We start from the raw sequence: 57,671 nt of genomic DNA, 5'->3' as shown, positions 1-57,671 counted from the left end.
TAACTCGTTTTTTCAGTTTTACCGTTCGCATAGCCAACTGTAGCATCCTTTACCCCGTCGATTCTTTCCATATATGCCTCAAGACCCCAGAAACAGCCACCAGCAAGATAGATTTCCCTGATGTTTTCGTTTCCTGCCTGAATCATATTTTCTTTTTTTGGTTTATTTTCATTTCTGCTTTTACGATTTTTGTTTTTATTTGATAATACTACTGAAAATAAAGCTAAAGATAGTATTAAAAATAATAGTAGACTTCTAGATTTCATAAAACCGCCTCCCGATTTGTATTTAAATATTTTTTGTATCTACAAGAATAGTATAGTCCAAAAATTTATAAAAAAAAATGAAATATAGTAATATTTTTCTATAATTTTATAATATATAGTTAATTCAATTAAAAATTTTTGGGAAAAATATATAAAAAACCAAATATTGAAATAAAAACAGTCTAACTTTCCACTCTTGTTTTAAATTAAAAATGTTATATAATGGAATTTTTCTAATGATAAATAAAAGTAGATTTACTATTATAGTAAAACTTATTTAAAACTAAACTCAAAAGCTATGACTATTTTACTCAAACCATAAATTTATATAATTTTAGCAGTTTAATTTAAAATAGGTTTGAGTATATTATAAAAAAATTTGACTTAAATTTAAAAAAATTTTAAAATAAAAAAATAAAAAACAAAGATTTATATGTTATACTCCAAAGTTGCATATAATAAAAAAAGAAATACATTTATAGCAAGATTATTTGGGAGGATTGGACAATGTGGGACATTGCCGAATGTGTTGAAGAAAAAAGTGATATTAAGAAAAAAACATTAAATGGAGTAAAAATAAAAATTATAGGAATAGGTGAAACAGGAAATAATGTAATAAATAAAATGACGGCAAGACAGGATATAAGAGCTGATTTTATAACTGTAGATACTGAAAAGAGCAATCTAGATAATTCAAAAGCTGATACAAAAATATTTGTATCTTCAATGATTTCTTATGAAGCTGTAGAAGGATTAAAAAAGCAAATTAAAAAAGAAATGGAAAAAGCAGATATGGTATTTATTATAGCTGAAATGGCCGAAAGAACTGGTGCCTTTGCCTCAGCTGTTATTGCAGAAATTGCAAAAACAATGGGCATATTAACAGTCGCAGTTGTATCAAGTCCCTTTAAATCTGAAACCTCCAATAAAATAAAACTTGCTAAAAAAGGAAAGAAAAAATTAAAACATCTCACGGATACAATAATAGTCATTCCATATCAAAAATTAAAAGAGCTATATAAAGAAAATCCAGCAATAAATATTTATGAAAAAGCAGAAAAAGCTTTTGTGATAATTGTAAAAGGAATATTGGATTTGATAAAAAAACAGGGAATTGTAAATTTAGACTTTGCAGACATTAAGTCTATATTGCAAAATTCAGGCAAAACAGTATTAGGCTTTGGAAAAGCAGACGGAGAGGACAGAGCAAAAAAAGCGGTAGAACAGGCACTAAATACCCCACTTTTAGAACGTTCAATAAAAGGAGCAGGAAAAATACTAATGAATATAACCTCAGGAAATGACATACGCCTGGAAGAAATAAGCCAAATTGCCACAGCAGTAGCCAAAAGCACCGAAAATCCAGACTTATTTCTCGCATGGGGAACAGTCTTTGAAGAAACTAAATGTAGAAATTCTGAAGATTTTGAACAAAAAGGGAGCTGTGTAAAAGTATATTTGATTGCAACAGATTTTCGCAATTAATAAAAATAATTTAAAAATTTATAAATAAAAAAAGAAAAAATATTGACTAATTAATTAGATATAATATAATTACATTGAAAGAAAAAGTTTAAAAACAGGTGTTGCACTGCCTTAAAATGAAGCAACTTTAAATGCAACTGTAAAAAATTTAGAGAGCTTTTAATTTGAACAAAAAAATAGAAGCTGAACTCAAAATTTTAACCATTTTGAGACAGCCCCTTTAAATAAAGAACAATTTTCTAACCTTGTTCAATATAGGAAAAACTATGAAAATTATTATGGAAAAGAAGTGGAGAGATAAAAAGCTATAAGCGTTGCTTACATTTATTAAAAAGACTTGACACAATTCGTTTACAATGGTATACTTAATTTTGAGCATGTTCGTTTACATTTGTAGACAACTAGGGGAAAGGAGAATGAGCACAATAGAATTTAATACTCATATTACAGATGCAGAATGGGAAGTCATGCGTGTAGTTTGGGCAAATGATCGAGTAACTAGTAAAAAAATCATTTCCGTATTGAAAGAAAAAATGGATTGGACACAATCCACTATCAAAACGATCTTAGGTCGATTAGTTGAAAAAGGCGTACTAAATACAGAGCAAGAAGGTAGAAAGTTTATTTACACTGCCAATATTGAAGAGAAAGAAGCTGTAAGGGATTATGTAGAAGATATTTTTAACCGTATTTGCAATAAGAAAGTCGGAAATGTAATAGGAAGCATCATTGAAGATCATGTTTTAAGCTTCGATGATATAGATCGACTAGAAAAAATATTAGAGATGAAAAAATCTTTCGCATTAGAAGAAGTGGATTGCAATTGTCCAGAAGGACAATGTGAATGTCATTTACATCATCATTAAGTATAAGGAGGAATTTAAAATGAATAATGACAACAGATATTCGTCTCATAATCACCATGATTATGACGACATGGATAAGTTAAAACACGAGCATGGAATCACAGATGAACATGGAGACCATAAGGATAAAAATCAAGAACATCATGCTGGGCATGACCACAGCGGGCACAGTGGGCATGCCCACCATCATCACGGAAGCTTTAAGGAACTTTTCTTAAAGTCATTGCCACTAGGAATCATTATTATGCTCTTAGTCCCTTTGCATGGATTTGAATTACCATTCCAGTTTACTTTTCCATATTCTGATATTGTAGTAGCTATTTTATCTACTATATTAATTATTTATGGTGGACGTCCATTCTATCAAGGTGCAGTTGACGAATTTAAACAAAAAAAACCTGGAATGATGGCACTCGTTTCTTTAGGTTTAAGTGTTTCATATTTATACAGTATTTATGCTGTGATCATTACCTACGTAACGGGTGAACACGTGATGGACTTTTTCTTTGAATTTGCTTCATTACTATTAATCATGCTATTAGGTCACTGGATTGAGATGAAAGCTATTGGAGAAGCAGGAGACGCACAAGCAGAATTGGCTAAGTTAGTGCCGAAAGATGCTCACGTTGTATTAGAAGACGATTCAATTGAAACACGACCAGTTGCTGACTTAAAGGTAGGTGATTTAATTCGTGTTCAAGCCGGAGAAAATGTGCCAGCAGACGGGATTATCGAGCGTGGCGAATCACGTTTAAATGAAGCTCTTTTGACTGGAGAATCAAAAGCAGTTAAAAAAGGCCCTGGCGATGAAGTAATCGGGGGCTCAACAAATGGAGAAGGGGTACTTTATATTAAAGTGCTTGAGACAGGTGATCAATCCTTTATCTCTCAAGTACAGACTTTAATTAGCCAAGCTCAAAGTCAGCCTTCCAGGGCAGAAAGTATTGCGCAAAAGGTTGCAGGGTGGCTCTTCTATATTGCTGTTATTGTCGCGCTAATTGCTTTTGTAGTGTGGATGATTATTGGAGATATCCCAACGGCAGTTATATTTACTATTACTACATTAGTTATTGCTTGTCCGCACGCATTGGGTCTGGCTATTCCATTGGTAACCGCCCGTAGCACAAGCTTAGGAGCTAGCCGTGGCTTACTAGTAAAAGACCGCCAAGCCTTAGAAATAGCTCAAGATGCAGATGTGATGATTTTAGATAAAACGGGTACTTTAACAACTGGTGAATTTAAAGTATTAGATGTAAAACTTCTTAATGACAAATATACAAAAGAGGAAATCATTGCCTTATTGGCAGGTATTGAAGGAGGATCTAGCCACCCAATTGCTCAATCAATTATAAGTTTCGCCGAGCAGCAAAATATACGTCCAGCATCTTTTGATTCGATTGATGTGATTTCCGGTTCTGGAGTAGAGGGTAAAGCAGGTGGGCACCGTTACCAATTAATCAGTCAAAAAGCCTATGGACGTAATCTTGATATGGATACTCCAAAAGGAGCAACTCTTAGTGTCTTAGTAGAAAACGATGATGCCATTGGTGCTGTAGCTTTAGGGGACGAATTAAAACCAACGAGTAAAGAGTTAATTAAAGCTCTTAAAAAGAACAATATTCGACCAATTATGGCAACAGGTGATAATGAAAAAGCGGCTCAAGGCGCGGCAGTAGATTTAGGGATTGAATATAGATCAAATCAATCTCCACAAGACAAATATGAGTTAGTTAAAACACTTAAAGATGAAGGAAAGAAAGTTATCATGGTAGGTGATGGTGTAAATGATGCTCCTTCTCTTGCCTTAGCAGATGTTGGTATAGCTATAGGTGCTGGAACTCAAGTTGCGTTGGATTCAGCTGATGTCATATTGACTCAATCCGATCCAGGAGATATTGAATCATTCATTGAATTAGCACACAAAACAACTCGTAAAATGAAACAAAACCTATTTTGGGGAGCTGGTTATAACTTTATAGCTATCCCTCTAGCTGCAGGAATTTTGGCTCCTATTGGTATCACATTAAGCCCTGCATTAGGAGCAATCCTAATGTCTGTGTCAACAGTCATCGTCGCCATTAATGCTATGTTATTAAGTTTAGATCCAAAAAATAACGGTTAACAGATCAAATGATTGAAACTCCTTAAAGTATCAAGATACAATAGTTTTACAGGAGAAAAAAATGGACGGTGTTGGAATAAAAGTTGTCGGAATCGGTACAGTGGGAAATGATGTCTTGAATAAGATGATGAAAAAAGAGATTGCGGAAGTTGGACTTGTGGGAATTGATACAAATCAAGAGAATTTGGATAAACGGAATGTAGGAACAAAAATATTGGCTTCTGAAGATTTAAGTGAAAAAGTGCAGAGTGCATTAAAAAATACAGGTTTAGTATTTATTTTGACAGAAATGTCGGAAAAGAAAAATAACGAGATAGCCTGCATTGTTTCAGAAGTTGCAAAAACAATGGGAATATTGACAGTGGTTGTAGTTGCTACATCAATTAATTCAAATGGAGGAACTGAAGAAATCAAGAAATTAGAAGAAGTTTCTGATACTGTTATAGTTTTGCCTCTTAAAAAATTAATGGAAGCAGATTTAAGTGCAACTTTTGATAAATTATTTGAAAAAAGAGATGAAATTTTTATAAAAAATGTAGAATTTATAACAAATCTAATAAAAAAACAAGGAGTAGTGAATCTTGATTTTGATGATGTAAAAATAATGCTAGGAAATTCAGGAGAAGGTGTAATAGCATTTGGTAAAGGTGAAGGGCAGGATAAGGTAAAACTTGCTACAGAACAAATAATAAACAGCCCTTTTATAAAAAAACTTCCAAAAGCGGGAAAGATACTGTTAAGCATTACAGCAGGATCAGACATTGGATTAACGGATTTACAGGAAATAACTATGATTACAAATGAAAAATTTGGAGCAGACCAAACAAACATACTATGGGGATACATTATGGATGTTGAGCTTGAAGATAAAATTGAAGTGGAAATGCTGATAACGGATTTTTCTAAATAAATGTATATGAAATAATACTAAAATTGAAGTATATAATATTTATTAGGAAAAAAGCAAATATGAAAAATTAGAAGTTATAGAGGTAAAAGTGTGATAAGAGAGATTAATGTACTAGATGCGAAGGATATACAAGAAATTTGTAAAGATGAGTTAGGATATAATGTTGATATTAAGACTGTCAAGACGCAAATTGAAAAATTATCTATTGATTATGAACATCATATTATCGCAGTATATGAAGATAAAAAAACAAGTAAGGTTGTTGGTTTTGTTCATGCAGAGATGTATGAAAGTTTATACAGTGATATTGGATTAAATATATTAGGATTAGCAGTAAGTTCCAATTTTCAAGGCAAGGGTATAGGAAAAAAACTGATGGTTTTTGTTGAAGAGTATGCTTTAAACAATAATATTAATTTCATTAGATTAAATTCTGGTTCTCATCGTTTAGAAGCACATAAATTTTATGAAAATATTGGTTATACTTGTAATAAAACTCAAAAACGTTTTATAAAAATATTTCGATAAAAAGGTGCTAATAATAAAATTTTAAAATTTAAGAGAAGTAAAAGCAGTAAGCTTATGCTTCTTTTTCTTTTTTAATAAAAAAATTGTGAGAATATACTTAAAACTTTTTAAAATTAAATTGTTGAAATTTGAAAAAATAAAAGTTGAAAAAAAATAGAAAAATTTTCTTTTTTTGGAAAAAATGTGGTATAATTTGATGTATGCTCAAACCTTTTTAAAATTAAATAAACTTAGGGATTGAGTAAATTATGAATTAAAAACATTATAATTATAAATAGAATAGATGAATATATTGGAGAGAAAATTGGAAAAAAGTTTTAAAGATAATTTGCTGACTACTGATGAAATGAGAAATGAAATAGTGAGATTGCAGAAGGCTGGGAAAAAGGTAGTTTTTACTAATGGAGTTTTTGATATTTTACATATTGGGCATTTGACTTATCTGGAGGAAGCCAGAAATTTAGGTGATGTTTTGGTTGTCGGTGTAAATAGCGATGCTTCGGTTAAAGTGAACAAGGGAGATAAAAGACCTATAAATAGTGAAACAAATAGAGCATTTGTGCTTTTGGGTACAAAATTTGTAGATTATACAGTAATTTTTAATGAAAAAACACCAGAAAAACTGCTGGATATTTTAAAGCCAGATATTCACGTAAAAGGCGGAGATTACAAAAAAGAAGACTTGCCAGAAACAAAAGTTGTTGAAAAAAATGGCGGAGAAGTAAAGATTTTATCCTTCGTGGATAACATTTCCACAACTGAAATTATTAATAAAATTATTGAAGTGTATAAATAAAGGATATTTTTATTTTTAAGTTTTTCTTTTTTATGTAAAAGGAAACATTTACTATTAACTTTAAAATCATAACATTTTTTTAATAAAAATAATAAGCAAAATTTCGTTAAAGAAAAAATAACTGTTTGAGATTTTGGAATAAATTTTAGATTGTATCTTGTTATTTGCGTTTAAAATAAACTTAATTCAAAATCGAGTTTTATTTTTTCTTTATAAGAAAGTTTTGCGTAAAGCGGGGTTGTAAGGGCATGGCGTTTGATGCCCTTACGTTAAAAAGACAAATAAAAATTATAAAAAAATAATTTATAATATAAAAATCAAAAAATTTTAGTTAAACATAAAATAAAATTTAGAAATAGGAAAAATTATGAAAAATAAAATATTAACATTTGATAAGATAGATAAATTAGCCAAAAATTTAGCAGAAAAGTTAAAAAACGGAGGTTGTCTAGGACTTATTGGAGATTTGGGAGCGGGGAAGACTACATTTACTAAGAAAATTTGTGAATGTTACAATGTGACAGAAAATGTGAAAAGTCCGACTTTTACTTATGTTATTGAGTATAGCTCTGGAGATGTGCCTGTGTATCATTTTGATGTTTACAGGATTAATGATTCTGAGGAAATTTATGAGATTGGGTTTGAGGATTATATTGGGGAAGATGGAAGTGTTGTGATTATTGAGTGGGCGGACAAGATTTTGGATGAGATGCCTGAGGATGCGGTGTTTGTTGAGATAAATCATTATTCAGATGTGGCTCGTGAAGTATCAGTTTATACGATTGAAAATGGAGAAAAGGTAGATTTTGAAATTGAATAATTTAGTTTTTAATAGTTCAATTTTAAATGGATTCGAGTATAAAAGTAAAGAAAAATGAAAATGGAGAAAAATATGTTGATATTTGCGATAACGACTACAACTAGATTGGCTGGATTGTCACTTTATGAGAAAGACAAGCTGTTAGGGGAAATACATGTGGAAATGGCAAAAACGCATTCTACTACGATTTTGGAGCAGATTGATAGCCTTTTGAAATGGACTGGGAAAAAGCTAGATGAAATTGAAAATGTAATTGTTTCGATAGGACCTGGTTCGTTTACGGGTGTTAGAATAGCAATTTCAGTTGTAAAGGGGCTTTTTTTTGGACGGAATGTAAATTTTTATGAAGTGAATGAACTGGATGCACTTGGATTTCAGGGGTATTATAATTTGAAAACAAGTTTGGAAAATGATGAAGATGTGAAAATATATTCGATGATTGATTCACGAAAGGAAAAGATTTATTGTGCAGGTTATGGAACTTCAAGTGAAAATAAATTGAAATTAATAAAAAATTATGAAGTTACAAAACTTGACAGTGTTATTGAGGAAATAATAGAAAATAAGGGAAATAATAAAAAAGTTTATCTAATTGGGGATGCAGTTTTTAATTATAAGGCTAAGATATTGGATAAATTGGGAAATTGTGTAAAAATATTTGAAGATAAGAATTTGACAATTAATACAATGACATTTGTGCAAATGTTTTTTGATAAAAATTTGGAAAATACTGGTGTTGTGAGAAAAACTGATATTTTTAATCTGAAACCAGATTATCTGGAAAAATCACAGGCGGAAAGGGATAAAAAATAATGCTGAAAAATTTTTTTAAATTTGGAAAAAAGAAAAAAGATGAAGACCAGAAGGACACTTTGGAAAATCAGATAGAAAAAGAAATTGAGGAAAGCCAAAGTGAAATAGATAAAATTAAAGCTGAAACTGAAAAGGAAATAAAGGAAACAGCGGAAGAAATTTTAGGAAAAAATGCTAAAAAAACTGAAAATAATGAAAAAAACTTTGAAACTGAAAGAGAAAAAATTGAAAGCGTAGAAATAGAAGAAAAATCGAATGAGAAAACAAAAGGAAAGCCTAAATTAAAACCTTTAAAGGATAGGCTGGCAACTCCTAAAAAAGGTTTTTTTGGAAAACTGAAGGAAATGCTTTTGGGTAAAGCGATAGATGACGATTTGTACGAAGAATTGGAAGAATTGCTTATTCAGTCAGATATTGGAATGAATATGACAATGCAGCTAGTGGAGGAACTGGAAAAATCAGTTTCACAAAAAAAACTAAAAACATCGGAACAAATTTATGATGAATTAAAGGAATTGCTTAAAGCAAAACTTATTTACAATGATGAAAACAGTACAAAATTAAAATTACAGGATGGAAAACTAAATATTCTTTTGGTTGTTGGAGTAAATGGTGTTGGAAAGACAACTTCCATTGGTAAAATTGCAAAAAAATTGAAGGATAGCGGAAAAAAGGTTATTATTGGGGCTGGAGATACGTTTAGAGCCGCTGCGATTGAGCAAGTTGAGGAATGGGGAAAACGAACTGGTGTGGAGGTTATAAAACAGGCACATGGAAGCGATCCTGCGGCTGTAATTTTTGATACAGTAAAAACTGCTAAAAATCGTGGATTTGATGTGGCAATACTGGATACGGCTGGAAGACTGCACAATAAACGTGATTTGATGAAGGAGCTTGAAAAAATAAACAAAATTATACGGGAACAATCTGGAGAAACAGACTTTGAAACTTTGCTTGTGATTGACAGTACAACTGGTCAGAATGGATTGGAGCAGGCTAGAATATTTAATGAAATCGTAGATTTGACAGGAATTATCTTGACAAAATTTGACGGAACGGCAAAAGGAGGAATTATTTTTCCAATTACAGAAGAGCTGAAAAAACCAATTAAATTTATAGGTGTCGGAGAAGGAATTGAGGACTTGAGGGAATTTGACACAAAGGAATTTGTTGAAGCTATGTTTGATTAATAAATATAATTTAAGAAAGGAGAGAAATTATGAACACATTAGCGAATGAGTTAAAGGAAAAAGCTAAAAAGCTCCACAAGACAATTATCTTACCTGAAACAGAAGACGAGAGAGTCTTAAGGGCTACAGAAAAAATTATTAAGGAGGGAATCGCAAAAATTGCTCTAGTTGGAGACGAGAAAAAGCTAAAGGAAAAAGCAACTGAAATTGGAATTTCGTTAGAAGGTGCAATTTTTTATAATCCTGAGTCATGTGCAACAATTGACGAGATGGCAGAACTTTTGAGAAAAAAAAGAGAGAAAAAAGGAATGACGCTTGAAACTGCAAAAGCGACACTTATGTCAGATTCAAGATATTTTGCAGCAATGCTTGTACACCAAGGAAGAGTAGATGGAATGGTAGCAGGTTCATCTTCACCAACAGCCCATGTCCTAAGAGCTGCAATTCACATAATTGGGCCAAAGGAAGGACTAAAGACAGTATCAAGTTCTTTTATTATGATAACAAATACGCCTGAATTTGGAGATAATGGAACTCTTGTATATTCAGATGGTGGAGTAATACCTAGTCCAACAGCTATGCAGCTTGCTGATATTGCTATTTCTGCAGCAGAAAAAGCTAGATTTACTGCTGGGATAAAAGAGCCTAAAGTAGCATTTCTTTCGTTTTCTACAAAAGGGAGTGCAGATGGAGTATCTGTAAGCAAAGTTAGAGAGGCTATTGAAATTTTAAAAGATAGAAATGTTGATTTTGACTTTGATGGAGAATTACAGCTTGATGCTGCGATTGTACCAGAAGTAGCTGCTGCAAAAGCTCCTGGATCAAAAGTGGCAGGACAGGCAAATGTATTGATTTTTCCAGATTTAGATTCAGGAAATATTGGATATAAATTGACACAAAGACTGGCTAAAGCAAAAGCGTTAGGACCATTAATTCAAGGATTGGCACGTCCAGTTCACGATCTTTCAAGAGGATGCAGTATGGAAGATATAGTAGAAGTTGTTGCAATTACTGCCGTTGAATCAGAAATGTAAAACATAAATAAAAATACAAACAAAAAATTTGGAGGGAAATTTATGAAAATTTTGGTAATAAATTGTGGAAGTTCATCAGCGAAATTTGAACTTATTGACATGACAAATGAGCAATCACTAGCTAAAGGAAACTGTGAAAGAATAGGAATTGCAAATCCTATTTTCAGTTACAAAAATTTATTGACTGGAGAAAAAATTGACAAAATGGAAGTTCCGATGGAAAACCATACAGTTGCGGTAGAATTGATTCTAAAAACGCTTCAAGATGAAAAAATAGGGGTAATTTCAAGCGTAGATGAAATTGATTCAATAGGACATAGAATTGTCCACGGTGGAGAATACTATGAAAAATCTGTAATTGTAGATGACGAAGTTATAAAAAACCTTGAGGAAATAGCACCGCTTGCACCTTTACATAACCCAGCACATATAATGGGAATAAAAGTTGTCCAAAAATTGCTTCCCGGTAAAAAGAACGTGGTTGTGTTTGACACGGCTTTCCATCAAACAATGCCAGGAAAAGCGTATATGTATGCTTATCCTTATGAAGACTATACTGACTTGAAAGTTAGAAAATATGGATTTCATGGGACTTCTCACAGATATGTAAGTGAAGTGGCAAGAGAAATGTTAGGAAAAGAAGATTCTAAAATTATAGTTTGTCATCTTGGAAATGGAGCAAGTATTTCAGCAGTTCAAAATGGTAAAGTCGTAGATACATCAATGGGAATGACACCGCTTGCAGGAATTATGATGGGAACAAGAACAGGAGATGCAGATCCTGCCTCTGTTATTTATATAATGAGAAAAAGAGGACTTTCTTTGGATGAAATGAACAATAGAATGAATAAACAGTCTGGAATTTTAGGAATATTTGGAGAAAGTTCAGATTTTCGTGATTTAGATGCAGCAAGAAGAAGTGGGAATGAAAAGGCTCAATTAGCTTATGAAATGTTCTGCTATAGAATACAACTTTATATTGGAGCTTATGTTGCAGCAATGAACGGTGTTGATGCAATTGCCTTTACTGGTGGAATTGGAGAAAATTCAGTTGGAGTAAAAAAACATATATGTGAATCGCTTTCATATTTTGGAATCGAACTTGATGAAGAAAAAAATGCACAAAGATTACCAGGAAATATAGAATTATCAACAAAAAATTCAAAAGTTAAAATATATAAGATTGAAACAGCAGAAGAGCTTGTAATTGCAAGAGATACTTATAGATTAACAAAATAAAAATACAGATAGCCAAACTTTAGGGTTTGGCTTTACAATAATTTATGATCAAAGAAAGGAAAACTATGGCAACATTAAATATAATTTATTACACAGGTACTGGAAATACTGCAGATATGGCAAAATACATTGGTGAAGGAGCAGAAAATGCTGGAGCTGATGTAAAATTGATAAATGTAGAAGAAGCTGATGAAAGTGCAATAAATGCTGATTTTGTAGCATTTGGATCACCTGCTGTCGGAGCAGAAGAAATTGCACCAGAAATGGTTGAATTCTTTGAAGGGATAAAAGAACAGATTATAGGAAAAACAGTTGGACTTTTTGGCTCTTATGACTGGGGACAAGGCGGTTGGATGGAAACTTGGCGTGAAGAAATGATAAATGAAGGATTTTCTATTGTAAATGATGGTCTTATAATTCATCTAGCTGTTGACGATGATGAAAAAATTGAGAAATGCAAGGAATATGGAAAAGCAATAGTTGGTTAATTTTACCTTTAAAAAATGAATTAGTAAAATTGAGAAAAATCTATAGTTCGAATAAAAATTATAACTTTTGATGTCAATTTTAAATAAATTACTATAAAATTATTCATAGTTATAAATATGGAGGAAAAATTGGGAAATTTATTAATACAGCTGGTCATAATGGTCTTTGTAGGGACACTTATAGGATGGTTTACAAATTATTTGGCAATAAAGCTGCTGTTTAGGCCTTATAAGGAAGTAAACTTTCTATTTTTTAAAATACAGGGATTAGTTCCTAAAAATCGAGACAGAATATCAGAAAACCTTGCTGAAACAATTGAAAAGGAACTTATTTCAGTAGAGCATATTACAGCAAAACTAAAGGATAGTGATGTTATTAATGATGATGTTTTAGATAAACTGCTTGATAAAGTTATAGGAGAAAAGCTTAAAAATAGTGTGTTAGAAAAAAATCCACTATTAAAGATGTTTTTAAATGATTCGTTAATTGAAAAAATAAAATCATACTTTAAAAAGTCCATTTTGGAAAATAAAGAGGAAATAGTGGAAGAAATAATAAAAATCGCAGAAGATAAAATAAATTTTAAAGAAATTATGCTTGAAAAAATGAAAAATTTTTCATTAGAAGAAATGGAAAAAATTATTTTGTCTGTGTCTAAAAATGAATTGAAACATATTGAGATCATCGGTGGGATATTAGGAGGAATAATTGCATTATTTCAGTTTTTTATAATGTTATTATTAAAACAGATATAAAATTTTTAACGTAAGGGCATCAGTCGCCATGCCCTTACAACCCGGCTCGTCTAAGCATTTTCTGAAAATAAAAATTAAACTCGCTCCGCTCAAACAGTAATTTTTATTTCCAAAAAATCACGACACTTTATGTTTAATCATAACAATTATTTTGATAAAGATTCAATAGATAAATTTATTATTTTAATAATCATAAAAATTTTTGTTATAAGATTAAAGTTCGAGAAGCAGAGAGAATTCGTGGAACTTTTGTCATTAGTATTAGGGTATAACTAGTTAATCGTATTAAATTAATCATTATTGTCAAAAAAAGGATATATCCTTGTAATTTAGAAAAAGAAATAATATGTAAAATATAGAAAAAATATCTATTAACAAGAATTCTTTTTATAAAATTTAAATAAAAATAACTAAATTAGAGTATTTAAAGAATTAATTTATGAAATAGAGAAAGTTTAGATAAAGAAATAAAGAAGAAATATCGAGGAGAAAGAATGAATGAAGAGAGAATATTGGAACCTAAGGAATTAGGGGAGGACAATATTCAAAGAAGTTTACGGCCAAAAACTTTTAAGGAATATATTGGTCAGCAAGATTTGAAAGAAAAAATGAATATATTTATAAAAGCTGCTAAAATGAGAAATGAATCGCTTGATCATATTTTATTGTACGGACCTCCAGGATTGGGAAAAACTACGCTTGCAGGAGTTATTGCCACAGAAATGGGAGTGAACTTGAAGATAACGACAGGACCTGTACTGGAGAAAGCGGGAGATTTAGCGGCTATTTTGACTTCTTTGGAGGAAAATGATATTTTGTTTATTGATGAGATTCATAGATTGAATACATCGGTAGAGGAAATTTTGTATCCTGCGATGGAAGATGGGGAACTGGACATTCTTATCGGAAAAGGGCCGTCTGCAAGAAGTATTCGTGTAGAATTACCACAATTTACGCTAATCGGTGCGACAACAAGGGCGGGACAGTTAAGTACGCCGCTTCGTGACAGATTTGGAGTTACTCATAGGATGGAGTACTATCAATTAGAAGATTTGAAAGAAATTATACGAAGAGGAGCAAATATTCTTAATATTTCGTATGATGAAGAAGGGATTACAGAAATCGCTAAAAGAAGCAGAGGAACTCCTAGAATTGCAAACCGGCTTTTAAAAAGAGCAAGAGACTTTGCATTGGTGGAAGGTTCGGGTGTTTTGGAAAAAGAAAGTGTTGATGGGATTTTGAGGCTTTTGGGAGTAGACGATAACGGACTTGATGAATTAGATAGAAATATCCTGCTTTCAATTATAAATGTGTATAATGGAGGGCCTGTTGGAATTGAAACATTGTCACTTTTACTTGGGGAAGACAGACGAACGATAGAAGAAGTTTATGAGCCATATTTGGTAAAAATAGGGTTTATAAAAAGAACACCACGTGGTAGAGTTGTAACCGAATTTGGCTATAAGCATTTAGGAATTGAAAAAATATTTAGTGAAAAAGAATAAAATGTGATAATATTATTTTGAAACAAGACTTAAAATTTATGATTATTTTTGCCTGCTCAAATCTTTAAAATTTTTATGTAGATAGGGCTAAAATATGATAAAAAGTAAAAAAATGAGGTGAAAAACTGTTGTTGACAGTAATAGCGGAAAAAGAAAATATTGATGAAAATAATGAAAAGATTTTGATAAAAGATAAATCAGACTGCAATCATATTCAAAATGTTTATCGTCTAAATATAGGCGATGAATTACGGATAATTGATGGTGAATATGAATATTTTACAAAAATTATTGAAATCTCAAAAAAGGAAGTTGCTGTAAAAATATCGGAAAAAAAAGAAGACAGCTACTCTTTAAATGTAAATATTGATGTTGCAATGGGAATTTTGAAAAATGATAAAATGAATCTGGCAATACAGAAGCTTACGGAAATTGGTGTAAATAGCATAATTCCCTTAAAAACTGAACGAGTTGTTGTAAAAATTAATGAAAAAAAAGAAAAATGGGACGTAGTTGTAAGAGAAACATTAAAACAGTGCAGAGGAATAAAATTTACTGAAATTACACCTGTGAAAAAACTTGCAGAAATTGATTATTCTAAATATGATAAAATAATATTTGCTTATGAAAATAGCGATGAATCAAAATCTTTGCCAGAAATAATAAAAAAAGAAGATGAAAATATTTTATACATAATTGGTCCAGAAGGTGGGATTACCCAAGAGGAAGTTAATTTTTTAAAAGAAAATAAAGCAATAGAAATTAGTCTAGGAAAACGTATTTTAAGAGCAGAAACTGCGGCAATTGTGGTGTGTGGCATTATTGCCAATTTTTATATATAATTTTTTATTTTGCTAAAAATTGAGAAATAAATTGAAAATTAGTCAAATATATAATATAATATACCTTAGTAGTGGTATCGTAATAATTTTTTTGTAAAATTTTGATAAATAAAAAATTTTAAAATAAAAAATTGAAATAGATTTTATAAATAAAAAATAATATAAAAAGAAAGGGAATTTTTAGAATGAGTGAAATAAATAATAATTATGAAAAAGAAGTTCAAGAGATAGTTAATATTATGGAAGATAAGAAAGCACAGGATATAAAGATATATGATATGAGAGGAAAATCTCCATTTTTTGATTATTCAATTTTATGTACAGGTAGTTCTTCTAGAAATATTGAGGCAATAGCAACTGATATAAAGAAAAGTCTTGAGAATGTGAAAAGTGTGGAAGGGCTTGATGAGGCAAACTGGGTTTTAATTGATGCTGGAGATTTGATTATTAGTGTGTTTAGCAAGGATGCAAGAGAATACTACAGATTAGATGATTTTTATAATGGGGTAAATGAAAAAGATAGAGAAATTGGCAAAAACGATGGGGAATAGATACCTATTTTACTGAAATAATATGTTTTTGGAAGTTTAATTGAGGAAAAATGCAATAAAATATGAAGAGGAAAATTATGAGAGAATTAGATAAAAAAGAAAAAAATGTACGATTTATAGTTTTTCTTGTTCTTGTAGGAGCAGTTTTTTTACTGTTGGTAGCACGATTGTTTACATTACAGGTATTAGATGCATCTCAGTATGCGGAACAGGCGTTACAAAATAGAATTAGAACCAATGTAATAAAGGCTACACGTGGAGAAATTTACGATAGAGAAGGAAAATTACTTGCAAAAAATACAACAGGTTATCAAGTAATTCATTCTCATACGCAACCATTAAGCCCTAAAGATGTAGCATTATTAAAAGAAGTAAAGAATATGACGCAAGAACAGATAGATGCGAGACTTTCACAAGAACGAAAAGCGGTTGCAGAACGTATAAAGGAAACAATAGGAGATATAAACAAAATAAGTCAGATAACAGGTTATCAAGTTGATTATTTAATTGACAGATTTTTTAAGCAGCAAAGAATGGGAACAGATAAAAGAATTCTTGTTATTGAAGATTTAGAAAAACAAGTTGCATTAAGAGCAATTGAAAAAATTGATAATGATAGAATTGACATTGTAGAGTATAACAAGAGATATTATCCAGAAGACTCTCTAGCTTCGCATGTGATTGGGTATGTAAAACCAATCAGTGAAAAGGAATTTAAGGATTTGGAAAAAGAAGGTTACAGAAATAGTGACTTGATTGGAAAAAAAGGTGTGGAGCGTTCATATGATAAGGAAATGAAAGGTCAGGACGGAAAGGAAAATGTCGAAGTTGATGCCAAAGGAAATGTTATAAGACAAATGGAAACAACTGAAAGTGTCGCTGGAAAAAATGTCTATTTATCACTTGACTTGGAATTACAAAAATATATGACAGATGCCTTTACAGGAAAAAGTGGAGTATTTATTGCAATGGAAGCAAAAACTGGGAAAATTATTGCATTTGTAAGTAATCCTGAAATCAGTTTGAATTTATTGAGTTCAAGAATACCTGACAATCAGTGGAATGAACTAGTAAATTCAAAAGCTAAGCCACTTGTAAATAAAGGTATTGCTGGACTTTATCCTCCAGGATCTACTTTTAAAGCGATAATTGGAATGGGTATCTTAGAATCAGGTATTTCACCATATGCAACAGTAACTTCAACAGGACAATACCGATATGGGAAATTAATATTTAGAGATTCTCATAAATATGGACATGGAGTAACTAACTTTGCAAAATCTATTGAACAATCTGTAAATACATATTATTATGTTTTCTCTCAAAAAGCTGGAGTAGAGAAGATAGTAAAATATGCAAAAGAATTTGGAATAGGGTCTAAAACTGGAATTGATATTCCGGGAGAACTAGCTGGAACTTTACCAAGCCCTGAATGGAAGAAAAAAAGATTTAAGAAGAAACAGGATCAGCGATGGCTACCTGGAGATTTGATAAATATGTCGATAGGACAAGGTTATGTGCTTGCAACTCCTATTCAAATTGCTTCTGCCTATCAGGCTATCGCAAATAATGGAGTTCAGTTAAAACCTACAGTTGTGGACAGATTTGTAACTTATTCAGGAAAAGTTGAAAATAATGCACCAAAAGTTGTTAGAAAACTAAATGTAAGTTCAAAAAACTTAAAATTAATGCAAAATGCCTTAAGATTGCCTGTAAGCGGTTATGGAGGGACTGCAAAACTGTTAAGAATTGGAGGCTATCCAGTTTCTGTAAAAACAGGAACTGCACAAAATACAGGATTTGTAGATAATCACTCATGGATTGCAGGATATTTTCCATCAGATAATCCTCAAATTGTATTTGTGTCCGTTGTAGAAGGTGGAGGATATGGAGGAGTAGCTTCTGGAAATATGGCTCTTAAATTCATACTAAAATATAGAGATAAATATGTTATAAAAAAAGCTCAAGCAGAAATGCAGAAAAAAAGAAAGGAAGAAGAAAAGAAAAAACAGCAAGCAAATAATAAAAATTTAGCAAAAAGATAAAATAAGGAGGTGTTTACTAAATGTCAGAAAAAGAAAAAAATGAGTTTGGAAATCAAACTTTTAAAAGAAACTTTTCTAAAAAAGAAGATATTAATAAAATAAAATCTGGAATGAAAAGATTTAGAAGAAAAAACACGAATCGAAGACATTTAGATGAAAAAAATGAAGTACGTTATATTCCAAGAGTAAATGACAGGAATAGACATATAGACAAGGAAGTGGATGGAAAAGAAGAAAAGATGTATGTAATTCCGCTTGGAGGTATTGAGGAAGTTGGGAAAAATATGACAGCTTTTCAATATAAAGATGAAATTATTGTAGTGGATGCGGGACTTACTTTCCCAGAAGATGAACATTTGGGAATAGATGTTATAATTCCAGATTTTTCATATTTAGAATCAAACAGACACAAAATAAAAGGGTTACTTTTGACACATGGACATGAAGATCATATAGGAGCAATCCCTTATTTTTACCAAAAATTAGGAACAGAAAATATACCAATGTATGGTGGAAGACTGACACTTGCTCTTGCAAAAGCAAAATTTGAGAAAAAAGATGCAAAATTACCAAAAGAAAAAGTAATTAGCGGAAGAACAATCTTAAAAGTCTCAAAATATTTTACAGTTGAATTTATAAGTGTGACACACAGTATCGCAGACTGTTATGCAATTTGTATAAAGACTCCGGCAGCAACGATTTTACATTCTGGAGATTTTAAGGTAGACTTAACGCCTGTTGATGGAGAAGGATTTGATTTTGGAAGATTGGCTCAGTTAGGTGAGGAAGGTGTAGATTTATTGCTGTCAGATAGTACAAATGCACAAATTCCTGGATTTACACCATCAGAAAGAACAGTAGGGGAAAGCTTGAAAGATGAATTTGCAAAGGCTGATGGAAGAATTATTTTAGCTGCATTTGCTTCACATGTGCATAGATTACAGCAAATCGTAAATATTGCATTAAAACATGGAAGAAAAATTGCAATTGACGGAAGAAGCATGGTAAAAATCTTTGAAATCTGTTCAAATCTTGGATATTTGAAAATACCAAAAGATATAATGATTGACATTGATAAAGTTGAAACTTATCCAGCAAATAAAGTACTTATCTTGTGTACTGGAACACAGGGAGAACCGCTTGCAGCTCTTTCAAGAATTGCAAATGGAACACATAAGCATATTTCTTTAAGAGAAGGAGATACAGTTGTAATTTCAGCAACACCTATTCCTGGAAATGAAAAAGCGGCAACTAAAAATATAAATCAGCTTATGAAACGTAATGCAGATGTTGTATTTGAAAAAGGAATCGGAATTCATGTATCAGGACATGGATGCCAGGAAGAACAGAAACTTATGTTAAATCTAGTAAAACCTAAATTTTTCCTTCCTGTGCATGGAGAATATGCAATGATAAAAAAACATAAGGAATTGGCAGTTGCAGTAGGAGTACCTGAAAAAAATGTTATTTTATCAGAGAATGGAGCAAAACTGGAATTGTCGAAAACTAAATTCAGAACAGCAGGAAAAGTTCCTAGTGGTGCGACATTTATCGATGGATTTGGAATTGGGGATATTGGGAATGCTGTATTAAAAGATAGACAAAATCTAGCAGATGACGGAATAGTTATTATTTCGATTTCTCAATACAGAAACGGTAAGTTTAATAAGCAAGTTGAGCTTGTAACACGTGGTTTTGTGTATAATAAAGATGCAGAAAGCTTATTATCAGAAACAAAAGAGCTGATTAAGATGGAGCTTAGCAGCATGGAAAATGAAGGAATAAAAGAGATTGGTAAGATTAAACAGAGAATAAGAGCGAAAATAGGAGAGTTCCTGAATAAAGAAACAGATAGAGAGCCTATTATTTTACCAATTATAATGGAGGTTTAGAATGATACAGCTTTCAAGTAAAGAGAGAGCTTTTTTAAAGAAATTGGCACATAACTTGGATCCGATTGTAAGAATTGGAAAGGATGGAATTGATGAAAATGTGTTAAAGTCAATTGCAGAAGTTGTGAAAAAAAGAGAATTAATAAAAGTAAAAATATTGCAAAATTCATCGATTGAATTTAATAGGGAAATGGGAGATGAAATTGCTCAGAAAACAAAATCAGTTTTTGTAGATAAAATAGGAAAAGTACTAATATTTTTTAAGCCTAAAAATAAAAAGGATGCAAAAATTACACCTGAATTTAATGAGTTTAAAAAAAGTAAAAAAATAAAATAAAAAGAAAGTATAGAGGAAAAATAAATGAGTGGAGGAATACTGTTTGGAAACAGACTGCTTGATGTTGCAGCAATTTCGTGCTTTTTAGCACAGTTTTACAAAGTTTTTTTTCCTGTATTCAAGGGACAGAAACCTCAGTGGGCAAGACTTATCCAAACTGGCGGAATGCCAAGTTCTCACGCTTCGACGGTTGTTTCCCTTGTAACAGGTGTATTTTTATTAAAAGGATTTAGTTCGGTTGAATTTGCAATTTCAATGGTTTTTGCTGGGATTGTCTTGTATGATGCAACAGGAGTGAGGCAACAGGCAGGGAAACATGCAAGAGCTCTAAATACACTAGTAGATGCCATTGAACATCATGAAGGCATAGAAATAATTAATGAAAAATTTAAAGAACTTTTAGGACACACGCCAGTAGAAGTATTTTGGGGAAGTGTTCTAGGAATTGTGATTGGACTTTTGTTTAAAGGCTATATATTAGGATAAATATTAAATCGCAGTTATTAACTTAGCTGTGATTTTTTTGTAAAAATTTGAAAAATAGCTTAAAATATGGTAGAATAAATAGATTTATTAAATATATAAGCTGTTAAATATAGAGTAGTTTTACTATATTTTTGGCAAATATGATTTTAGTAATAAAAAATAAATAGAAAAATAAGAGATTTGTTTTATTATATACTCAAATTCCTTTTGATGCTAAGCCAATGAAAAAAGGCAATGTAAAAGCAACATAACTTTTGGCTTTAAATTAGTATTATTAGGAACTATCTTTTATTTAGAGAACTAGAAAGAGAAAGTAATGAAAAAAAGATTGGATTTAATCCTAGTAGAAAGGGAATTTTTTGAAACAAGGGAAAAAGCCAAACGGGAAATAATGGTGGGAAATGTCATTGTAAATGACCAGGTTGTAACAAAGGCTGGAACAATATTTAAAGACAACGGTGAACTGAATATCCGAATAAAAGATAAGTTGAAATATGTAAGCCGTGGTGGACTAAAATTGGAAAAAGCCATAAAAACTTGGAATTTGGATTTTAGTGATAAATTGGTGCTTGATATTGGAGCGTCTACAGGTGGATTTTCAGATTGCGCATTGCAAAGTGGAGCAAAGCGTGTATATAGTGTCGATGTTGGTAAAAATCAGCTTGATTGGAAACTAAGAAATGACGATAGGATAGTCTCGCTTGAAGAAATGCATATAAAAGACTTGAAAGAAGAAGATATTAAAAATCAAAAGGTTGATTTTATTGTAATAGATGTCTCTTTTATTTCCCTAACGAAAGTTATTCCTTATTTTGAGAAGTTTCTTGCTAAAGATGGAAAGGCTGTAATGCTAGTTAAGCCACAATTCGAAGTTGGAAGAGAAAAAATAGGAAGAAATGGTGTTGTGGAAAATGAGGAATATCACGATGAAGCCATAAAAAAAATAATTCACTTTTCAAAAGAATATGGATACGAGCTAATTGGCGTTGAAGATTCTCCAATAAAAGGGGCAAAGGGTAATAAGGAGTTTTTAATGTTGCTAAAATTTCCGTAAAAAGCAGTTTTAGTAAAAAAACAACAAAATACATGTTTAAAATTAAATGCAAAATTTATTATAAAAATATATTTTTATAATTGTTAAAATACATTATTAGGAGGAAAAATGAAAAAGAACAAAATAATGCAGGCAGTATTAGGACTTATATTGGTAAGCATGCCTTTATTTGCAGCTACCACTATAATAAAAACAACAAGGAATGACAAGAATACAAGTGCTGGATATTCAAAAGACACAACAGAGCTAAACAGAATTGTGGATGTAATAAATATTATTGAAAACAATTATGTTGGAAAGGAAGAAACTCCAAGCAAAAAGGAACTTTATGAAGGAGCTGTTGCAGGAGTTGTAAATAGTCTGAAGGATCCTTATTCAGAATACTTGTCTAAAGCTGATTTAGCAGACTTTTCTGAAGATATGGAAGGAGAATATGTTGGAGTTGGAATGAGCATAAGCAAGAAAAAGGGGGAAGCTCTTGAAGTTGTTTCACCATTTATCGGAAGTCCAGCTGAAAAAGTAGGAATAAAAATAAAAGATAGAATTATAAAAGTTGATGGAAAAGATATTCTTCCACTTACAGCAAATGAAACTGTAAAACTTCTGAAAGGTAAGGAAGGAACAAAAGTCGATGTAGAAGTAGTTAGGGAAGGTAAAAAGGAGCCAATGAAATTTACGTTGACAAGAGCTAAAATTAAACTGGAAATGGTTGAAAGCAAAATGCTTGAAAATAACATTGGTTACGTAAGCCTTTTAAGATTTGGAAATCACGTTGGAGCAGAAGTTGAAAAAGCTATTAAAGATTTACAAGCTAAAGGAATGAAAGGATTAATATTAGATTTACGTTCTAATCCAGGAGGTTCATTACAAGAAGCACAGGATATTTCTTCACTTTTTGTAAAAGAAGATTTAATTGTTTACTTAAAATATAAAAATGGACAACAGAGAAATTATAACAGAACTTCAAAAAATCTAGGTAATTTCCCATTAATCGTATTAACAAATAAAGCAAGTGCAAGTGCTTCGGAAATTGTTACAGGTGCAATTAAAGATTACAAACGTGGTACAATCATTGGAGAAAAAACATTTGGAAAAGGAATCGTTCAGCAAGTTATACCTTTGAGAACAGAAGATGCCATAAAACTTACTATTGCCCAATACTTTACACCAAAAGGGAACTACATTCATGAAAAGGGAATTGAGCCTGATATAGAAGTAAAAATGGAAGAACTGCTTGCATTAAAAGGGTATGCAAACGACAGTGAGCAAGCTAGAAAAAATAGAGAAAAAGAAATAGAAGACATTATTATAAAAGATAAAGGTAAAGAAGAAGCCGCTAAAATTATTTCAGCTGGAGATGTTCAGTTAAAAAGAGCAATTGAAGAAATGAATAAAAAAATAAGTGGAACAGGAAAAAGAAAATAACCGTTATCAAAATTAATAAAAGAAATTAAAATTAGGAGATATATATGTTTTATGTTGTTGGTACGCCAATTGGAAATTTAGAAGACATAACTTTTAGAGCAATAAAAGTTTTGAAGGAAGTTGATTATATTTTTGCAGAAGATACAAGAGTTACTAAGAAACTTCTTTCCCATTATGAAATCGAAAAAACGGTGTACCAATACCATGAACATAATAAACTTCATCAAATTACAAATATCATTAATCTTTTAAAAGATGAAAAAAAAATTGCACTTGTAACAGATGCTGGAACGCCGTGTATTTCAGATCCAGGCTTTGAGTTAGTAAATGAAATTTTAAAAGCTGAAATAAAAGTTGTTGGAATACCAGGAGCTTCATCAATTGTAACAGGTGCAAGTATTTCAGGGCTGGATATGCGAAGAATGGCATACGAAGGCTTTTTACCAAAGAAAAAAGGTAGACAGACACTTTTCAATAAATTAAAGGAAGAAGAACGAACAATTGTAATTTTAGAATCCCCCAACAGAATTTTAAAAACTTTAAAAGATATAAAAGAATATCTAGGAGAACGTTACGTTGTAATTACAAGAGAACTTACCAAAATCTATGAAGAAATAATTCGTGGAAATGTTTCTGAAATTATAGAAAAGTTGGAGGAAAAGCCAATTAAGGGAGAAATTGTTTTATTTATAAGGGCAATAAATGATGATGGTATTTATTTAAAAAATCAATAAAAATATATTTTTTTAATGATTTGTTGTTAATAAATATTTTTTCTATAATTTATATTTTTAAAGCAAGGGAAATCAATCGCCATTTCCCTTGCATCCCTGTCTCGTCTAAGCATTTTTTGAAAACAAAAATTAAACTCGCTTCGCTCAGACAGTAATTTTTATTTCCAAAAAATCACGACATCTTTAATTTAAGATAGATTGTAAAATAAACTGTAACAAATTTGAAATAAATTGTGAGTTTTTATCTTTAATTTTAAAATTAGTCTTAATTTTAGGATTAAAAATAAAAATTTAGAGAGAAAATGGAGAAAATGAAAGAATGAATATAAACTGGTATCCAGGGCATATGAAGAAAACAAAGGATTTAATTGTTGAAAATCTTAAGATAATTGATGTTGTTATTGAGATTTTAGATGCAAGGATTCCGATTTCTAGTAAAAATCCAGATATTTCAAAGCTGGCAAATAATAAGAAAAAGATTATTGTTCTGAACAAAGTGGATTTGATTGATAGCAAGGAATTAAAAAGTTGGGAAGATTATTTTTTGAAAAATAATTTTTCTGATTATTTTGTAGCTTTGAGTGTAGAAAAAGGGACTAATTTTAATGAACTACGAAAAATTACAGATAAAATTTATGCTGAGAAATTGGAAAAAATGAAAAAAAAGGGACTTCGTAAAACTGAAGTAAGAGCTATGATTGTTGGGATTCCTAATGTTGGGAAGTCTAAATTCATTAATAAATTTGTGAATAAAAATAAAGCAAGAGTTGGAAATACTCCAGGATTTACACGTGGTAAGCAATGGATAAAAATTGATGAAAAATTGGAACTGCTGGATACACCAGGAGTTTTATGGCCAAAGTTTGAAGATGATGAGGTAGCTTATAATTTAGCGATTACTGGCTCAATAAAGGACAATGTATTGCAATTGGAGCATGTTGCAATTAAATTTTTAGATAAATTAAAGGATTTGGGAAAAATAGACAATCTTGTAAAAGTGTATAATTTGGAAGAATATATAACTAATGAGGAAATTTTGGGATTGGAAAACCATAAGATACTGGAAATTTTGGAAAAACGGCTTGGTGTTTCTAAAAATGATGAACATAATTATGAAATTATTTCGAGAAGGCTTATGAAAGATTATAAAATGGGGAAAATAGGTAAGTTCTTCTTGGAAATCCCTAAAAATTAGCAGATAAGAGTTTTTTTATTTAAATTGAAATAGAACTTATATAAAAAATAATAAGAGATAGAATAAAAAATGATTATTTGTGTGAAAATTTATAGTAGCCTAAAAAAAATTTCAGGAGAGTAAAAATAAAATTGAAATAAGGCTTTATTATAGAAGGAGAAATATAAAAATGAGAATTGGAATATTTACAGATACATACAGACCTCAAGTAAATGGAGTTGTAAGTTCGATTATGACACTTGAGAAGGAGCTTAGAAAGCTGGGACATAAAGTATATATTATTACTACGACTGATCCAGATGCACCTCAAGTTGAGCCTAATGTTTTACGAATACCAAGTATGGAATTTAAGCCGTTGCCACAGTATAGACTGGGAATGATTTATTCTTCAAAAATAATAAAAAAGATAAAGAGGCTGGAATTAGATATTATTCATTCACAGACAGAATGGGGTGTAGGAACATTTGCGAGATTCGCTGCAATTAATCTTGAAATACCCCTTGTTCATACGTATCACACATTATATGAATATTATACACATTATATTTTTGGTTCGAGATTTGTTTCAGCTGGGAAAAAGATTGCAGCTGCGATTAGTAAATTTTATTGTGAAAAATGTAATGGACTGATTGTACCAACAAGAAAAGTTGAAGATATTTTGTATTCTTATGGTGTTGACCAGACAATGAATATTATTCCAACTGGACTAGAATTGGATAAATTTTATCGGGGAAATTATTCCGATGAAGATTTGGAATTTATGAGAGAAAATTTTGGAATAGAGAAAAGTGATTTTCTTTGTGTGTATATTGGGCGGATTGCCGAAGAAAAAAGTATTGATTTGTTAATTGATATGTTTTCTAAAATTAAGGATGAAAACTTTAAATTTATGATTGTTGGGCGTGGGAGAATTTTGGATGACTTGAAGAAACAAGCTGAAGATCTTGGTATTTCAGATAGAGTTATTTTTACAGGGGAAGTGCCACATGATAAAGTTGCTGCTTACTATCAAATGGGAGATGTATTTTTGAATGCTAGTATATCAGAAACACAGGGACTTACGTTTGTTGAGGCAATGGCTGCTAAAACACCTGTTGTGGCAAGATATGACTTAAATCTGGAAGACTTGCTTGTAAAGAACGAAGCAGGGCTTGTTTATAGAACAGAAGAAGAATTTATTAATTCTATAATGCTTTTAAAAGAAGATAAGGAATTTAGAGAAAAAATTATCGAAAATGCTTTTGTTGCTTCACAGGATTATACGGCAGAAAAATTTGGGGAACGTGTAGAAGCAGTTTATAAAAAAACAATAGAGGAGTATGATAGTCGTGAAAGTTTTACTATATTCAGAGGGGAAAAGTTCCTTCAGCAAATCCGGCGTTGGACAAGCCTTAAATCATCAGGTAGAAGCCCTTGGAGCAAATAATATTGAAGTTACGCAGGATCCTGAAGATAATTATGATTTGGCACATATAAATACTGTTGCACTAAAATCTTATGAAGTATTAAAACAGGCAAAGAAAAAAGGGAAGCCTGTAATTTATCATACACATACAACTTATGAAGATTTTCGTGGGAGTATAAAAGGAAGTTATGTTTTATCGCCAATTATAAAATTCTGGACAAAGAAATTATATAATGAAGCAGATTATTTGATTTCTCCATCAGAATATACAAAAAATCTTATAAAATCAAAATATTTAGAAAAAGAAAAAGAAATTAGAGTAATTTCAAACGGTGTAAACATAAATAAATTTAATAAAAATGAAGTTTTAAAAGAAAAATTTTTAAATGAATATAAATCAGTGTATGACATAAATAAACCCTTAATTATAACAGCTGGATTGCCTTTTGAGAGAAAAGGGATAAAAGATTTTGTAAAAGTGGCACAGGAATGCAGTGATTATCAATTTCTTTGGTTTGGTTCATCAAGCGTAAAGTCAATGCTTCCTGATAAAATACAAAAAATTATTGAAAATCCACCAAAAAATCTAATTTTTCCAGGATATGTCGATAAAGATATTCTAATTGGAGCATTTAGTGCTGCAAAAGCCTTTTTATTTATGACTTATGAAGAAAATGAGGGAATTGTAGTATTAGAAGCACTTTCAGCTAAATTGCCGCTTGTAGTAAGGGATATTCCTGTGTATGAAGGCTGGCTGGAAGATGGAAAAACTTGCTTTAAAGCTAGGACTAACGAAGAATTCTGCCAAAAAATAAGAAATATTGTGGAAAACAATGTGGAAAACTTGGATGAAATTACAGAAACTGCCTATAATATTGCTGTAGAGCGGGATTTGCTAAATATAGGAAAAAAATATAAAGAATACTATGAATATATATTAAATCAAAAAAATAGATAACCTTTCAAAAAATCTAAAAAACAATTTCAATAAATCAAAAAGAGAAAACCGTCAATAAGTCAACAATGGTTTTCTCTCTAATTTTATACATTTCAATTTATTATATAATAAAACTGTTTTAACATTGATTTAAAATTGATAGATGCTTATATTTTCAGAACTTTAAGTTTTTTTATTTTTTCTGACATTGTTTAGTATGTATTTAAACATGGTTGTAATATTATTTAAGTGTCCAGTTTTTTATTATTTATATCCTAAAATTTTTCAAAATTAACCTAAACCAGATAAAATTATGATTTGTGCTTAATTATACGATGCCTTTATATTATTTTTTATTTTTTCTTGAAAAAAACTAAGAAATTTAGTAAAATATACTTAGTTAAGGAAGAAATATTTTAGTCAAAGTATAATATTATTTTTTTTATAATTTTTTCTAAATGTTCGGATATTAAATTATAAAAAAGAGATTTTCAAAATTAAGGGAGAACAGAATTATGAAAAAATTACATATTTTAAGTACAATGATGCTATCAGCAGCAACTGCAATGGCTCAGGAAATAAAGATAAATGGGGGCTGGGATTTTGACAGGGCATATAAAAATGATTTAACAAAACATCAGAAAGGTTTGTCAAATACTATTTATGACTATAAATTTAAAAATGGTCCCGTTGCAGGAATAGAATGGCTGTTTGACAATCAGGGAAGACTTGAATTAGGAATTGGTGCGGAACATAAGTTTTCTGTAAAATCTTCAGCTTTAAAAGATAAGAATGAAATGAAAATGTATGAAATAACACCAATGTACTTAACAAGTAAGTACAATTTAATAACTTCTAAAGAAGGAAATGATCTCGTTTACCTTATCGGAAGAGTAGGGTATGCTAAGGCTAAAGCCGGAAGAGACAATAAAGAAGATTTGAACGATAAAAATTTTCGTGGTGGACTCTATTATGCTGGTGGACTAGGTACTCAAATTGGTCCCATTTCGATTGAAGCGTTATATGAAAGATCAAATTTACGATATGACAAAGTAAATTTAGGTAACATAAATAGAAATAATATAAGTACTCTAAATAATTTTAAAAAGACTAAAGATAATATAAATACGGTTGGTGTAAGGGTAGGATACAGTATCGGAAATATCAAAAATTTACCAAAGAAAAAAAATGAAACTGTGCCTTTTGATCCTTTTAGAACTGATATTTTTGCTAAAACAGGAGATATGCAGTACACTACGGATAAAATTCAGAAAAGAAAATGGAATGGTGGAGAACTTAGATTAAATGCAGGATATAATTTTAAGAATAGATACAATATCCAGCCAGAGCAATTTTTAGGAACAGGAATGAAAAATAATAAATGGCAGTCTGCAAAATCTGATTTTGATATTAAAAAGATGCCTGTTGTTGGTTTGGAATATTTATTTGATAATCAGGGAATTGTTGAAATAGGTCTAGGTGTTGAACAAAAATTTCTTGATATTACAGCTTTTTTTAGTGATAAAGAACAGAAACATGTTTTAAGAACTTATCCCGCTTACGCTACAACAAAAATTAATTTAGTAAATAATAAAGGGAATAATCTTCTTTATGCCGTTGGACGAATAGGATATGTATACGGCGAAATAAAGGAAGAAAACTTTAACAAGAAAGATCTTCGTGGTGGTCTTTACTATGCTGGAGGATTAGGTACAGAATTAGGGCCAGTTTCTATAGAAGCTCTTTATGAAAGATCAAATTTTAAATATCAGCCAAAAGATACAGTCAGTCCTATAAAAACTAAAGGTAAAATTGATACATTTGGTATAAGAGTAGGATACAGAATAGGAAGTATAAAAAATAAACCAAAAATAAAAGAAGTTAAGACAGCAGGATATGCCTATAATGACATACCGGAAGAAGATAGAATAGATATAATTAATAATTTGAGAGATAAAAGTAACGAAGTTTTAACTTCTAGAAAGAATCCTATAAAAAGGCAGAAATCTTTGGGAAATGAAATAAAGGAAGCTAGAGTGGCAGGCTATAACACCTATAATGATATACCAGAAGAAGACAGGATAGATATAGTGAGTAATTTGAAAGGAAAAAGTAATACTGTTTCAACTTTAAAAAAAGGTACTGTAAAAAGAGAAAAATACTTTGAAGATGAGATAAAAAAAGAAAATGGTAAAACTGTATCTGAAGAAGATTCTATAGATATAATCAATAATTTAAGTTTTAACAGATTATAAAATTACAGATTTTCTAAAAAAAATCCAATTACAATGTGAAGTTGAAATATTAATTTTGAGAAGGAGACAGAAAATGAAAAAATCTATAGTTGCTGGGCTGCTCCTAATTTTTTTGAGTTTTTCAATAATGGCTGAAAATATAGGTAACATGCCTTCTTCAGTAAATGAAGTAAAATCAGATAACGAAATATTATTGAAATGTTTAAATACAGTGGGAGAAAGTGCACAAGGGACTGAAATAACTGAAAATAATGGCAATAATATATTTTTAAAATGCTTAAATTTTGAAAATAGTAGTGAAAATACAGTTACAACAAATAAAATTAATTCTAAAGATATATTGCTGGAATGTTTAAATACAAGTGAGAATACATCTGATGAAATGGTAAAAAATGAAAATTCGGATAAGAAAATATTAAAATGTTCCAATATAGTCAAAATAATTAATGCAAATGAATTGTTTCAGACAGATAAAATAGAAAATATTAATGGAATTCAGCTGAAATGTTCAAATACAGTAAAAAATATAGGTAAATCTGAAATACCATTATTAGATAGTGGTGGCTCAAATGATATAATATTAAAATGTTCCAATGTATCTGAAGATTTATCAAAAAACGAAACAAAAATAAACAATGGAACAGGAAATTCAACAGAAATAACATTAAAATGTTCCAATGTAGTTAGAGTTATTGATGGAAATAAAGTTTTTTCAGATAATTCGGAAAATGATACTGCAGTAATATTAAGCTGCTCAGATAAAACAGAAAATGCAAATATTATTGGAAATATAGGACAGCCAAAAGTAAATATAGGATCATTAGGAGGCAACATAGGAGGAAAAGTACCTGTTGGACCTATTATTGGGGGAGTGGCAGGGGCTTCTGCTGTCGGAGCAATAGTCGGTGGAATTGGCCATCATAAAGGTGGCGGAAAAGGTGGAAACCCTGGACATCAAAACGGCAGAAATGATGGTGGCAAAGATGATAATCCTAAAAAACAAAAAAAAGATGATACAAAAATTCATAATGTGAAAGGAATTGGAATACAGCCTGTCAACCCTTTTTGGAGAAGTAATCTTAGGGAAGCCGAAGACTCTTATTCCAAAATAGCGAAAGTAGGATTTCAATGGGTAAGAATTACAGCCTCATGGCATAGAATCCAGTCTTCAAAAAATGGAAGATACGACTGGCAGGATATAGATGATGCTGTTGCTCTTGCCAAAAAATATAACATGAAAGTCTTAATGCAAATAAGTGGTGCTCCTGAATGGGCAACAGGAGCAGACAAACTTTCAGCTGCTGAAAAAAATGCATTGAATGCAAGAAAAATTTGGGTAGCATCATTTGCACCGCTTCAGCAGTATGATAACGATTTTTCAAATTTTGTAAGTGCATTGGTAAAAAGATACGCTTCACAGGGAGTAATTGACTATGAATTTTGGAATGAACCAGGAAATCCAGAATTTTGGCATGATACAATTCAAAATCCTAGACCAAATCCTGAACACTATACTCATTTACTGAAAATAGCATATACGGCAGCACATAATGCTCATAATGATGTAAATGTTATGGCTGGTGGAATGACGGTAGGAAACAGTAATAGTCCAACAGGATATATCGGACCTATGGAATTTTTAGAAAGAATGTATAGATCTGGTGCAAAGGGATATTTTGATGGTGTATCGCATCATCCTTATGGAATTTATGCTAGAGCATTTCGAGATAACGGCTGGGCAAATATGATAGGTGATGTTGTGGCACCTGGTAGTGGAGAAAAAACATTGTATCAGATAATGTCAGAGAATGGTGATGGAAATAAAAAAATATGGCCAACAGAAGTAGGACTGGATGCTGCTTATCCTGGAGTTGATGAAACAAAACAGGCTAATGTAATAAGCCAGATTTTAGGATGGTATCAAAAATCAGACATATTTGGGCCTCTTATTCTATATCAGGCAAAAGATAGAAAGACTTATATTACCTCAGGAGTAGTGGATAGAGACAGTAATGGAGATGGATGGCTTGATGTAAATATTGATACAAATGGAGATGGTATTCCTGATGCGAATATTGATGCAGATAATAACGGACGGCCTGATATATTGGATGCTGCAGGACCTGAAAATTACTTTGGGATTTGGAAGTCAGATGGCACAGAAAAAAAGGCAGTGGATGTAATTCGAAGATTTATTAAGAATCAGCCAGCACCTGGGCCATCGCCATTAACAAACGGATGTAGCAGTGCTACAGATGCTTCGGGACAATGGAAGAGTGTGAAATGCTGGGAATTTAAAGATAGAAATATCCCTTCTGGTTGGGTAAGTAAAAGAATTATCAATCATTTGGGTAGCCATTTGACTTATTTGCCAAGCAGTATCAGTTTAGATGGTGATCACGTAATACTTACTACACGACGTCATTGTGTTAACAGAAAAGGTGATCCTTTAACTGATGCAAATGCCACTACAGGTGTATGTCCTGCAGGTAAAGTTACTCAATATTCAAGTGGTAGATTAGAATCTAATAAGCTTGTAGATGCTTCTAAACCGTTCCGTGCAGAAATACGTGCCAGAATGAACTGGAATCGTCTGCAGGGAATGCGTACAGCCCTTTGGATGCAGAAACAGCAAAATGATGTGGATACACCTATTTGTAAAAATCCAGGTGGAAGTGCTCCTTATGGTTCATTATTAATTTTGGAATGGTTTTCAAGTACTCCTAGTTATGCATGGCCTGCAACTAATATCAGCTGTTATTACAGCCAAGTAAATCACGAATGGACTCCACGTGGCTTTACACATCGTCTTGAAAATATTGTTGGTGGACAGAGTAAATCATTGACGCATGAATGGCACGTCTGGACAATTGAGTTTGATGGAACAAAAGTACGTTATTATATGGATGGAAGATTGATTCCTGTTGTTCATTACCGTATTAAGGATGCTCAACGTATCAGTGTAGTTGATAATACTAGATATGACCAATATGGAAATTATCTTTCTACTATGCCAGATGAAGACTTTAGCAAGTTGAATGTTCCATCTTCCTTAATTAAACAAGGATTTGAGAACGATAAATGGCATTTCATTATTAATGACTATGTGGAATGGGAACCAGGATTGAACCCGCCTTCTGAGCATTCTCCATTCCCGGTTCAAACTACAGAAATTGATTATGTTCGGTTGTATCAGAAATAGTAGGATTACTTAGTTTCATATAACTTCAAAATTAATTTAAACTACTAAATAAGAAATAGTAGCAATTGGATAAAATATGAAAAAATACTTATTAATCCAAAATAAATGTATGTACAAAATAAAACTTTACAAATTAAAATTTTTATAGTATAATACTTTTATATACAAATGTGCTTATGAAAGAGAGCTGTAAAAATGATAAATATTATGAAAAAAAATCAAAAAATAGATATGATAATGTGTATGAATTTGTATAGTTTATTTTAAAATTAATTAAAAAATAATTTTAGATGTAAGCTTATTTTAAAGTGAATAAATTAAAAAAATAAGATTGCATCTTAGAAAGCCGGATAATCTTATTCGGCTTTTTTCTTTAAAAAATATTTATTTTTGGAGGTCTTGGAATGAGAAAAATTAAATTATTGCTAGGAGTCTTATTATTACTTATTTTAGCGGTATCTTGCGGAAATAAAACTAACGCTGGGAAAAAAAGGGTTATAAAAGTAGGGACAGATGGAGTTTATGCACCATTTTCGTTTAAGGATGAAAGTAGCGGGAAATTGACAGGATATGATGTTGAGGTTATTCAGGAAGTTGGAAAAAGAATAAATGCAGATATTGAATTTACAACTGTTCCTTGGGATAGCATATTTTTGGGGTTAGAGTCAAAAAGATATGATATTATTGCCAATGAGATTGAAAAAACTAAGGAAAGAGAAGAAAAATATATTTTTTCTGATAAATATTTAGTTTCAGCTGCTCAGATTATTGTAAAAGAGGGAGAGAATAACATAAAGACTTTGAAGGATCTGGAAGGTAAAAGAGTAATTTCAGCAGTTGGAAGTAATTATTCAAAAACTGTTGAGGAGTATAATAAAACAGCTGCTAAAAAGATAAATCTTAATTATTTTGACGGCGGAATTACATTGTCATTGGTAGAAATAGCACAAGGAAAAGCGGATGCAACATTGAGTGACAGACTTGTGGTAAGTTACTATAAAAAACATCAAGGAGATAAAGTTCAGCTGGTAGGGCAGCCTTTGAGTACAACTCCGACATTTTTCCTATTTAGAAAAGATAGCGAAGAATTAAGAAATGAAGTGAATAAAGCACTTGCTGAGATGAGAGCTGACGGAACTCTTGCTAAAATATCAGAAAAGTGGTTTGGCGGAGATTATACGAAATAGTTAAAAATTTAGTTTTACGATAATATAAATAAAAAATATAAAAATTTTGGGAGGAAAATCATGAAAAATATTTTAAAATTAACAGGAATTTTATTGATAGGACTATTTCTTATCAGTTGTGGAGGAAAACAGGAAAATGGTAAAAGTGGGAGTAGTGAAGGAAAACAAAAAGTGAAAGTTGGAACAGAAGGAGTTTATGCACCATTTACGTTCACTGATGGAAGTGGTAAATTAACTGGATATGATGTGGAAGTTGTGGAAGAAATTGGGAAAAGGGCAAATTTAGATATAGAGTTTGTGCCTACACCTTGGGATAGTATGTTTTTAGGATTGGAATCGAAAAAATTTGACTTTATTGCAAATGAAATTGCTAAAAATCCTGAAAGAGAGAAAAAATATACTTTCTCTGATGATTATTTAGTGTCAGCCGCTCAAATTATCGTAAAAAAAGGAAGAACTGATATTAAAACACTCGAGGACTTAAAAGGTAAAAGAGTTATGACAGGAGTAGGAAGCAATTATAACAAGACTTTGACTGATTTTGACAAAAATAAGGAAATAAATTATGCTTATTTTGATGGAAATGTTTCAATTGCACTAGAAGAAATTGCGCAAGGAAAGGCAGACGCTACTTTAAATGACAGATTGACAGTAGGATATTTCACAAAGCAAAGAGGAAATCTTGTAGAAATTGTAGGAGAGCCTGTAACAAAAACGCCTGTATATTTCACATTTAGAAAAGATAGTGAAGAATTGAAAAATAAAGTAAATAAAGCACTAGCTGAAATGAAAGCTGATGGAACGCTTGCCAAAATATCAGAAAAATGGTTTGGCGGAGATTATACGAAATAATTTATAAACAGGAGAAAAGTAATGAATAATAATGTACCTTTTTTAAACTGGGGCTTTATGGTAAGAGCTATTCCAGAAATATTAAAAGCATTGCCAATGACTCTGAATATTGCGATTGTTACGATGATATTTTCGCTGATACTCAGTTTTTTTATCGCACTTGTGAGAATAAATAAAATTTCTGTGCTGACAAGACTTGCTACAATTTATGTGTCCTTTATAAGAGGGACACCTCTTTTAGTTCAAATTTATCTTGCCTATTATGGATTGCCGAAAATATTGGATTATATACATTTGAAGTATGGATTTAATATAGATGTGAATAATATTCCTGCGATTATCTTTGTTTACGTGGCATTTATTTTAAATGTATCAGGTTATTTGTCGGAAACATTCAGAGCGGCAATTCAGTCTGTGGATAAAGGACAAGTTGAAGCCGCATTGTCGATTGGAATGACAAAATGGCAGGCAATGAGAAGAATTGTACTTCCGCAAGCGATCATAATAACTTTTCCTAATTTTGGAAATACTTTTATAAGTTTGATAAAGGATTCCTCACTTGCTTTTACAGTTTCAATTGTGGAAATGATGGGAAAAGCGAAAATAATATCGGCTTCGGGGTTGGATATTTTTGAAGCATATATTGTTGTTGCTGGAATTTACTGGGTTGTTTGTATAATTGTGGAAAAAGTTATGGGAATTGTGGAAAAGAAATTGAGAGTAGGTGGACTGTAGAATGATAAAGGTTGAAAATCTAAAATTGTCTTTTGGAAAAAATGAAGTTTTGAAAGGAATAAACTTTAAAATAGAAAAAGGACAGGTAATAAGCATCATAGGACCGAGTGGATCGGGAAAATCAACATTTTTACGAAGCCTTAATTTTCTTGAAACAGCTTCATCGGGAACAATAGCTTTTGGAAACGAAACATTTGACTTGAGTAAAATAAATAAAAAAGATATAAACAGGCTTAGAAAAAATACGACAATGGTTTTTCAGAATTATAATTTATTCAAAAACAAAACTGCTTTAGAAAATATAATTGAAGGTCTTTTAATTGTAAAAAAAATGAATAAGAACGAAGCAACAGAAATCGGATTGAAAATGCTTGAAAAAGTGGGGTTAAAAGATAAAGCCGAATTTTATCCAAATCAGCTTTCTGGAGGGCAGCAGCAAAGAGTCGGGATTGCAAGGGCGGTTGCGATGAGTCCAGAGGTAATTTTGCTTGATGAGCCAACTTCGGCACTTGATCCTGAACTTATAGGAGAAGTTCTGAAAGTTATAAAAGATATGGTAAAAGAAAATATGACAATGATAATTGTTACCCATGAAATGCAGTTTGCAAGAGAAGTATCCGATTATGTAGTATTTATGGATAGCGGAACAATTATAGAAGAAGGAAAGCCTGAAGAAATTTTTAAAAATTCTGGAAGTGAAAGATTGCAAAATTTTCTAAGAAGATATTATGATAGCGGTACAGATGTTTATTCAATTTAATAAAATGTAGTTAAATTTTTAGAAAGAAAAATAAATTTATTAAAGTATAATTTTTATTTTAGAAAGGCTTATTATGGTTAGGGGTAGAATTTTGAAAATTCTGCTTCTTTTTTATGTAATAATTTTACAAACACCTTGAAAAATAATGATTTGGCTGTTATAATTATAGCAATAATATTTTTATTCTTGAAAGGGATAATATGGATAGAGATGAATTGGTGATTCCTAGGCACATTGCCATTATTATGGATGGAAACGGACGTTGGGCTAAGGAGCGTGGAAAGATTCGGCTGGAAGGGCATAGGGCTGGGGCTAGCAGTCTTGAGAAGATTTTAAAGTATGCTGGGAACATTGGTGTAGAATATTTGACTGTGTACGCATTTTCGACTGAAAACTGGAAGAGGCCTGAAAAGGAAGTAAATGGGCTTATGGACTTATTTGCGAAGTATTTGGATAAAGAGAAGAAAAACTTAAAAAAACAAGGTGTAAAATTGCTTGTTACAGGAGCAAAGGAAAATATTTCACAAAAATTGTTAAAGAAAATTGAGGAAACTGAAAATTATTTGGCGGATTGTGAGAATATTGTTTTTAATATAGCGTTTAATTATGGTGGACGTAGAGAGATTATTGATGCTGTGAACAAAGTTTTGGAAACTAAACTTTTGGATCAATCAAGTGAAATAATAGAAGAGAAGTTTAATAATGAAAATAATCGGCTGAATGTTACAAAAAAAGAAGTAAATGGGTTTGTAGATGAAAAGAAAAGTTTAGAAAATATAAAAATTACAGAAGAAGAATTTTCTAAATTTATGTACCGTCCAGAAATTCCAGATCCAGAACTTGTAATCAGAACAAGCGGAGAATTTAGAATAAGTAATTTTTTGCTTTGGGAAATTGCCTATTCAGAGTTTTACATAACAGATGTTTACTGGCCTGATTTTAACGAAGAGGAATTAGATAAAGCAATTTTATCCTTTAATAAAAGGGATAGAAGATACGGAGGACTGAATGTTAAGTAGATTATTTATTATTTTGTTATTTGTACCTTTCCTTTTATGGATATTTTTAAAGGGAAATGTGATGTTTTTGGTATTTACACTTGTAATAACTGGAATGTCGCTGTTTGAATTTTATAAGATGTTAAAGGATAAGGGATTTGAGGTAGCAAGCAGGATTGGAATGGGACTTGGATTGTTTTTACCAGTTGCAATATATTTTCAGGAAAATTCAAAAAATATTTTTTCATATTTTAGATTTGCACTTTTTAAGCAAATTAACTTTGATATGGGAGGATTTATTGTATTTGCAATAATTCTTCTGTCTTTAAGGCAGGTTTTGAAAGTAAAAATCCAAAATGCAATGGCAGAAATTTCATATACTTTGTTTGGAATAATTTATGTATCATATTTATTTTCACATATTTTGCTGATAAAATATGAATTTCCAAATGGAAATATTCTAGTTGTGATGACATTTATGCTAATTTGGGCATGTGATATTTTTGCCTATCTTGTAGGAATGGCAATTGGTGGAAAAATATTCAAACATAGATTAGCTCCAAAAATCAGTCCAAAAAAATCAATTGAAGGTGCAATTGCAGGGATTCTAGCAGTATTTATAGTAATCCTATCTTTTGATAAAATTTATTTATTTATAGCAAATTTCGTATGTGGAATTACATTTTTATCAAAAAACTGTTCTGTAAATTACGATTATGTTGCCATTGGAGGATTAAAAGCCTTTATCCTTGCGCTTGCAATAGGAATCTTTGCCGAACTGGGAGATTTGGTAGAATCCAAGATAAAAAGAGAGTTGGAAGTAAAAGATTCTGGAAATCTGCTTTTGGGACATGGTGGATTTTTAGACAGATTTGACAGTGCGTTATTCGTATTGCCAATTGTGTATTATTTTATGAAGTATGTGGCATATTTATAAAAGTCTTTTAAAGCAAGTTAAATCAGTTGTTATTTTACTTGATATTTATATTAATTTTTGTAGTTAAATTAAAAATGTCGTGATTGCAAGGGGTGGTGATTGTTTCCCTTTGCATTTAATAAAAAGAAAAAATAAAACAGAAGAAGGAGAAAAAATAAGAATGAGTATAGATAGAAATAATGAAATAGAAGTAAAAAACGAAGTAGAAAGACAATTTAATATTTTGAGTCGTGGGTGCGATGAAATAATTAATGAGAATGAATTTAAGAAAAAGTTGGAAAAATCAATTTCAACTAATACTCCGCTACGGATTAAATTGGGGATTGATCCGACAGGTTCAGAGCTGCATTTAGGACACGCTGTGCCTTTAAGAAAACTGAAGCAGTTTCAGGATTTGGGGCATGAGGTGCTGTTTTTGATTGGGACTTTTACAGGGAGAATTGGAGATCCAACAGGAAAATCTGAAACTAGAAAGATGTTGTCAGAGGAACAAGTAAATGAAAATATAAAAACATATTTGGATCAAGTAAAATTGATATTGGACTTGGATAAAATAAAAGTTGTTTATAATGCTGACTGGCTGGAAAAATTATCACTTTCGGATGCGTTGAACTTATTATCGCAGTTCACTGTATCGCAAATGATTTCGAGAGAGGATTTTTCAAAAAGACTGGCTGAAAATAAACCAGTTTCACTAATTGAGTTTATGTATCCGATTTTACAAGGATATGATTCAGTTGAACTGAAGGCTGATGTGGAATTGGGAGCAACAGAACAAAAATTTAATTTGCTAAGAGGAAGAGATTTACAGAAAAACTTTGGACAGGAGCAACAAGTCTGTATGATAATGCCAATTCTGGTAGGGCTTGACGGAGTGGAAAAAATGTCTAAATCACTTGGAAATTACATTGGTGTAAAAGACACTCCAAATGATATGTTTGGTAAAGTCATGTCAATTTCAGATGAATTAATGGAAAATTACTATACAATGATAACAGACGTTCCTTTTGGAAAAATTGAAGAAATCAAGGCTCAAATTGCAGATGGAAGTTTACATCCAATGGAAGCTAAAAAACAATTAGGAGCTGAAGTTGTAAAAATTTACTACGGTGAAGAAGCAGCTAAGGAAGCAAGAGACTGGTTTGAAAACGTATTCAGCAAAAGAAATCTTGACGTAGATTTGCCAGAAGTGGAAGTTCCTTATGGACAAATTAATGTAATTGACTTGCTTGTAAAAGAAGCAAAATTACTTGGAGGAACAAGTGAGGCAAGAAGGCTAATTTCACAAGGTGGATTCAAAATAAATGACGAGGCGATAAAAGATATTAAGGCAAATGTAAATGTCGAAAGCGGAATGATTATTAGGGCTGGGAAAAAGAAAATTGTGAAAGTGAAATAGTAAAATTTAACAAATAAAAAAATCTCTATTTAGGAATTATTTTTTCTTATGTAGAGTTTTTTTTTATAAGTATTAATACTAAATCCCGTTTAGAAATAGGAATAAATTTTTATAATAAGGTTGTTTAATAGCAAATTCGTAATTATTCAATTAAATTATTTTTTAGATATTTTGATTAATAAATATTTTTTCATATTACTATGTTTTTTCTTTTTTATTTTTGTAGGATTGCTCATTGCCGCAAATCCTACAACCTATGGCTAGTCTATGACATTTTTCCATGCTGACAAAAAACTCGCTATGCTCAAACAGTTTTGCCAGCACAGAAAAATTCTCCGACGGGTTATTTATGCTAGACTATGTTTCAAAAATGAAAAAAATATATGTAAACTCATTAAAAATTGAACTACTAAAATTATACAAATTTTGTATTTTTAAAAATTTGTAGTATAATCTAACAATAGTAAGTTTAAAAAAGGAGATAAATATGGAAATATACGGTATTGGGACAGATATTATTGAAATATCCCGAATTGAAAAAGCGATTAATCAGACAAGCCTTTTTAAAAGGAAAGTTTATACGGAAAAAGAAATTGAGCATATTGAAAAAAAGAAACATCCGTATGCCAGCTATGCAGGGAGATTTGCTGCAAAAGAAGCAGTTTCCAAGGCGTTTGGGACTGGGGTGTATGGGTTTTCGCTAAGTGATATTGAGATTTTGAATGATGAGATGGGGAAGCCTTATGTGACACTTTATAATGCGATAAAAGAGAAGGCACAGGGCCTTACAATACAGATCAGTATTTCGCATAGTAGAGAATATGCGGTTAGTACGGTAATTATTTATAAAAAATAAAAAAGAGAGGTGTGAAAAAAGATGGTTTGGAGAAAAGATTTTAATATTGGGATAGAGAAAAGTAGATTTTTTGCGTTGATGATTATGCTTTTTGGTATATTTTGTATAAGTCAGATTGGTTATTCTGTTGGAAATAGTCAGTCAAAGAAAGTAAAAATTGAGTACTTTGGTAGAAAAGACTGTAAAAATTGTGCAAATTTGGAGAAATTTTTGAAGGAATTATCTACTAAAAGGGATGATTTTGAATATGTGGAGTATAAAATTGATGAAAGCAAGGAAGAAAAAGCGTTTTTTGACGAAACTACATCGAAGTTAAAACTTGTCAAGGGGACTCCGATTATTTACATTGACGGACATATTATTCAAGGGTTTAATACAGCTGATACGACTGGGAAAGAAATTGAAAATTTGATAAATTCTGGTAAAACAAAGGATAAGATTTTGACTTTGAAGGAATATGTGGAAAGTGGGCAGACGGGAAATGTGAGTAGTAATGGTGCAGTCTGTACAGGTGATACGGTATGTGAAGTGCCAGGACTTACGAAAGGTGCTGAAAATCAGGTACTTGTAAATATTCCGATTATTAATAAGACTGTTGACTTGACAAATTATTCGCTGCTTACAATGTCAATAATTTTGGGAACAATTGATGGATTTAATCCTTGTGCAATGTGGGTTCTGGTATTATTTTTGACAGCTTTGATTGCTGTTGGAAATAAGGTGAAAATGTTCCGTGTGGCAGGGCTGTTTATCTTGGCTGAAGCTGTAATGTATTTTTTCATTTTAAATGCTTGGATTTATGCTTGGGATTTTGTGGGACTTGACAAATGGGTAACTCCGATTGTTGGAATTGTTGGAATTATTGGTGGGATTTTCTTTATCAGAAATTACTTGAAAAAAGGGGACACTCTAGAATGTGAAGTGACAGACTTTGAGCAGAGGGCAAAAATTTCTAAAAAGATAAAGGATATTGCCAACAAGCCGTTTACATTACTGACAGCACTTGCAATCATTGGCTTAGCACTTTCAGTAAACGTAATAGAATTTGCCTGTTCAGTTGGAATTCCTCAAACATACACAAAAATTCTGCAAATAAATGAAGTTCCATTCTGGACAAGACAATTTTACACATTTATCTACATAATTGGCTATATGTTAGATGATATAATAGTTTTTGGATTTGCCTTAATGAGTGTAAATAAATTGCAATTGACTACAAAATATTCTAAATGGGTAAATCTGTTTGGTGGAATTCTTATGATAATTTTGGGACTCATAATGTTAATTAAGCCAAGTTTGCTTATAATGTAAACTAGAACCAGAAAAATCAAGAATTTAGTTTAAAAAATGGAAAAAATTTGTTATAATGTAAAAAGGTAAATTAATAAAATAAAAAAACAAACTTTATAAAATAATAGGAGATATGAAAATGAAAAAAAATAATAGCAAAAAAATATTATTTATAGCTGGAATGATGATGTTATCAGCAGTTGCATATGGAAAAGATGTCTTTGCAAATTATGGGACAAATTTTGGGAAGGTTAGATTATCGAAGCTTAGCTCATCAAATATGGAAGATGTAAAAAGAATAGATTCTAGCACTTATGAATTGACAGGAAGTGGAGAATATAGAATTATGGAAGAAGGCGGAAGAAGACTTGTTGTTAATTTAAGCAATGGAATACTGAATGGGAAATATGATGAATTTTATACAAACGGAAATAGATTTACAATAGGAAATTATAGAAATGGAAAAAAAGAAGGAGAATGGACAGTTTATACTGAAAATGGAAAAGTCTGGAAAAAATATCAATATAAAGATGACCAATTAAATGGACGTTATTCATCATATTATGGAAAAACAGGGTCTCAGGAAACAGTTGGGAACTATGAGAATGGAAAAATGACAGGAACTTGGACTGAGTATTATGAAAACGGTTCAAGAAAATCACAAGGAAACTATTCAAATGGACAGAAGAATGGATTATTTACTGAATGGAATACCAATGGAGGTAAAAAATCTGAAATCAATTATGTAAATGATGAAATAAATGGGAAAATGAATGTTTACTATGAAAGTGGAAGACCTTTATATGAAGCAAATATGAACGGAGAAACTGGAACTGTAAGAGGATATTACACAGATGGAAGCCTTGGATTTGAGGGAAGCATTAAAGGCAGAAGAAGAACAGGAACTTGGACTTACTATGATAAATCAGGAAATCCTAGAAAAGTAAATTATTAGGCTAGTCATAGGTTATTGCGTAGCAATCTTGCCACAATTTTAATTATCAGGATAAACCTTTACTGCAAGATAAGGATTTGCTACAATGAGCAATCCTACGAAAATAAAAAAGAAAAAAGTTGAATGATTATGAATTATCTATTGAACAACCCTATTATAAAAATTTATTTTCATTTTTAAATAGGATTTAGTATTAATAAAAGTCTGAAAGTCCTTATTTTAACGAAATTTTGTAAATAAGTGTGTAGGTCTTATAAAAATAGAGCAACAATAAACAGCAAAAAGTCAAAAACTTTAATTTAAGAACAGAGAAAAAAATATAAAGAGAGGGGGAAAAATGTCATATTCAGCAAATGTAAAAAGAGAAATCTTTAATTTAGAAAATACAGATAAGGATACTATTTATGCAGAGCTTTTTGGAATTTTTATTGCAAAGAATGTAATTACAGAACACGGAATTTATTTCAGCACTGAAAATGTCTCGCTTGCTAAAAGAATTTATTCAAATTTAAGGGCAGTAACAAATATCCCAATTCAACTAAAATACGTTATTAGTAAACGCCTTGGAACACACAAAATGTATGAAGTGATACTTTTTCCCACTCAGCACAATCAGCAGGAATACAAATCATTTTTAAAAAAAATATACTTTCACAAAAATTTTTCAGTTGTGGAAAACGAAAAACAGCTATCTGGTATAATTAGAGGTTTTTTCCTTAGCTGTGGATATATAAAATCTCCAGAAAAAGCTTATGCAATGGACTTTTTTGTGGATACTGAAGATTCTGCCACTTATTTGTATTATTTGTTTAAACAGATGGGGAAAAAGGTTTTTCAAACAGAGAAAAAAAATAAGAGCCTTGTTTATTTAAGAAATTCAGAAGACATTTTGGATATAATTTTTTTAATTGGGGGAATAAATTCGTTTTTTGAATTTGAGGAAGTTACGATAAATAAGGAAATTCGAAATAAAATTAATAGAAATATGAATTGGGAAATTGCAAATGAAACCAAAAAATTATCGGCTTCTGAAAAGCAGATTAATATGATAAAGGTAATTGATGAAAAAATGGGTCTTTCAGAATTGACAGACGTATTAAGCGAAACAGCAAGAATTCGACTAGAGAATCAGGAAATGTCTCTACAGGAACTAGCAGACTTAATGGAAATTTCGAAATCTGGAATAAAAAATAGATTTAGACGGCTGGAAACAATTTATAAAGGACTGTTAGAAAACTAATTAAGAAAGTTAAGCTGAGGAAAAATTAATGAAATTATTGTCGATTATATACGGATTTATCGTTTTTTTACGAAATAAACTTTATGATTTGAATATTTTTAAAGAAAAAAAGGTTGATGGAGTGGAAATAATTTGCATTGGAAATATTGTGGCAGGAGGGACTGGGAAAACACCAGCTGTGCAGTATTTTGTGCAAAAATATTTAGAAAAGAATAAAAAAGTTGGAATTCTAAGTCGAGGCTACAAGGGAAAACGGGAAACTGATTTATTGCTTGTACGGGATGAAAAAAAGATTTATGCCGCTTCAAAGGAATCAGGAGATGAAGCCTATTTGCATGCCTTAAATTTTCAAATTCCTGTCGTAGTATGTAAAAATCGTTATGAAGGTGCAACTTTTTTAAAAGAAAAATGTGGTGTGCAAACAATTATTATGGATGACGGCTTTCAGCATAGAAAATTGAAAAAAGATAAAAATATAATTCTGATTGATGCAACAAATCCTTTTGGAATGAATGATTATTTGCCAAAAGGCCGATTGCGGGAATCGCTTGACTCTTTAAAAAGAGCTGATGAAATTATTATTACAAAAAGTAATTATGTTTCGAGAGAAGAAATTACGAAAATTAAGGAAAGACTGGTAAAATATCAAAAACCGATTTCTGTTGCTACTTTTGAAGAAAGTTATTTTTACAAATTAAATTTTGAAAATAGGAAAAAATTGGGTAAAATAAATAATGAAAACAATATAAGAAATGAAAAATTTCCATTAGAAATTATTAAAAATAAAAATGTTCTGATTTTTTCTTCAATAGCAAATCCAGCTGTATTTTATCAGACAATAAAAAAATTAAATCCAAGTAATATTGATGAAATAAAATTCACAGATCATCACGTTTACACAAGTGAAGAAATTTTGGAAATAAAGGAAAAAGCCCAAAATTATGATTATGTTTTGACAACGGAAAAGGATATTGTGAAAATTGATGAAAATATAGAAAATTTAATGATTTTAAAAATGGAATTTAAAATTGTTGAAAAATAAAGTGGATTTAAGGTTTTGGCGAAATTAAAATTTTACAAAATTTTAAAAATAAAAGTTATAAAATCAAATATAAAAAATATTGTAGTTATTAAAAATTAAAATTTTTACAAAGATTATAAAATGAAGCAGAAGGGAGGAATTAAATTTTGACTGAAAATAAAAAGCTGGAAAGTGAAAATGTCTTTTTAAATACAGAAAATTTTTCAGAATTTATTCTAAAATATAAAAATAATTTTGAAAAACGAAAATATTTTCAGCTTGACAAAAATTTTAAGATAATAGTTAAAGAACCATCATTTATACTAGAATTGGGATATATTTATTTTAGTAAAAACAAAAAAAATGAAAATGTAAAACAAATCATAAGTAAACAATTTTTGGAAACATTTAAAGAAAAAAACAAAAAAATAGAGCGGTTAAGTAAGATTGAACTTCTAAAATTAATAGATGGATTTAGAAGAGGTATTTTTAACAAAGAATCAATTTATGCTGTAAAATTAGGGAATGAACTACTGTATCGGGATAAAGATAAATTTTTTGAAATTTTATACAACTATTCATTAATTTCAACAGATACAAATAAACTTGTAAAAACTTTTTTTGCAGAAAAAATGATAGAAAAAGTTGAAACTGAAAATGGTTCAAAATTTAACGAAATTCGTGATAAAATAGATGAGATAATAAAAAATGTCATAAATTATTTCATAAAATCTGATTCAGCTTTTCTAAATTTTGAAAATGTAGAAAACTTAAACTATTTTGTGGAAAATCAAGCTGATGAACTTTACAAAAAAATTTATGTGGAAAACTATGATAAAATTGTGGAAAAGTATAATATCCAAAACGTAAAAAAAATAGAATTTAGTAAAAATTATGATTTTGAAAATTTAAGTGAAAGTAAAAAAATACTATATAAATATATATAAAAAGAAAGGAAATAAAAAATTATGTTGGAAATGAGATATATAAGGGAAAATGCCGATAAAGTCAGAGAATATTTAAAAAATAGAAATAGTGACTTTGATTTGGATTCATTGCTGAAATTTGATGAAGATAGAAGAAATTTGCTTCAGGAAGTGGAAACGTTAAAGAAAGAAAGAAATGAATCAAGTGCGTTGATAGGAAAATATAAACAGGAAGGAAAAGATCCTGCTGAACTACTTGCGAGAATGCAGACTGTCAGCGCAAAAATTAAGGAACTTGACCAAAAGGTAGCAGAAATTGATGAAAAGCAGTTGGAGCTTGCTTATACGATTCCAAACAAATTAAGTGATACGACTCCAGTTGGAAAAGATGAAGATGATAATGTAGAAGTCAGAAAATGGGGAACTCCAAGAGAGTTTGACTTTGAAATAAAATCACATGATGAATTAGGAGTAGAACTAGGGATTTTGGACTTTGAAAGAGGGGCAAAACTTGGTGGTTCAAGATTTACAGTTTATAAAAATGCAGCGGCAAGACTGGAAAGAGCTTTGATTGCGTTTATGATTGATGTTCATACTGGGGAACATGGGTTTGAAGAGATTTTTACACCACAATTAGTTAGACGAGAAATGATGGTGGGAACAGGACAGCTTCCAAAATTTGCTGATGATGCCTATAAAATTGAAGGCGATGAAATGTACTTGATTCCAACTGCAGAAGTTACACTTACAAACTTACATAACAGCGAAATTCTAGATGAAGAGGAATTACCTAAATATTACTGTGGATATACAGCTTGCTTCAGAAAGGAAGCTGGTTCTGGAGGGCGTGATTTAAAGGGACTTATAAGACAGCACCAGTTTAATAAAGTGGAAATGGTAAAAATTGTAAAACCTGAAACTTCTTATGATGAACTTGAAAAAATGGTAAACTGTGCAGAAAAAATATTGCAAAAACTGGAATTACCATATAGGGTACTGGCACTTTGCAGCGGAGATATAGGATTTAGTGCGGCAAAAACTTATGATTTGGAAGTTTGGGTGCCAAGCCAAGGAAAATACAGAGAAATTTCTTCTTGCTCTAATACAGAAGACTTTCAAGCTAGACGTGCAATGATTAAATACAGGGAAAAGGAAACTGGAAAAAGCCATTTTGTGCATACTCTGAATGGATCAGGACTTGCTGTGGGGAGAACATTGCTTGCCATTATGGAAAATTATCAGCAAGATGATGGAACTATAAAAGTTCCAGAAGTATTAGTACCTTATATGGGTGGAATGACAGTTATAAAGTAACAAAAGGACTCTAACCGTATTAACATCATATTAATCTGATTTTTTCCTAAACTGTCAAAAACTGCTCTAAAATTAAGTACAATAATAAAAATAGGTTATTTGAGAATTTTAAAAATAATTTTGTTATTAAATAACTGAACGGAGAGAATATGGAAAAATTTATAAAATTTTTGGTAATTATGATAATTGGTGGAGGTATAGTGGGGTTTCTAGAACTTAGTGGTTATTTATATCATAATGATATTTTGGTAGAATTAGCTGGATATAAAGTTCATGGGCTGGATATTTCACATCATCAGGAAAAAGTGAATTGGACTCTTGTTGATAAAAAATATAAATTTATCATTTTAAAAGCGACAGAAGGACAGAATTTTCTTGATACGGATTTTTTATATAATTGGAATAACGCTAGATTAAATGGATTTGTAGTTGGAGCATATCATTTTTTTGTAATGACTAGCAGTGGAGAAGCACAAGCGGATTTTTACATAAGTAAAGTCCCTGATTCTGAGAAAACATTACCTCCAATTATTGATCTTGAAATTTCTACAAAAAAATACAAAAAACCAGATGTAATTGAGCATTTGAGAGTTATGGTTGAAAAACTTGAAAAACATTATAAAAAAAGAGTAATTTTCTATGTGAATTATAACACTTATAATGCATACATAAAAGGTGAATTTCCTGAAAATAAAATTTGGATTACAGATTATAAATATTTTCCTAAAATAGACGAAGATAATAGGTGGATAATTTGGCAAGTTTCAAGACGTGGCAGAATTGAAGGAATCCCAGGATTTACAGATAAAAATGTACTTAGAAAAGGAATGACAGTGGAAGAACTCATAAATCAAAGTAAAATAAATTAAGTAAAGTAGATTAAAAAATATCTTATTTTTAACATTATTTTTTGTTTTCTATTGATTTTTATACGAAAATTTGATAACATATAATTAAAGAAGTTAATCTAATTAATAAATATTAGGAGGCGTAAAATGAAATATCATTTTAAAGATTTAGGATTAAGCAACACTAAAGAAATGTTTGCTAAAGCAAATAAAGAAGGTTACGCAGTACCTGCTTTTAACTTTAACAACATGGAACAATTACAAGGAATTATCGAAGCGTGCGTTGAAGAAGGATCACCAGTAATTCTTCAAGTATCAACAGGTGCAAGAAAATATATTGGTAAAGAAATGTTACCTTGGCTTGCAAAAGCTGCAACAGCTTATGTAGAAGCATCAGGATCAGACATTCCAGTAGCATTGCACTTGGATCATGGTCCAAATTTTGCTGAAGCAAAAGACTGTATCGAATACGGATTCTCTTCAGTAATGTATGATGGATCTCACCACCCTTACGATGAAAACGTTGCAGAAGCAAAACAAGTTGCTGATTTTGCTCATCAACACGATGTTACAGTTGAAGCTGAATTAGGAGTTTTAGCTGGAATCGAAGACGATGTAGTAGCAGCAGAACATGTTTATACTCAACCTGATGAAGTTGAAGACTTCGTAACAAAAACAGGAGTTGATTCATTAGCAATCGCAATTGGAACTTCTCACGGAGCCCACAAATTCAAACCAGGAGACGATCCTAAATTAAGATTGGATATCTTGGAAGAAATTGAAAAAAGAATACCTGGATTCCCAATCGTATTACATGGTTCATCAGCAGTACCTCACCAATTTGTTGAAATGATTAACCAATATGGTGGAAAAATTGCAGATGCAATTGGTATCCCTGATTCAGAATTAAGAAAAGCAGCTAAATCAGCAGTAGCTAAAATTAATGTAGATACTGATGGAAGATTGGCTTTCACAGCAGGAATCAGAGAAGTATTCGCTAAAAACCCAGGAGAATTTGATCCTAGAAAATATGTAGGACCTGCAAAAGACTACATGAAAGAATATTACAAAGATAAAATCAGAAATGTATTTGGATCAAATGGAGCTTACAAAGCTGGAGCTGCAAGATAATAACAAATAAAAAATGAAAATTAATTTGGACTATCTCGAGTTTATTCTCAAACTTGGGATATTCCTTTTAAGTTTTACATAAATAAAATTTGTTTAAAAGAGGTGAAAATTTTTTTTTTCCTCTTTTTTTGTGGGAAAAACAACATAATTATTTAAAAATATAAATAGAAAAATAGTTATTGTTTAAAAATAAGAATAAATTTTATAATAGGGTTGTTCAATAGCTAACTCATAATCATTCAACTTTTTTATTTTCGTAGGATTGCTCATTGTCGCAAATCCTACAACCTATGGCTAGTCTACGACATTTTTCTGCACTGCCAAAAAACTCGCTATGCTCAGACAGTTTTGTCAGCACATAAAAATGCTCCGACGGATTAGTTTATACTAAACTTTATTTAAAAAATAAAAATTATATCTTAAATTACTTGAAAATATTAGGTTTATATCTTTTATTAGAAAAGTTTATAATAAATTCGTTATTTAAATGGTCATAATAACTAAAACAGAAAAAAAGATTTGATTGGATAGTTTAAAAAATAATATCTTACTAAATTAAGTGATATTTTATAAAAATGCCAAAAATATTTAAAATTGAATAAATAGGAATAGAAAATAGGAGGAAAAATGAATACACATAATGATTCAACAAAATATATATTTGTTACAGGTGGAGTTGTTTCATCGCTTGGAAAAGGAATTGTGGCTTCTTCTTTAGGAAGATTGCTAAAAGAGAGAGGATATAAGGTTACAATTCAGAAATTTGATCCATATATAAATGTTGATCCAGGAACTATGAGTCCTTATCAGCATGGGGAAGTTTTTGTTACAGAAGATGGAGCAGAAACTGACTTGGATTTGGGGCATTATGAGAGATTTATCAATGAGAATTTGACAAAGTATAATAATTTGACAACTGGAAAAATTATGTCAAAAATTATTGCAAAAGAGCGTCGTGGGGAATTTTTAGGAGGAACTGTGCAAACTGTGCCTCACATGACAGATGAAATTAAGTACAATGTTATAAAAGCTGCTGAGGAGAATAACTCTGATATTGTAATTACTGAGATTGGTGGGACAATTGGGGATATTGAAAGTGATCCGTTTATTGAAGCAATTCGTCAGTTGAAAAGAGAAGTTGGAAGAGAAAATATTGCTTACATTCATGTAACATTATTGCCTTATTTAAAAGCAGCAGGAGAATTGAAGACAAAACCTACACAACATAGCGTAAAAATGCTTCAAGGGCTTGGAATCTCGCCAGATGTGATTGTAGTGAGAAGTGAACATCCTGTTGATGAAAATATTAAGAAAAAAATCTCGATTTTCTGTGATATTGATGAAGAGGCAGTGATTGAATCGCTTGATGCTAAAAGTCTTTACGAAATACCATTAACTATGGAAAAATTAGGGCTTGCCGATGTAATTTGTAAACATTTTAAAATAAAAAATGAAAAGCCGTTACTGACTGAATGGACTAAAATGGTAGAAAAATTCAAAAACCCTAAAAAGATTGTAAAAGTAGCAGTTGTTGGAAAATATATTGAATTAAAAGATGCTTATATCAGTATTCATGAATCAATCGAGCATGCTGGGTTTAATCTTGATACAAAAGTTGAAATTGATTATTTTAAGGCTGGAGAATTTGATGTGAAAAAACTGGCTGATTATGATGGAATTTTAGTGCCAGGTGGATTTGGTGACAGAGGAGTAGATGGAAAAGTTGAAGCGATAAAATTTGCAAGAGAAAATAACATTCCATTCTTTGGAATTTGTCTTGGAATGCAAATGGCTTGTGTGGAATTTGCAAGAAATGTACTTGGCTATAAAGATGCAACTTCGACAGAATTTGAAAAAGACACTTCATATCCAATTATAAGCCTTATGGAAGAACAAAAAGGTCTGAAAGATATGGGAGGGACAATGCGTCTTGGAGCATATCCATGTGTATTAAAAGACGATAGCTTGGCTGCAAATATATATGGAAAAACTGAAATAACTGAAAGACATAGACATAGATACGAATTTAATAATGCTTACAGGGAAGAATTTGAAAAAGCTGGAATGGATATTGTAGGATTATCTCCAGATGGAAATTATGTGGAAGTAATCGAAATAAAAAACCATCCATATTTTATAGCATCACAATACCATCCAGAATTTAAAAGCCGTCCAAATCGTCCACATCCATTGTTTACAGGCTGGATAAAAGCGGCATTAAAGAAACGAAGCGAAAAATAATGATAATTAATTGAAAAATAAATTAAGCAGGAAAATTTTTATTAATTAGGAGTTTTTCTGCTTTTTTATTTTGGAAATTTTGAATTAGTAAAATTGAAATTCTAGAAATGTAGGTGAAAGGAGACAGCCTACTTAAAATATAAACAAAATAAACTAACCATTTAATATAAACTTTTTCAATAAAGGATAAAAACCTAGTATTTCAAAATAATTAAAATATAATTTTTTTGTTTTAATAAACTGACGGAGCTTTTATTTGCTCAACTACGGCTGTTTGACGACTGAAAGGAGGAGTTTCGGAGTTGAGCAAATAAAAGTCGTAGTCTAGCCATAGGTTGTAGGATTTGCGGCAATGAGCAATCCTACGAAAAGAAAAAATAAAAAAGTTGAATGATTATGAATTAGCTGTTGAATAACCTTATTATGAAAATTTATTCTCATTTTTAAATGAGGAATAGTATAAAGTATAGTATGAAAATATATAAAAAATAAAAAAAGACAATCTTAAAAATAAGAAAGCCTTTTTATTTTTTAGTTTAATAAAACATATTTTCTATAACAAATCTATAAAAAACAATATTTTTATTTCACTTAATTACTACAATTTATTAGTCTCTAATAGTTGCTAATAATTCTCCTAAAACTTCAACTGCTTGATCAGCATCAGGTCCTTCAGCGTAAACTGTAACTTCTGAACCATTTTTGATCCCAATTGATAATAGTTTTAATAAAGATTTTCCGTTTACTTTTTTTCCTTCATTTTCAACTTCTACTGTACTTTCAAATTCTTTTGCTTTAGCAACAAATACTCCACCTGGTCTTGTATGTAATCCTGTAGGATTTGTCATAGTAACTGTTTTACTTGCCATTTATTTATCCTCCTTAATTATATCTCTACCTTAATTTTACAACAGTTTTCGGTATTTGTCAATAAGTCTGAAGAACATTTTTTCTGTTGGGCAGTCAAACAATCTAGTTTATTTAAAAAAGTTATTGAACATCAATTAATAAAGAGTGAAAGTTTGTATAAATAACATTTCCGGGTTTACTGTTTTTTATTTTTTTTACAAATTTTCTTTCACAGTAATCAACAGTAACTTTGTCGCCTTTTTTCGCTTTAGAATACTCACATGCAAGGTTTGCGGCATGCAAAAGAACATCGTTTGGAAGTTCTTGATTATTTCGTAAAATAAGGACATGGCTTCCAGGAATATCCTTTATGTGCAACCAAATGTCATTCGGTTGTCCTTTGGAAAAGGAAATTTCCTCATTTTCCTTATTGTTTCTACCAACAAAAATTTGAAAGCCTTTGTAGTCAAATGACAATAGTTCACGTTTTTTTGGTTTGTTCAATTTAATTTTATTTTTTGATTTATTTCCATTATTTGTTAAATTCAGTTCATTTTCAATTTCTTCAATTCCAATAAAATCATTTTCTTTTTCGATAAACATTTTTATTTCTTCAAAATATTTTATTTCGTTTTGAATATCTAAAAATCTAGAATTTAAGGCTGAAATAGTTCGTTTTCCCTTATTATATTTATTATAATAAAAATTCAGATTATCGTTTGGAGATAAGAGCGGATCCAAATTTATTGTAATTTCCTGATTGTTATAAAAGTCAAAAACTGTAACTTTTTTCATTCCGTATTTTATTTGGTGCATATTTGCTGCCAAAATATCCCCGATATTTTTATAATTTTCAAAATTTTCATTTTTTTTCAAGTCAATTTTTATATTTTTTTCAATTTTTTTGAATTTTTTTATTTGAGAGTCAACATATTTTAGCAAGTTTTTCTTTTTTTCACTAATAACATTGGAAGTAATAGTTGTTTTAAAATAAGCGTTTAACCCATCATTTAAGGTTTCAAAATATTTTCTTCCATTTTCATTTTCACTTTCCAAATTTTTATTTTCCTTTTGACTAAATTCAGAAAATTCATTGTAGGTTAGCACTTTCTGGATTTTTCCACGATTTAAGATTTCGTACATTACTGGTTTGTAGCTGGATAAATATTTTTTGAAAGTATCATAATCCTGCGAACATTCCAGTGCAAAGGCACGCCCCACACCTTCAATTTTTTCCATAAAAGATTCTGTTTCAAATGGAAAATTTTCAGCTTCCAGATAGATAGGTGAAATCTTTTTTTCCTCAAATGGCAACGTATATTTTGCACCAGTCATAATAACACGGTTCCCAACATCAATTGAAGTAAAATAAAGCGCAGACAAAATTTTGTCCTTGCTAGTCAGAAAAATATTGCTCGCTTTTCCCATAATCTCAATAATTAACGTATATTTTTCCACATCTCCAAACTGATTTAACTTCTCAAAGTCAAAATAAACAATCCTGTCAAAACCTTCTTGTCTGATATTTATCAAAATTGAATTTTGCAGATATTTTTTTAATGACAATAAAAATTTTGACTGAAAATCAGTATTTGGATCTTTTTCATCTTTTAAATAAAAAATCGTTGAATTGTCCTTTACTTGAAAAATTAAGTTATTTTTTCCAAAAAAGAGTGAAAATGAAACTCTGTCATATTGGAAAATCTTTGTCAGTTTATATCGTAATATTTTTTCTTTTATTTCTTTTATCAAAAATGAAATCCCAATTCCATCTAAATAAAGCATATTTCACTCCCTTTCTACAACTTTTAAAGCGTATTTTTCCTAACCATAATATTTTCTGCATCCTCGATATTTAAAACTTTTTCATCCCCATCAACAATTAAAGTTATTAAATATTTATCAATATTTAAAATTTTTATAAGTGATTTTATCATAACGCCTTTTTCGTTTAGGTATTTTCTAATTGCAGTACTTCCTTTGATTGAAGAGACTTGGACTAAATCATTTTTTTCAAAATTTAAGATTGATTCAGGTTGAATGTCTTTTTTGACTTTATCTAGGTTTTTTACGATTGTTTCAAAAACTTCGATAAATGTGTCCAGTTTTTTTTGTGGAATATCGTCTGTGATTTTTTCTAGAATGTTTGAGTGAAAATCTCCGTGATAGTTTAATGCAACTTTTCCTTTTGAAGTTAGTTTTACAAAAACTTTACGTCTATCAATATCTGATCGATAGCGTTCTAAAAATTGTTTATCAGTCAGCTTGTTTACTGCAACTGAGGCAGTTCCCATTGTAATGCCCAATTTATCAGATAATTCATTCATTGTAATTTCATTTTCTCCAATAGCTTCAATAATATGAAGCTCAGATGTAGTTAAACATTTAATTACCTGATTTAAATTTATTTCTTCAATTTTGTAATATGTTTTATAAAATTTATCTAATAGATTTTCTATTTTTTCATACATTTTAACTGTTCCTTTCTTCTTTTATTTGCAATTTTTTATTTTATCTGTTTTTTCATATTTCTTACATTTAATCTCTTTTAATATCTAATAGATAGATAAACAATTTTAGAATTTGAATAAAGCAGACATAATTTTTGAGTTCAATTTAAGATACTTTTACATTATTTCAGGGAATCAATTTTTTCTTTATAATTTCCACTAAAAATATAGGAACCTGCAACCAGCACATTTGCCCCAGTTTCTTTTACCAGCTTAGCAGTTTTGTCATTTATTCCACCATCCACTTCAATATCAATGTTTTTGTTAATTTTTCGCAAATCTTTTATTTTCTGTATCATTTCAGGAATGAATTTTTGCCCTCCAAAACCGGGATTCACAGTCATAATTAGAACCATATCAATGTTATCCAAGTCATATTTTATAACATCCAGTGGCGTAGATGGATTTAATGCGACACCTACTTTTTTCCCAAAAGATTTTATTAACTGGATTGTTCTGTTCAAGTGCTTTGTAGCTTCGGCATGGATTGTAATTATGTCTGAAAATTCAGCAAAATCTTTTATTAAATAATCTGGTTCGTTTACCATCAGATGCACATCAAACACAAGGTTGCTATGTTTTCGTAAAGATGAAATGACAGGAGCTCCAAAGCTGATATTTGGAACAAAATTTCCATCCATAACGTCTAAATGCAGATATTCTGCTCCAAGTTTTTCCACTTCTGTGATTTCTTCCTTTAGCTTACTAAAGTCTGCAGCAAGCAGCGAAGGTGCTATTATAATTTTTTTATCCATAAAAAATCAACTCTTTTCTTTAATTAAATATTCTTAAATTAAATGTCAGGTTTTAGGTATATTTTAAAAACCGTATATTTTCAAGCGAGTATAAATAAAAATCATACCGTTCTTTTGAAATATTGCCATTTTCTACATTTTCCTTAATCGCACAATTTGGTTCATTTACGTGAATGCAATCTCGAAATTTACAGTCAGGAATAAATTCGAGAAACTCTGGAAATAATTTTTCCAGTTCTTTTTTTTCTTCCAGCTTAGGAAAATCAAGTGTTGAGAATCCTGGCGTGTCTATTATGTATGAATGTGGAGCTGGCATAAAAAATCGACTTTCTATCGTAGTATGACGCCCTTTTTTAGTTTTCTCGCTAATATCGTTTGTAGTTAGTATTTCTTCTCCAATCAAAGTATTAATAAGCGTGGATTTTCCAGCTCCCGACGGTCCTGAAACTACAACAGATTTTTCATTTATATATTGCTTCAATTTTGTAAGACCAGTATTTGTTTGTGTAGAAATCGGAAAAACAGAAATCGTATCTCTAAAAATTTTTCTGAATTTATTTAAAAATTCTTCCAGCTCTTCTTCTGAAACTAAGTCAATCTTGGATAAGATTAGTACAACCGGAATATTTTGAGAGTTTGCATTTAAGAGCATTTTCTGAAAATTTATAAAATCAAAATTTGGGCTTTTTATTGCAAAAAGAATACCGATAAAATCAATATTTGCAATAAGTGGACGATATAAAAAGTTTTTTCTTTTTTCAATTTTTTCAATAACTTTTTCCTTTTCGTCAAATTCTACACAGTCTCCGATAATACAATTCATTTTATCATTTTTTACTTTTAAAGTTCCACGTAATTTACATTCATAAATATTTTCTTCATTTAAATTTTTGGAATTTTCATCCAAAACATAGTAAAATCCTTTTATTTTTCTAATAACTTTTCCTTTAATAAAAATATTTGGGAGAAATTTTAAAATAAAAATTCAAAATAACTCCCATCTCCTTTCTAAATTTTTCTTGTTTTAGCTATTCATCACCATTATCTCCACCGCTGGAATTGTTATTTCCGCCACCTTGTGTATTATTACGTGGAGGAGATTGTGTATTTCCATTATTCTTCTGTTCAGAACCTTGCTGATCTATTTTGTTAATTGTGTTATCAATGATTTTCTCAATTTCCTGATTATCTATTTCTTCTTGAGACTGGTTGATAATTTCCTCAGTTGATTTTTCACGTTTTTTCGGAGCAGCTCCAGTATTTAACACAATTGATATTTTCTGTCCTCTCTGAATCTTCGTTCCAGCTGCAGGATCTGTAGAAATAATCGTATTTACAGGCAATGTTGGGTCACTTGTACGTGAAATATTTCCAATATCAAGTCCAATTTGTTTTAACAATTCTCTCGCATCGTTTAAGTCAAGTCCTGTTATATTTGGCATAACTGACGGATCTACCATTTGCTGTGAAGAAACCAGTATTGAAATTTTTTGGTTAATCTCAAGTTTTGTACCTGGTTTTGGATAAACTCCTAAAATTGTATTATATTTCTGGTTAGATGGATAATAATCAATTGTTTCTATTTGAATATTTTGCCCTTTTAACCGAGATCTTGCTTCAAGCAGTTCTAATCCGATAATATTAGGGACTTTTACATCTTCTCCATTATTTACCCAGATTCTTATAACT

At 30.6% G+C, this 57,671-nt stretch carries 54 protein-coding genes (2 of these 54 running past the window's edge); 45 read left to right on the top strand and 9 right to left on the bottom strand.

Annotated elements, in window-relative coordinates:
* A protein-coding gene (gene msrB, locus ACEG17_RS02370) for a peptide-methionine (R)-S-oxide reductase MsrB (protein WP_372582410.1) crosses the window boundary here: on the bottom strand, positions 1-266 show its 5' end (the start). 814 nt of this gene lie to the left of the window's left edge; the window shows 266 of its 1,080 coding nt (coding positions 1-266); the start codon lies at positions 264-266; its stop codon lies beyond the left edge, outside the window.
* Between the two features lie 507 nt (positions 267-773).
* Here msrB and ACEG17_RS02365 point away from each other — a divergent pair.
* The 35 genes from ACEG17_RS02365 (at position 774) to tyrS (ending at position 40,046) form a co-directional block, all read left to right on the top strand.
* Positions 774-1,751, top strand: a complete 978-nt coding sequence (locus ACEG17_RS02365) for a cell division protein FtsZ (RefSeq protein WP_372582409.1) — start codon at positions 774-776, stop codon at positions 1,749-1,751.
* Between the two features lie 416 nt (positions 1,752-2,167).
* The gene (locus tag ACEG17_RS02360) at positions 2,168-2,617 is read left to right on the top strand and encodes a CopY/TcrY family copper transport repressor (protein ID WP_018451027.1); all 450 of its coding nucleotides are present in this window, start codon (positions 2,168-2,170) and stop codon (positions 2,615-2,617) included.
* A gap of 19 nt (positions 2,618-2,636) precedes the next feature.
* On the top strand, positions 2,637-4,739 hold the full coding sequence (locus ACEG17_RS02355) for a heavy metal translocating P-type ATPase (RefSeq protein WP_018451026.1): 2,103 nt from the start codon (positions 2,637-2,639) through the stop codon (positions 4,737-4,739).
* 61 nt (positions 4,740-4,800) lie between these two features.
* Positions 4,801-5,649: an FtsZ/tubulin family protein gene (locus tag ACEG17_RS02350; protein ID WP_372582408.1), complete on the top strand. Its 849-nt coding sequence runs from the start codon at positions 4,801-4,803 to the stop codon at positions 5,647-5,649.
* Positions 5,650-5,739: 90 nt separating this feature from the next.
* On the top strand, positions 5,740-6,177 hold the full coding sequence (locus ACEG17_RS02345) for a GNAT family N-acetyltransferase (RefSeq protein WP_372582407.1): 438 nt from the start codon (positions 5,740-5,742) through the stop codon (positions 6,175-6,177).
* A gap of 346 nt (positions 6,178-6,523) precedes the next feature.
* Positions 6,524-6,973, top strand: a complete 450-nt coding sequence (gene rfaE2 / locus ACEG17_RS02340; RefSeq protein WP_372582447.1) for a D-glycero-beta-D-manno-heptose 1-phosphate adenylyltransferase — start codon at positions 6,524-6,526, stop codon at positions 6,971-6,973.
* 367 nt (positions 6,974-7,340) lie between these two features.
* A complete protein-coding gene (gene tsaE / locus ACEG17_RS02335) occupies positions 7,341-7,793 on the top strand; it encodes a tRNA (adenosine(37)-N6)-threonylcarbamoyltransferase complex ATPase subunit type 1 TsaE (protein ID WP_372582406.1) in 453 nt (150 codons plus the stop codon).
* Between the two features lie 60 nt (positions 7,794-7,853).
* Positions 7,854-8,606, top strand: a complete 753-nt coding sequence (tsaB, locus tag ACEG17_RS02330) for a tRNA (adenosine(37)-N6)-threonylcarbamoyltransferase complex dimerization subunit type 1 TsaB (protein WP_372582405.1) — start codon at positions 7,854-7,856, stop codon at positions 8,604-8,606.
* A complete protein-coding gene (ftsY, locus tag ACEG17_RS02325; RefSeq protein ID WP_372582404.1) occupies positions 8,606-9,796 on the top strand; it encodes a signal recognition particle-docking protein FtsY in 1,191 nt (396 codons plus the stop codon). The genes tsaB and ftsY overlap by 1 nt, the downstream gene beginning before the upstream one ends.
* A 29-nt stretch (positions 9,797-9,825) precedes the next feature.
* Complete coding sequence (pta, locus tag ACEG17_RS02320; RefSeq protein ID WP_372582403.1) at positions 9,826-10,830, top strand: phosphate acetyltransferase; 1,005 nt, start codon at positions 9,826-9,828, stop codon at positions 10,828-10,830.
* 42 nt (positions 10,831-10,872) lie between these two features.
* Positions 10,873-12,069, top strand: coding sequence for an acetate/propionate family kinase (locus ACEG17_RS02315; RefSeq protein WP_299575758.1), 1,197 nt, complete (start codon positions 10,873-10,875; stop codon positions 12,067-12,069).
* A 65-nt stretch (positions 12,070-12,134) separates the two neighbouring features.
* Positions 12,135-12,557, top strand: coding sequence for a flavodoxin (locus ACEG17_RS02310; RefSeq protein WP_021743688.1), 423 nt, complete (start codon positions 12,135-12,137; stop codon positions 12,555-12,557).
* A 129-nt stretch (positions 12,558-12,686) separates the two neighbouring features.
* Positions 12,687-13,313: a DUF445 domain-containing protein gene (locus tag ACEG17_RS02305; protein WP_299575754.1), complete on the top strand. Its 627-nt coding sequence runs from the start codon at positions 12,687-12,689 to the stop codon at positions 13,311-13,313.
* A gap of 494 nt (positions 13,314-13,807) precedes the next feature.
* A complete protein-coding gene (ruvB, locus tag ACEG17_RS02300) occupies positions 13,808-14,818 on the top strand; it encodes a Holliday junction branch migration DNA helicase RuvB (RefSeq protein WP_372582402.1) in 1,011 nt (336 codons plus the stop codon).
* A 128-nt stretch (positions 14,819-14,946) separates the two neighbouring features.
* The gene (locus ACEG17_RS02295) at positions 14,947-15,660 is read left to right on the top strand and encodes an RsmE family RNA methyltransferase (protein WP_372582401.1); all 714 of its coding nucleotides are present in this window, start codon (positions 14,947-14,949) and stop codon (positions 15,658-15,660) included.
* Positions 15,661-15,845: 185 nt separating this feature from the next.
* The gene (gene rsfS, locus ACEG17_RS02290) at positions 15,846-16,211 is read left to right on the top strand and encodes a ribosome silencing factor (protein ID WP_314293713.1); all 366 of its coding nucleotides are present in this window, start codon (positions 15,846-15,848) and stop codon (positions 16,209-16,211) included.
* Positions 16,212-16,288: 77 nt separating this feature from the next.
* Positions 16,289-18,256: a penicillin-binding protein 2 gene (gene mrdA / locus ACEG17_RS02285; protein ID WP_372582400.1), complete on the top strand. Its 1,968-nt coding sequence runs from the start codon at positions 16,289-16,291 to the stop codon at positions 18,254-18,256.
* Positions 18,257-18,276: 20 nt separating this feature from the next.
* Positions 18,277-20,148 carry a ribonuclease J gene (locus ACEG17_RS02280; protein WP_372582399.1) on the top strand — a complete coding sequence of 624 codons (1,872 nt, stop codon included), beginning with the start codon at positions 18,277-18,279 and terminating at the stop codon, positions 20,146-20,148.
* A gap of 1 nt (position 20,149) precedes the next feature.
* Positions 20,150-20,485 (top strand): ribosome assembly RNA-binding protein YhbY, encoded by a 336-nt coding sequence (gene yhbY, locus ACEG17_RS02275; protein WP_147004802.1) that lies wholly within the window; start codon positions 20,150-20,152, stop codon positions 20,483-20,485.
* A 24-nt stretch (positions 20,486-20,509) separates the two neighbouring features.
* Complete coding sequence (locus tag ACEG17_RS02270; protein ID WP_372582398.1) at positions 20,510-20,971, top strand: divergent PAP2 family protein; 462 nt, start codon at positions 20,510-20,512, stop codon at positions 20,969-20,971.
* Positions 20,972-21,287: 316 nt separating this feature from the next.
* Positions 21,288-22,025 carry a TlyA family RNA methyltransferase gene (locus tag ACEG17_RS02265; RefSeq protein ID WP_372582397.1) on the top strand — a complete coding sequence of 246 codons (738 nt, stop codon included), beginning with the start codon at positions 21,288-21,290 and terminating at the stop codon, positions 22,023-22,025.
* 108 nt (positions 22,026-22,133) lie between these two features.
* Positions 22,134-23,450: a S41 family peptidase gene (locus ACEG17_RS02260; protein ID WP_147004805.1), complete on the top strand. Its 1,317-nt coding sequence runs from the start codon at positions 22,134-22,136 to the stop codon at positions 23,448-23,450.
* A gap of 44 nt (positions 23,451-23,494) precedes the next feature.
* Entirely contained in the window at positions 23,495-24,184 is a 690-nt protein-coding gene (gene rsmI / locus ACEG17_RS02255) for a 16S rRNA (cytidine(1402)-2'-O)-methyltransferase (protein ID WP_372582396.1), read from the top strand.
* Positions 24,185-24,503: 319 nt separating this feature from the next.
* On the top strand, positions 24,504-25,379 hold the full coding sequence (gene ylqF / locus ACEG17_RS02250; RefSeq protein WP_372582395.1) for a ribosome biogenesis GTPase YlqF: 876 nt from the start codon (positions 24,504-24,506) through the stop codon (positions 25,377-25,379).
* A gap of 169 nt (positions 25,380-25,548) precedes the next feature.
* On the top strand, positions 25,549-26,805 hold the full coding sequence (locus ACEG17_RS02245; protein ID WP_372582394.1) for a glycosyltransferase family 4 protein: 1,257 nt from the start codon (positions 25,549-25,551) through the stop codon (positions 26,803-26,805).
* Positions 26,699-27,742 carry a glycosyltransferase family 4 protein gene (locus tag ACEG17_RS02240; RefSeq protein WP_372582393.1) on the top strand — a complete coding sequence of 348 codons (1,044 nt, stop codon included), beginning with the start codon at positions 26,699-26,701 and terminating at the stop codon, positions 27,740-27,742. The genes ACEG17_RS02245 and ACEG17_RS02240 overlap by 107 nt, the downstream gene beginning before the upstream one ends.
* Before the next feature lie 494 nt (positions 27,743-28,236).
* A complete protein-coding gene (locus ACEG17_RS02235) occupies positions 28,237-29,976 on the top strand; it encodes a hypothetical protein (RefSeq protein WP_372582392.1) in 1,740 nt (579 codons plus the stop codon).
* A gap of 73 nt (positions 29,977-30,049) precedes the next feature.
* The gene (locus ACEG17_RS02230) at positions 30,050-33,178 is read left to right on the top strand and encodes a cellulase family glycosylhydrolase (RefSeq protein WP_372582391.1); all 3,129 of its coding nucleotides are present in this window, start codon (positions 30,050-30,052) and stop codon (positions 33,176-33,178) included.
* A gap of 404 nt (positions 33,179-33,582) precedes the next feature.
* Complete coding sequence (locus ACEG17_RS02225; RefSeq protein WP_372582390.1) at positions 33,583-34,365, top strand: transporter substrate-binding domain-containing protein; 783 nt, start codon at positions 33,583-33,585, stop codon at positions 34,363-34,365.
* A 60-nt stretch (positions 34,366-34,425) separates the two neighbouring features.
* Positions 34,426-35,217, top strand: coding sequence for a transporter substrate-binding domain-containing protein (locus ACEG17_RS02220; protein ID WP_021768596.1), 792 nt, complete (start codon positions 34,426-34,428; stop codon positions 35,215-35,217).
* A gap of 21 nt (positions 35,218-35,238) precedes the next feature.
* Positions 35,239-35,952, top strand: a complete 714-nt coding sequence (locus tag ACEG17_RS02215; protein WP_372582389.1) for an amino acid ABC transporter permease — start codon at positions 35,239-35,241, stop codon at positions 35,950-35,952.
* 1 nt (position 35,953) lies between these two features.
* Positions 35,954-36,712 carry an amino acid ABC transporter ATP-binding protein gene (locus tag ACEG17_RS02210; RefSeq protein WP_372582388.1) on the top strand — a complete coding sequence of 253 codons (759 nt, stop codon included), beginning with the start codon at positions 35,954-35,956 and terminating at the stop codon, positions 36,710-36,712.
* A gap of 200 nt (positions 36,713-36,912) precedes the next feature.
* Positions 36,913-37,731, top strand: a complete 819-nt coding sequence (uppS, locus tag ACEG17_RS02205) for a polyprenyl diphosphate synthase (RefSeq protein ID WP_372582387.1) — start codon at positions 36,913-36,915, stop codon at positions 37,729-37,731.
* Complete coding sequence (locus ACEG17_RS02200; protein ID WP_299572938.1) at positions 37,721-38,647, top strand: phosphatidate cytidylyltransferase; 927 nt, start codon at positions 37,721-37,723, stop codon at positions 38,645-38,647. The genes uppS and ACEG17_RS02200 overlap by 11 nt, the downstream gene beginning before the upstream one ends.
* Before the next feature lie 160 nt (positions 38,648-38,807).
* Positions 38,808-40,046: a tyrosine--tRNA ligase gene (gene tyrS / locus ACEG17_RS02195; protein WP_372582386.1), complete on the top strand. Its 1,239-nt coding sequence runs from the start codon at positions 38,808-38,810 to the stop codon at positions 40,044-40,046.
* Positions 40,047-40,244: 198 nt separating this feature from the next.
* Here tyrS and ACEG17_RS02190 read toward each other — a convergent pair whose 3' ends face one another.
* A complete protein-coding gene (locus ACEG17_RS02190; RefSeq protein WP_372582385.1) occupies positions 40,245-40,370 on the bottom strand; it encodes a hypothetical protein in 126 nt (41 codons plus the stop codon).
* Positions 40,371-40,533: 163 nt separating this feature from the next.
* Between ACEG17_RS02190 and acpS the strand changes: the two genes are divergently transcribed.
* From acpS to ACEG17_RS02145, 9 genes are all read left to right on the top strand, one after another.
* The gene (gene acpS, locus ACEG17_RS02185; RefSeq protein WP_026748444.1) at positions 40,534-40,902 is read left to right on the top strand and encodes a holo-ACP synthase; all 369 of its coding nucleotides are present in this window, start codon (positions 40,534-40,536) and stop codon (positions 40,900-40,902) included.
* 21 nt (positions 40,903-40,923) lie between these two features.
* Positions 40,924-42,213 (top strand): glutaredoxin family protein, encoded by a 1,290-nt coding sequence (locus tag ACEG17_RS02180; protein ID WP_372582384.1) that lies wholly within the window; start codon positions 40,924-40,926, stop codon positions 42,211-42,213.
* Between the two features lie 118 nt (positions 42,214-42,331).
* Positions 42,332-43,147, top strand: a complete 816-nt coding sequence (locus ACEG17_RS02175; protein ID WP_372582383.1) for a toxin-antitoxin system YwqK family antitoxin — start codon at positions 42,332-42,334, stop codon at positions 43,145-43,147.
* Between the two features lie 337 nt (positions 43,148-43,484).
* Complete coding sequence (whiA, locus tag ACEG17_RS02170) at positions 43,485-44,387, top strand: DNA-binding protein WhiA (protein WP_372582382.1); 903 nt, start codon at positions 43,485-43,487, stop codon at positions 44,385-44,387.
* A gap of 28 nt (positions 44,388-44,415) precedes the next feature.
* On the top strand, positions 44,416-45,429 hold the full coding sequence (lpxK, locus tag ACEG17_RS02165; protein ID WP_372582381.1) for a tetraacyldisaccharide 4'-kinase: 1,014 nt from the start codon (positions 44,416-44,418) through the stop codon (positions 45,427-45,429).
* A gap of 146 nt (positions 45,430-45,575) precedes the next feature.
* On the top strand, positions 45,576-46,355 hold the full coding sequence (locus ACEG17_RS02160; RefSeq protein WP_372582380.1) for a hypothetical protein: 780 nt from the start codon (positions 45,576-45,578) through the stop codon (positions 46,353-46,355).
* 21 nt (positions 46,356-46,376) lie between these two features.
* On the top strand, positions 46,377-47,648 hold the full coding sequence (gene serS, locus ACEG17_RS02155; protein ID WP_372582379.1) for a serine--tRNA ligase: 1,272 nt from the start codon (positions 46,377-46,379) through the stop codon (positions 47,646-47,648).
* 149 nt (positions 47,649-47,797) lie between these two features.
* Positions 47,798-48,517 (top strand): glycoside hydrolase family 25 protein, encoded by a 720-nt coding sequence (locus ACEG17_RS02150; protein WP_372582378.1) that lies wholly within the window; start codon positions 47,798-47,800, stop codon positions 48,515-48,517.
* A 126-nt stretch (positions 48,518-48,643) separates the two neighbouring features.
* Entirely contained in the window at positions 48,644-49,627 is a 984-nt protein-coding gene (locus ACEG17_RS02145; protein ID WP_006805020.1) for a class II fructose-bisphosphate aldolase, read from the top strand.
* A 235-nt stretch (positions 49,628-49,862) separates the two neighbouring features.
* Here ACEG17_RS02145 and ACEG17_RS02140 read toward each other — a convergent pair whose 3' ends face one another.
* Positions 49,863-49,985 carry a hypothetical protein gene (locus ACEG17_RS02140; protein WP_372582377.1) on the bottom strand — a complete coding sequence of 41 codons (123 nt, stop codon included), beginning with the start codon at positions 49,983-49,985 and terminating at the stop codon, positions 49,863-49,865.
* A gap of 269 nt (positions 49,986-50,254) precedes the next feature.
* Between ACEG17_RS02140 and pyrG the strand changes: the two genes are divergently transcribed.
* Positions 50,255-51,868 carry a CTP synthase gene (gene pyrG / locus ACEG17_RS02135; RefSeq protein WP_372582376.1) on the top strand — a complete coding sequence of 538 codons (1,614 nt, stop codon included), beginning with the start codon at positions 50,255-50,257 and terminating at the stop codon, positions 51,866-51,868.
* Positions 51,869-52,476: 608 nt separating this feature from the next.
* Here pyrG and ACEG17_RS02130 read toward each other — a convergent pair.
* The 6 genes from ACEG17_RS02130 to ACEG17_RS02105 form a co-directional block, all read right to left on the bottom strand.
* Entirely contained in the window at positions 52,477-52,737 is a 261-nt protein-coding gene (locus ACEG17_RS02130; RefSeq protein WP_299574598.1) for an HPr family phosphocarrier protein, read from the bottom strand.
* A 121-nt stretch (positions 52,738-52,858) separates the two neighbouring features.
* Positions 52,859-54,502, bottom strand: coding sequence for an Rqc2 family fibronectin-binding protein (locus ACEG17_RS02125; RefSeq protein WP_372582375.1), 1,644 nt, complete (start codon positions 54,500-54,502; stop codon positions 52,859-52,861).
* 23 nt (positions 54,503-54,525) lie between these two features.
* Positions 54,526-55,188: a MarR family winged helix-turn-helix transcriptional regulator gene (locus ACEG17_RS02120; protein ID WP_147004826.1), complete on the bottom strand. Its 663-nt coding sequence runs from the start codon at positions 55,186-55,188 to the stop codon at positions 54,526-54,528.
* Positions 55,189-55,349: 161 nt separating this feature from the next.
* Positions 55,350-55,982, bottom strand: coding sequence for a ribulose-phosphate 3-epimerase (rpe, locus tag ACEG17_RS02115; RefSeq protein ID WP_372582374.1), 633 nt, complete (start codon positions 55,980-55,982; stop codon positions 55,350-55,352).
* Positions 55,983-56,034: 52 nt separating this feature from the next.
* Positions 56,035-56,889, bottom strand: coding sequence for a ribosome small subunit-dependent GTPase A (rsgA, locus tag ACEG17_RS02110; protein WP_372582373.1), 855 nt, complete (start codon positions 56,887-56,889; stop codon positions 56,035-56,037).
* Positions 56,890-57,010: 121 nt separating this feature from the next.
* On the bottom strand, positions 57,011-57,671 hold the 3' portion of the coding sequence (locus tag ACEG17_RS02105) for a PASTA domain-containing protein (protein ID WP_299573711.1). Its footprint extends 290 nt past the window's final position; only the last 661 of its 951 coding nucleotides appear in the window; its start codon lies beyond the right edge, outside the window — the gene reads right to left on this strand; it ends in the stop codon at positions 57,011-57,013.

Origin of the sequence: Leptotrichia hongkongensis, assembly GCF_041538065.1 — a bacterium.
Taxonomy (GTDB): domain Bacteria; phylum Fusobacteriota; class Fusobacteriia; order Fusobacteriales; family Leptotrichiaceae; genus Leptotrichia; species Leptotrichia hongkongensis.
Note: the sequence above shows the minus strand (reverse complement) of the source record. Positions and strands in the feature narration are given on the sequence as shown.

What these genes read in the sequence shown, in the direction of transcription:
- ACEG17_RS02365 (WP_372582409.1), top strand. Translation starts at nt 774, where the DNA reads ATGTGGGACATTGCCGAATGTGTTGAAGAAAAAAGTGATATTAAGAAA.
- ACEG17_RS02360 (WP_018451027.1), top strand. Translation starts at nt 2,168, where the DNA reads ATGAGCACAATAGAATTTAATACTCATATTACAGATGCAGAATGGGAA.
- ACEG17_RS02355 (WP_018451026.1), top strand. Translation starts at nt 2,637, where the DNA reads ATGAATAATGACAACAGATATTCGTCTCATAATCACCATGATTATGAC.
- ACEG17_RS02350 (WP_372582408.1), top strand. Translation starts at nt 4,801, where the DNA reads ATGGACGGTGTTGGAATAAAAGTTGTCGGAATCGGTACAGTGGGAAAT.
- rfaE2 (WP_372582447.1), top strand. Translation starts at nt 6,524, where the DNA reads ATGAGAAATGAAATAGTGAGATTGCAGAAGGCTGGGAAAAAGGTAGTT.
- tsaE (WP_372582406.1), top strand. Translation starts at nt 7,341, where the DNA reads ATGAAAAATAAAATATTAACATTTGATAAGATAGATAAATTAGCCAAA.
- tsaB (WP_372582405.1), top strand. Translation starts at nt 7,854, where the DNA reads ATGGAGAAAAATATGTTGATATTTGCGATAACGACTACAACTAGATTG.
- ftsY (WP_372582404.1), top strand. Translation starts at nt 8,606, where the DNA reads ATGCTGAAAAATTTTTTTAAATTTGGAAAAAAGAAAAAAGATGAAGAC.
- pta (WP_372582403.1), top strand. Translation starts at nt 9,826, where the DNA reads ATGAACACATTAGCGAATGAGTTAAAGGAAAAAGCTAAAAAGCTCCAC.
- ACEG17_RS02315 (WP_299575758.1), top strand. Translation starts at nt 10,873, where the DNA reads ATGAAAATTTTGGTAATAAATTGTGGAAGTTCATCAGCGAAATTTGAA.
- ACEG17_RS02310 (WP_021743688.1), top strand. Translation starts at nt 12,135, where the DNA reads ATGGCAACATTAAATATAATTTATTACACAGGTACTGGAAATACTGCA.
- ruvB (WP_372582402.1), top strand. Translation starts at nt 13,808, where the DNA reads ATGAATGAAGAGAGAATATTGGAACCTAAGGAATTAGGGGAGGACAAT.
- rsfS (WP_314293713.1), top strand. Translation starts at nt 15,846, where the DNA reads ATGAGTGAAATAAATAATAATTATGAAAAAGAAGTTCAAGAGATAGTT.
- mrdA (WP_372582400.1), top strand. Translation starts at nt 16,289, where the DNA reads ATGAGAGAATTAGATAAAAAAGAAAAAAATGTACGATTTATAGTTTTT.
- ACEG17_RS02280 (WP_372582399.1), top strand. Translation starts at nt 18,277, where the DNA reads ATGTCAGAAAAAGAAAAAAATGAGTTTGGAAATCAAACTTTTAAAAGA.
- yhbY (WP_147004802.1), top strand. Translation starts at nt 20,150, where the DNA reads ATGATACAGCTTTCAAGTAAAGAGAGAGCTTTTTTAAAGAAATTGGCA.
- ACEG17_RS02270 (WP_372582398.1), top strand. Translation starts at nt 20,510, where the DNA reads ATGAGTGGAGGAATACTGTTTGGAAACAGACTGCTTGATGTTGCAGCA.
- ACEG17_RS02265 (WP_372582397.1), top strand. Translation starts at nt 21,288, where the DNA reads ATGAAAAAAAGATTGGATTTAATCCTAGTAGAAAGGGAATTTTTTGAA.
- ACEG17_RS02260 (WP_147004805.1), top strand. Translation starts at nt 22,134, where the DNA reads ATGAAAAAGAACAAAATAATGCAGGCAGTATTAGGACTTATATTGGTA.
- rsmI (WP_372582396.1), top strand. Translation starts at nt 23,495, where the DNA reads ATGTTTTATGTTGTTGGTACGCCAATTGGAAATTTAGAAGACATAACT.
- ylqF (WP_372582395.1), top strand. Translation starts at nt 24,504, where the DNA reads ATGAATATAAACTGGTATCCAGGGCATATGAAGAAAACAAAGGATTTA.
- ACEG17_RS02245 (WP_372582394.1), top strand. Translation starts at nt 25,549, where the DNA reads ATGAGAATTGGAATATTTACAGATACATACAGACCTCAAGTAAATGGA.
- ACEG17_RS02240 (WP_372582393.1), top strand. Translation starts at nt 26,699, where the DNA reads ATGATAGTCGTGAAAGTTTTACTATATTCAGAGGGGAAAAGTTCCTTC.
- ACEG17_RS02235 (WP_372582392.1), top strand. Translation starts at nt 28,237, where the DNA reads ATGAAAAAATTACATATTTTAAGTACAATGATGCTATCAGCAGCAACT.
- ACEG17_RS02230 (WP_372582391.1), top strand. Translation starts at nt 30,050, where the DNA reads ATGAAAAAATCTATAGTTGCTGGGCTGCTCCTAATTTTTTTGAGTTTT.
- ACEG17_RS02225 (WP_372582390.1), top strand. Translation starts at nt 33,583, where the DNA reads ATGAGAAAAATTAAATTATTGCTAGGAGTCTTATTATTACTTATTTTA.
- ACEG17_RS02220 (WP_021768596.1), top strand. Translation starts at nt 34,426, where the DNA reads ATGAAAAATATTTTAAAATTAACAGGAATTTTATTGATAGGACTATTT.
- ACEG17_RS02215 (WP_372582389.1), top strand. Translation starts at nt 35,239, where the DNA reads ATGAATAATAATGTACCTTTTTTAAACTGGGGCTTTATGGTAAGAGCT.
- ACEG17_RS02210 (WP_372582388.1), top strand. Translation starts at nt 35,954, where the DNA reads ATGATAAAGGTTGAAAATCTAAAATTGTCTTTTGGAAAAAATGAAGTT.
- uppS (WP_372582387.1), top strand. Translation starts at nt 36,913, where the DNA reads ATGGATAGAGATGAATTGGTGATTCCTAGGCACATTGCCATTATTATG.
- ACEG17_RS02200 (WP_299572938.1), top strand. Translation starts at nt 37,721, where the DNA reads ATGTTAAGTAGATTATTTATTATTTTGTTATTTGTACCTTTCCTTTTA.
- tyrS (WP_372582386.1), top strand. Translation starts at nt 38,808, where the DNA reads ATGAGTATAGATAGAAATAATGAAATAGAAGTAAAAAACGAAGTAGAA.
- acpS (WP_026748444.1), top strand. Translation starts at nt 40,534, where the DNA reads ATGGAAATATACGGTATTGGGACAGATATTATTGAAATATCCCGAATT.
- ACEG17_RS02180 (WP_372582384.1), top strand. Translation starts at nt 40,924, where the DNA reads ATGGTTTGGAGAAAAGATTTTAATATTGGGATAGAGAAAAGTAGATTT.
- ACEG17_RS02175 (WP_372582383.1), top strand. Translation starts at nt 42,332, where the DNA reads ATGAAAAAAAATAATAGCAAAAAAATATTATTTATAGCTGGAATGATG.
- whiA (WP_372582382.1), top strand. Translation starts at nt 43,485, where the DNA reads ATGTCATATTCAGCAAATGTAAAAAGAGAAATCTTTAATTTAGAAAAT.
- lpxK (WP_372582381.1), top strand. Translation starts at nt 44,416, where the DNA reads ATGAAATTATTGTCGATTATATACGGATTTATCGTTTTTTTACGAAAT.
- serS (WP_372582379.1), top strand. Translation starts at nt 46,377, where the DNA reads ATGTTGGAAATGAGATATATAAGGGAAAATGCCGATAAAGTCAGAGAA.
- ACEG17_RS02150 (WP_372582378.1), top strand. Translation starts at nt 47,798, where the DNA reads ATGGAAAAATTTATAAAATTTTTGGTAATTATGATAATTGGTGGAGGT.
- ACEG17_RS02145 (WP_006805020.1), top strand. Translation starts at nt 48,644, where the DNA reads ATGAAATATCATTTTAAAGATTTAGGATTAAGCAACACTAAAGAAATG.
- pyrG (WP_372582376.1), top strand. Translation starts at nt 50,255, where the DNA reads ATGAATACACATAATGATTCAACAAAATATATATTTGTTACAGGTGGA.
- ACEG17_RS02130 (WP_299574598.1), bottom strand. Translation starts at nt 52,737, where the DNA reads ATGGCAAGTAAAACAGTTACTATGACAAATCCTACAGGATTACATACA.
- ACEG17_RS02125 (WP_372582375.1), bottom strand. Translation starts at nt 54,502, where the DNA reads ATGCTTTATTTAGATGGAATTGGGATTTCATTTTTGATAAAAGAAATA.
- ACEG17_RS02120 (WP_147004826.1), bottom strand. Translation starts at nt 55,188, where the DNA reads ATGTATGAAAAAATAGAAAATCTATTAGATAAATTTTATAAAACATAT.
- rpe (WP_372582374.1), bottom strand. Translation starts at nt 55,982, where the DNA reads ATGGATAAAAAAATTATAATAGCACCTTCGCTGCTTGCTGCAGACTTT.